Genomic DNA, 57,671 nt, shown 5'->3' with positions numbered 1-57,671 from the left:
GCTGGCATGCGGGCGGAAACGCAGGGCGAGATCGGGATCATCGGCATCCAGCGCAGCCACAGTGTCAGCGGTGAAAGGATCACCGCCGGCGCGCGCATTGAGGGCCCCGATCACCATGGCGCGGGCCTCCTGACGCAATTGCGCGATGTCGCGTGGCAGATTGCGGCGCCAGTTTTCGACCTCACGATCGAGGGCGCGGAAATTGTCGGGACGGTCCGCCTCGTCCAGCTGCCGCCAGCGACCGATATCGCGATAGGCGGCGGACAGGCGCGTGCCCTCCTCCTCCTCGAAAATATCGATCTCGATCATCATCGCCTGGTAGATCAGTGAATTCTCGACCAGCCCGCCGGTCGCCGGACGGGCATCGGCCCAGCGCACAAACCAGGCGCGCGCCTCCTCGATCGGCGTCGAATAGGCCGACCCCCAGAAATTGCGTTCGGCCCGGTTGAGCAGGGTCTCGTCACCCGGATCAATCACCAGCACGGTCGGCGTGGCATAGATCGCGGCGACCCCGAAACGGCGCATGATGTCGTGGTTCTGGTCGCGCCAGCCGACATCGATGAAACGGATGACATAGTGCGCCTCCAGCGTGGCGGCGAGCTCGGCATCCTCGAAATGATGCGCCAGGCCGCGGCTGTCATGGCACCAGTTGGCGCCCAGCACGAGCAGGAGCCGCTTGTCCTCGGCCAGCGCTTCGGCAAGCGCCGCATCGACGACGTCCATGGCCGCGAAATTCTCGTCAAAGGGACGGGGATGGTCGTCATCCGCCAGTCCGGCGGGTGTGATGATCAGCAGCAGGCAGCCAAGGATTACGGCGAGACGCATGTCGGATGTCCTCGATTTGTGTGGTCGCCAGTCAAGCATGATCAGGCGCCATCGAACAGGCGGACACGCTGCGCCCGCCTGTTGTTCTCGCGATTGTGACCCTAGCCCGCCGCCAGGGCTGCCAGCCGGGCATAGAGGCCGTCATCATTGGCCGCTAGCTCGTCATGCGTGCCCTGTTCGACGATCCGGCCCTGTTCAAAGACCAGGATGCGGTCGGCATTGCGGATGGTCGACAGGCGGTGGGCGATGAGAATGGTCGTGCGGCCATCCATCACCGCTTCCATCGCCGCCTGCACATCGCGCTCGGTCTCATTGTCGAGGCTGGAGGTGGCCTCGTCGAGGATGAGAATGGGCGCATCGGTGAGGATGGCCCGCGCAATCGCGACCCGCTGACGCTCGCCGCCCGACAGTTTCACCCCGCGCTCGCCGACCAGCGTGTCATAACCCATCGGCAGGCGCTGGATGAAGGCATCGGCATGGGCCGCCTTGGCCGCTGCCACGATATCCTCCGGCGTCGCATCCGGGGCGCCATAGGCGATATTGGCCGCGATCGAGCGGTGAAACAGGGCCGGGTCCTGCGGCACCAGCGCCACATTGCGGCGCAGGCTGTCCTGGGTCACGCCGCGCACATCCTGACCGTCAATCCGCACCGCCCCCTCCGTCACGTCATAAAGACGCTGCACCAGCTTGACGAAGGTCGATTTGCCCGAGCCGGTCGGCCCGACCAGCGCCACCGTCTCGCCCGGATCGATCTCCAGCGAGAAGTCGGTATAGAGCGGCCGCGTCTGACCGGCATAGGTGAAGCCGACCTCCTCGAAACGGATGGCCCCGCGACGGCGCTTGAACTCGGTTGCATCGGCCCGGTCGCCGACATCGCTCTCCTGCAGGTCAAAGATCGCCAGGTCCTGGATCTCGTCCATGCCGCGCTGGACCTGCTGCACCTGTTCACCGAAACGGCGCATATAGCCGGACACGATCATGTAGGCGGTCAGCGCTGCCACCACATCACCGGCCGAGGCCACACCGCGCGACCATTGCCAGACCAAAAGGCCCACCAGGGCGGCCTGCATGGTCAGATCGGTGACGATATTGACCAGCCAGGAATTGACGAAGCGCAGCCAGGTCTTCTTGGTCTCGGCCCGCCAACGCCAGGTGAGATCGTGGAAGCGGGCATCCTCGCGCGCCTCGGCGCCAAAGCTCTTCACCGTCGCGACGCCGCCAATGGCATCGGCCAGCGCCCCGCCGATCTCGCTGTCGAGTGCGTTGGAGCGAATGTTCTGCGGCCGGATATAATAGCGGCTGAGCAGCAGGGACGAGGTCACGAAACAGGCCATCACCGCGAACACCACGCCGCCGACCAGCGGCCAGCGCAGCGCCATCATGCCGGCAATGCCCAGCATCACCCCGATCGAAGGCGCAATCCCCATGAAGATGTTCACGGTGATATTGTCATAGGCCCACATGCCACGCGTGATCTTGCGCACCACCGAGCCGGCGAAAGTATTGGCGTGCCAGTCCAGCGAAAAGCGTTGCACCCGGGCGAAGGCATGGGTGGTCAGGTCGGCCATGTTGGCCGAGGAAAACGGCACTTCGCAGCGCGAGGCCGACTGGCGCAGCGCATAATACAGCAATGCCGCACCGAGATAGGTGGCAAAGGCCGGCCAGGGCGTGCCGTTGTCGGGGCCGGCCGCGAGGGCATCGATCAGCCGTCCGGCAGCGAGCGGGATCAGCAATTCGGCAATGGTCGCCAGCACCATGAACAGGATCATCCCGGTCAGAAGGACCGGGCGTCGGCGCCATTGACGCGTCAGATAGGCCAGCACTTCCATATTGGAGAGATTGCGGGCGCGGGGCGTTTCGTCTTGGTTTTGAAAGTCGGACATCTCAGCAGCGGACCCGGGGGCAGCGGTGCTGCAGGGTCCGTCCTCATGGTCATCATCATCTGGACAGTCAGGCGGTGACGCAGCGGAATCCCGAGGGCGGCGACCGGGTTGCGGTCGAAGCGGTCTCAGGGTCAGGACGCGCGCCGGCGACCTGTTTTGCCTAGATGAAAGTTCGCATGGATCTGCTCTCTTGTGCCGATTGATCCGGGACGCGCTGGGTAGCCCGGCCCGGCGGCAAGGGCAAGGTGAAGGCGCGCCTGTTTCGCGTTTGAGGCGAGATGTGTGGCAAGCGGGGCACAGGCAGCCCCCCGGCGCTGACGCGCCGCGCCCTTCGTCCGCCGGCGCAAAGCGACGGGTCGACGGGGGCCGAGCGGAGCGAGGGGCGGATGGTGGCGCACGGAAAACACACGACAGGTCCTTCCCCTCGATGGGGAAGGTGGCCCGAAGGGCCGGAAGGGGTGAAACGCGCAGCGTTCCGGCACCGACCGCCCCGCACCCACTCCGTCTGGCCGCTACGCGCCCAGCCACCTCGCCCATCAAAGGCGAGGACCTCACGCGCCCCGGCGCAGACCGGGCCATAAACCCCTTGCCAGCCAAAAGGGGCCTCAGGGGATGAGCGGGGTCAAGGGTGGAACCACGAAGCGGCTACTGTGGGATAAGGGTTGGGACCAGCGTCACAGCCCGCCTTCTCCCCAACCGGGGAGAAGGTGCCCGAAGGGCGGATGAGGGGCACGCGGCGGCAGCCGCGCCGGACAAACTCTTCCCTGGCCGCAACGCGGCCGCCCCTCACCTTGATCCTCTCCCCGGTCGGGGAGAGGCGGTGCCTGGGCCGGAGGGCAGCAGGAAACCCTTGCCGGCAAGGCGGCGCTTCAGCGGGTTTGATCGAGGTTGAAACCCGAGGCGGCAAACATTTGCAGCAAACGCCCGACTTCGGTTGCCGCGAGCGTTGTCGACATGTCCGGCGCGAGGTCGCGGATCATTTGCTGGAAGGTGAGGATGCGGATCGGGTTGCCACCGAGCGCGGCACGGAAGCCGGGATGGGTTTCCCACGGCTCAGCAGGACCTCTCAGCTTGGCGATGGCGGTGACATAGGTGAACTCGCGGCGCCCGGTCGCCGCTTCAACCGCAGCGATGAACGCCTCCGACCATTTCGGCACGGTCAGTTCCCGGAACGCCTTCCACGCCTTTCGCCCGCGCAAGGTTTTGTCGCCCTCAATGGCCGCGATCTCGCTGGCCGGGCTGAAGCCCTGCTGCCAGCTCTTGCAACTGACCGCAACGACCTGCTCCGGCCCGCGCCTGGCCGGATGGAAGCCCAGCACATCGATATCAGAGTGATTGCTGTCCTGATTGGATACGAAATCCGGATGATCCCGCCGCGGCAGGAATTTCACATTGTGCTGTACGAAATAGCCCTGGTGGATCAGGTATTCCTCAACGACCTGTTCGAGAATGTCTTCCTTGGTCGCCATTCGCCCCCACCTAGTCAGCCGTCGCGCCCACAGCGCGGACAGAGCCATAAAACCCTTGCCAGCAAGGGGCCGTATTGAAGTCCCGCGGTCAAGGGTGACAACCGCGAAGCGGCGGCTCCGCCGCCCTTGACCGCGGGACTTCAATACGGCGGGGTCTCGGCATGGGGTTTGTGGGGAGGTGGGGGAATGCAGGGAATCGGTGTGCCCTTGTTTTCCACTCGGCAATTCAGATTTGCCTCCTCGCACCAACTCGGCTGCCTTATGGTCGCCACGCATGAATATGACAACGAAGCTGCATTGAGAAAATTATGCCAATTGGCCCACGAAATCGCCAGCATGCAGCAGAAATAGTGGATGTTGCGGACTGGGAGCCCGACCAGGACTTCCCGATCCCTCCAGTTGGAAAGCGCGCGAAAGACATACTAGTTTGCCCTAGTCCGCCTCCATTTGGGTTCTTGCTTGGAGGCCACCGCTACCTTTTTAAAAAGCCCAACGTAGATGGCGAAAACCCCCAGATTTGGTCGGAAGCTATTGCGTATGAAGTGGGCAAACTATGCGGAGTCCCAGTGCCGCCAGCTTTCATCGCAATAAACTCCCGCACCGATGAAATCGGTGTCTTGATAGAATTTTTCTTTGGGTATCAAGACGAAGAAAATCCTCGGAGATTTGTGCACGCGATCGATAGATTCCAAGCTTTTGACTCAGAGATTGACCTGCAAAGAGGAAGTCTACGCTCCAACCTACTCCTGACTAGAAGCCATCGAATTCCCAACTGGCGGAGATGGTGGGCCGAAACAATCGCCTTTGATGCAATCATTTCGAATAGTGACCGCCATTCAGAAAACTGGGGCTTTTTAGTCAATCACTCACCTCAGGGCGAAGTGAGCTACGAACTCGCTCCGGCTTTCGACAATGGGTCCAGCTTGGGTTGGAGAATTCGAGACGCGGACCTGAGGCAGCACTTGTCCGAAGAATCGATTCGCAGATTCGTTAACCGTGGAAAGCACCATTACGGCTGGCTTGAAGGCGATCACTCGGGAGCGCATCACGTTGAATTGTGCCGGAAATATTTGTCTGTCTACGAAACGGCTGGCGCTACCTTTCAGCGTGTGATTCAATTGGAAGAGGCCGAAGTTGAGGGAATCGTGGCTTGGGCTAGTGAGTTTGCCCATCCGGCTAGGTTCTCAGGTTACCGCGCGGAATTTATTCTTGCCATTATCAAGGCCAAGCTTGCTCTGCTCCGTGCGATTTAGGGGAATTGTCTGTGACCTACTTGCTGGACCGGATTCAGACGCCTGAAAAGCTAATTTTGGCTTGGGAAGCGCCGCTAAACTTCCCAAATAGAACGCGTTGGGCGGTAGGCGAAATGGTCAACCTTGATAGACCGTCGCCGACATTCCGCTATTTTGGCGAAGAAGAGCTTCAAGATCGCAACGGCGGGAGATCGCTTACGCAGCTGAGCGCTTCAGGATTCGTAGGTTACCCTGCATTCCGATTCTCTCCCGGGCGCAGCTGGGATGGAGAAGAAGTTCTCAAAGCATTCCTCCGGCGCCTTCCTGACCCGAAGCGCTCCGACTACGAAAAATATCTGGCTAACTTTTGCATCCCTAGCGGTAAGGTGCTGTCCCCGTTTCAGTTGATGAGCATTACTGAGCTACGTTCGCCCAATGACGGCTTTTCCATGGTCGACCCTTTGTGCTCCGAATGGACGTCCTGCGACTTGATATTGGAACTTGCAGGAACTCGTCACTACATCAGCAATATTCCGGAAGGATTCAAAGGAAAGAGCGTTATATTGGATCACGACGTAGAGAACCCCTTTGACGATCACGCGGTTCAAGCAACAGTGGGTTCGCAAAACATAGGGTACATCAATCGCCTCCAAGCCAAGTCCGTTCTCTATTGGTTATCAAACAGGTTGGTTGAAGCCTCTTTGTTAAGGGTGAATGGTACTCCCCACCGCCCGCGTCCGTATGTATTTCTGAGGGTGCGGCCCAGCCGAAACCTAGAAGCTGCTTAGGCTTCAGCCTTGAGTGCGATACTCTAGTGGCTCAACGCAGTTCACACGTTGAGCCCTTCAATCAATCGGCTCCCTCACCGTCCCATCCTCACTCAGATAAATCTCCCCGCCCAGCGCCTTGAACTCCTCGGCCTTGGCCTGCATGCCCGCTTCTGCCTCCACGGCATTCGGCGCCCGCGCACTCCCAAACCGGTCCCGGATTTCCCGCGTGATCTCCATCGAGCAAAACTTCGGCCCGCACATGGAGCAGAAATGGGCGACCTTGTGGGCCTCCTTGGGGAGGGTCTTGTCGTGGAAGTCGCGGGCGGTTTCCGGGTCGAGGGCGAGGTTGAACTGGTCTTCCCAGCGGAATTCGAACCTGGCGCGTGACAGGGCATCGTCGCGGATTTTGGCGGCGGGGTGGCCCTTCGCCAGGTCACCCGCATGGGCAGCGATCTTGTAGGTGATCACGCCGACCTTGACGTCATCGCGGTCGGGCAGGCCCAGGTGTTCCTTGGGCGTGACATAGCAGAGCATGGCACAGCCGAACCAGCCGATCATGGCGGCGCCGATGCCGCTGGTGATGTGGTCATAGCCGGGCGCGATATCGGTGGTGAGGGGCCCGAGCGTATAGAAGGGCGCCTCGTGGCACTCCTTCAATTGCTTGTCCATATTGGCCTTGATCTTGTGCATGGCGACATGGCCCGGCCCCTCGATCATGACCTGACAGCCCTTGGCCCAGGCGATCTTGGTGAGCTCGCCCAGGGTTTCCAGCTCGGCAAATTGGGCGCGGTCATTGGCGTCGGCGATGGAGCCGGGGCGCAGCCCGTCGCCCAGCGAGAAGGAGACATCATAGGCCCGCATGATGTCGCAGATCTCCTCGAAATGGGTGTAGAGGAAGCTCTCTTGGTGATGGGCCAGGCACCATTTCGCCATGATCGAGCCGCCGCGCGAGACGATGCCGGTGACCCGGTCGGCGGTGAGCGGCACATAGGCCAGGCGCACGCCGGCATGGATGGTGAAATAGTCGACGCCCTGCTCGGCCTGCTCTACAAGAGTGTCGCGGAAGACTTCCCAAGTAAGATCCTCCGCCACTCCATTGACCTTTTCCAGCGCCTGGTAGATCGGCACGGTGCCGATCGGGACGGGCGAGTTGCGCAATATCCATTCGCGGGTGTTGTGGATATTCTTGCCGGTGGAGAGGTCCATCACCGTGTCGCCGCCCCAGCGGATCGACCAGACCATCTTGTCGACCTCTTCCTCGACCGAGGACGCCACCGCGCTATTGCCGATATTGGCATTGATCTTGGTCAGGAAATTGCGGCCGATAATCATCGGCTCGAGTTCGGGATGGTTGATGTTGGCCGGGATGATGGCGCGGCCGCGGGCGATCTCGTCGCGCACGAATTCCGGCGTGACATGTTCCGGGATCTCGGCGCCAAAGCTCTCGCCATCGGCGAGGCGTTCGGCAGCGCCCTCGACGGCCGTCTTGCGACCCAGATTCTCGCGCTCGGCGACATAGACCATTTCCGGCGTGATGATGCCGGCGCGGGCGAATTCATACTGGGTCAGCAGGTCTTTCTTGCTGTCCCAGCTGGTGTCCCCGTCCATGCCGCAGGGCGAGGAAGCGCACTCGATCCGGTCGGCCTCGACAGCACGGCGCAAGGGCTTGTGCGTGGTGGGGAATTCGCGGGCGAGATATTTGCCGGTGGCGCCGCCATTATCGAGCGGCGAGAGCGGGCGGCCCTCATATTCAACCAGCTGGCGGTCCTTGTACCAGGCGAGGCGATGCCGCGGCAGGCCGGTCTCGACATCAATCTTCGCCGCCGGATCCGAGTAAGGACCCGACGTGTCATAGACCCGCACCGGCGGCTCGTTGGCGGTGGGATGCAAGTCGATCTCGCGATGCGGCACTTTCAGCGCCGGCGCCGCCTTGGGCGAGGTATAAACCCGGCGCGACCCCGGCAGCGGCCCGGTGGTGACTTTCGGCGTTTCAAACTCGGACTGGTGGGTGGGCTTGTTCATGAGGGAGCTCCCTTGAGCGGTGCGACCAGGGTCGACGTGATCAGTTTTTCAACGGCCGGGCCGTCGGCAATGGCTGTGAATTGGATGAAGGCGTCTTCCGTCATGCCGTAGAGCGAGAGGTCATGGACCTCTCCGTTCGGCTCCAAACGGGCGGCGGCCAGGCCTTGGGCGTAGAGGCTGAAGCGGGCATCCGGCCCGTCGATCCGGGTCACGCGGCGATCCGTGACAATGAAGACCGGCGGCTCGGTGGCGAGGTCGGTCGGGCGCGGCCTGGCGTTCACAAAACCCAGCAGGGTGCACAGGAAAGCCAGCACCAGCCCGCCGCCGAGCGTATTGCGCAGCCATGGCGGCGCGACGAGATGACCGAGATAGAAGACGACCATCGCCGCGAGCGCCAGTCCGACCAGCCAAGCGACATGCACCATCCGGCGATGGTGCCAGGATTTCGGCGTCTTCTCGGCTTTGGTAAAATCAGGCTCACCGCGCCAGAGCAGGGCCTCGCCCTCGACCAGTTCGATCTCACTCATGACGGTGTATCCCGCGCTCCTCACCGGCCTGCGTGAAGAAATCCTCATCGCTCTGCGCGATCCAGGCGGGATGGGCATTGCCCAGATGGATGCCGGTGACATGGTCGGCATTGAGGCGGTCGCGCGTGGTGTCGCCGCCCCACTCGCCGATCAGCCAGTAGGGCGGAAAGGCGTGTTGGCTGCGGCGGGCGGCGAAGTGGTCGCTGTGGGTGTCGTAAATCGCGCTATCGGTGGTGGCATCGCCCATATGCATAACGGTCGCCTCGCCATTGAGGGTCACGCGGTGGGCCATGTTCTGGATGCCCGCCCGGCCCGCTCCGCCGGCATGGGGGATGTGCACGGTCTCGACGCGGATGGCGTCTTCGACACCGTCGGCAGCGAGGACGAGGTCCTGCGGGCTGGCGATGAAGGGCAGCGCATGGATGCGCGCCTCGAAGGCCGCGTCCCAGCCGTCCGCCGCCTGCATGTCGAGCCGGGCCTGCCAGGGGCCGACGAGGATCACATCGGGATGGGCGGCGAGATAGGCATTGACGGCTTCCGCGTCGAAATGATCGCCATGGACATGGCTGACAAAGACCGCATCGACCCCGTCAAAGGGCGGCGTGCCGGCCATGATCGCGGCGCGCACATCGGGCGCTACCAGCGGATAGCCATAGGAGACGCTGAACAGCGGGTCGAACAGGATGCGCGTCTCGCCGGCGGTGACCAGGATCGCTTCATTGGCGAGGAAATGCGCGGTCGCCGGGTCATCCTCGGACGGGTGGGCGAAGACGGGCATGGCCGCAGCCAGGGCGAGCGCGAGACCGGTGGCTGCCATTTGAAGGCGTTTGGTCTTCATTCGATAAACCCCAGTTCGCGTTGCAGTTTCTTGGTCAGACCGGAGGCCACCAGCCGATGGCTTTCGGCGAGATAGGCTTCCAGCGCCGCGTCGTCGAGCGTGCTGTCGTCATAGCATTGCAGCCACAACATGCCGCGCGAGGCGAGATAGGGGGCGGGGCGCACGCCCGGCTCGTCCTTGTACATCTCGAACGTCATGGCCGAGCATTTGAAACTGGCGGCGAAGCTGTCGCTATTCTTGTTCCAGCCGCCGACGGCGAAAATCTTGCCGCCCACCTTCCACACTTCGGCGCCGCCCCATTGCACCACATGCGTGGTGTGAGGCAGTGATCCGCAAAACGTATTGAAGCTTTCGACGTCCATTCCCCGCTCCATCCCGACGCCGGCATGACCCGGATCCGGTCCTAAGGGTGAAGTCTCAGCCCGGACGCAACATGCGCGGGCACCCCTTGGAACTCATGCGCGCAGGGTGGACGGGACGCGGTGATTTGGCAAGCGGAGCGCGTCAGCGGCCCTGTTCAGCTGCGGTTCAAATGCGATTGTCTTGAGTGCGTCATGGAGGAGACCGTCATGATTGCACCGACCTTGTTCACACTGGCACTGGTCGCCGCCGCGCCGGAGACTGCGAGCGGCCCGCGGCCCGGCCTCTATGTCGAGCGCACCGCCGATGGCTCACCCGCCTGCCTTGACGACGACGCCAACCGGTTCGACCTGCATCTGGCGCCGAACGGCGAACCCCCGCATGCGCGCTCACGCAATGTCGGCAATCTGGGTATCCGGATCAGCGACGTTTCCGGCCGCTTCATCCTGCGGGCCTCGTCCAACCCTTGGCTGTTTGGCGGCGGCACGGCCTTCACCGTCGGGGTCGAGCGAGATGGCGTCCTCGACTCGCAATTGACCGGAGAGCTGGTGGTCGAGCTGGCCGCCGGGCAAGGCGGCGATCTGCGCCTTGTCACCGGGCGTTACGACCCGGCCGGTCGTCGTGGCAATGGACGGCCGGGCGAGGTCCGCGTCTTTGCCGAAGCCGGCGCCGACGCGGACGGGCGGGCACTGCGGCCCTTCAGCTACTGCCCGGATTGATCGATGCGGGTATAGGTGTCGTCGCCCCAAACAAGTCGTGCCAGTGCACCTGTCTCATCGCGTTCGAAGTCAAACTGGTCAAACTCGTCAAACGGATCCGACAGGGCTGCGAAACGGTCCGGCCTGGCCGGTTCAAGCTCTTCACGGCGATCGCCCCAGTGCACCACCAGCTGATCACCGTCGATCCGTATATCGAGATCGAGATAGGGCTCGCCCGTCGACCAGGTGCCGGTATAGGCCACAAGCGTTTCGGCATCCGGAGACCACGTCCACCCGCCCCAACGCTCTTCCGCCCGGACTTCGGCCAGATTGCCGGTGCGGTAATCGAGATAGCGCTGGATGCGCTCGGGATATTGCTCGATCCGGATCTGACGCATGCGCGCCGCCGTCTCGTGCTCGGTGAGGAACTGGAAATACATGTTGATCGTGCGGCTGGTCAGCCAGCCGGTCATGTTGTCGGAATTGGAGAAGGCCGCAACGCCGACACCGAGGTCCGGCGAGAAGGCCATCTGCGTGCGCATGCCGGTGTATCCGCCACCATGGACGTAGAAGTCATGGCCCTCAAAATCGCAGATATTCCAGCCCAGCGAGTATTGCGAACAGGGAAGCTCGGCGGCGTTGCGCCGGTCTTCAGAATGGGTGGCGACATAACCGGTCTGGGCGGCGCTCACCATCTCTGCGGTGATGCCGGATCCTTCCGGCCCCTCGCCGCGCAGTTGAAGCTGCAACCAAGCGGCCATGTCATCGACCGACGTCACCAGCCCGCCGGCGGACTGCATCATTCCGTCGGTCTTGGGGCGGATATCGTACCAGCCATCCTGCTCGCCCATCCAGTAGTGCGACCAGGACAGGTCATCCAGCGCAAAATCCGAGGTACGGGCCGATGTGTGGTCCATCCCCAGCGGGTCGATCACATAGAGGTCGAGCCAGTCCTGCCACGAGCGGCCGGTCGCGGTCGCAAGGATGGCGCCGTAGATGTTGTAGCCGAGATTGCTGTACTGGAAGCCGGTCTCGCGGGCCTCGGAATGTTCCGCGATCAGACGCGGATAGTCGGCCGGGTCGAGATAGCCGACATAAGCCTCGATCGTGGTGATGAAGCCGTTTTCGATCGGCACCTGGTGGGTGATGAGATCGCGCAGCGTCCATTGCGACGCGTCCATCCCATCGGGCAATTGCAGATCCGGCCAGTAATCCGTCAGATGGCTGTCCAGCGGCAAAATACCTTCGGCATCGAGGCGCGCCGCCAGGAGGCCCATATAGGCCTTGGTCTGGGAGGCGATATAGATTGGCGTGTCGGTCGTCATCGGCGCCCCGGTCGAAGCCCGCCGCACGCCTTGCACCCGACGCATCAGGACATCATCCGCGGTCACCACCACGACAGCATAGCCCGGTCCGAGATCGGGGAATTGATCGAGGAATTCATCCAGACTGGCGACCGCCCCTTCCGGCGTTTCCGCAGAGGCGCCGACGGTGGTCGCCAACGCGGCGACCGTGGCAAGGCACAGGGCTTTCAACATGCAATCTCTCCTGTCAGGGCCACGCAAGGTGACCGGGTTTCGCGAGCAGGTTAGGGACCGGGACCGCTGCGGTCTTGAACGCATGTAACCGACCGCCGGGCGTATTGTGTGACCGGATCATGCGGCCATGAGAGTCCGGATCCGGTGCGGGGTGAGCCCGGTCTGGCGCCGGGCAGCCCGCGTAAAATGCGGTTGGTCGGCAAATCCGCCAGCCTGGGCCGCCTGGACCGGACTGTCGCCCTGCATCAATCCGGATATCCCCCGTCCCAGCTTGCAATGCAGGCGGTACAGGCTGGGCGGCATGCCGTAATGCCGGGCAAAACTGCGCGACAGATGGACCCGGTGGACGCCGGCATTCTCGGCCAGCTGCGCCAGGTCCGGATCGTCGGCCGCGTCGCGCAATTGTTCCCGCACCCGAGCCAACCAGGGGTCCGGCGCCTGGGCCGACCGGCACGGCGTGGTCCGGGGCGGCGCCGTGATACGAGCCGCAAGGTCCGGCAAGGCCAGCCCCGCAGACAGCCGACCGTCGGACAGGGCCAGCGCAATCCGGATGATCTCTCCCGGCATGTCCTCGCCGGACGCCGCCCACACCCAGTCGTCGAGCCCCGGCAAGTCGGCACAGAAAGGCGATCCGGGCTGAAGGTTGAGCGCCAGGACCAGGGCTCCGTCGGGCCCGTAGAGATTGGCATGGCGGCAACCGGCGGGTTTGACGCCGCGGCTGACGCGTAGCAGGTCGTGCTCGCGCCCGGCGCTGGTCTCGCGCATGTCACCGCTGATCAGCCATGACACCTGATGGTCCGCATGGACATGATCGGCCATCGACTGGCCCGGCTGGTACCAGGTAAGCTGGATGTCGAGACCGGGCGCTGTTGCCAAGATTTTCTGCCGTTTCATCATCATTCCCGTCACCCAGGCTACCGAGGGTTAGTGCATGGATGCACGCGGCGATGTGATTGGATGATGACGTCGCTGTAAGGTCGGCTTTCGCGCTAGTTCAGGGCCACCCGCCGCGAATGGCACGCCTCGTACAGGCCCAGGAAGGCTGTCGCGTCTGTATTGCCGCGCCGACTGGCATCGGTGAGATAGGCTCGGGCGCGGTAAGGATCATCCGTGCCGCGGCCGTCCGACAGCATCAGCCCGGCCAGCAAGGCCGCCAGATCGCCCTGATGCTCGTCGGAAATTCGCGCCATCGCGCGTTCCGCCCGGGCGCCCTGCCCCGGCCAACCGGCGGTGGCCAGCGTCAACTGGGCCAGCGTTCGGGTATCGCCGGCCTGCATCAGCGCACCGCCCCAATAAAAGGCCGCAGCCTGCACCGGCACCTGGCGTTGCCTCGCCATCGCCTCGAGCTGTTCTTCCATGCCGGCGCTGACGCCCAGCAGATAAGTGTCGCGATGCTGACCATAGCGCTGACAGTCCGCAGACCGGGTCGATTGCGCCGCTGCGTCACTCATCCCGATCAGCGCCGCGCCCAGGCCCCAGCCCAGCGCCACCGTCCACACCAGAATTGTCCGATTTCGGACCATTTTTCCCTCCCAAATTGAAATCTGGCAGGAATGTGGTGCCCGGCCTTTTAACTTCGCGCCAATTACGACGCCCAATATTTCAATAATTTCAATATATTAACCTTAAGAACCCGGATCGCCATGCGCGGATCGGATTTTGCATGGACCTGTCCCAGAACAAGGATACGGGCATGCGACATTTCCTGTTTCGCGACGGTCACGGCCGTCTCGACGAAAAGGCCAACAACTTCACGGCAATGCGGATATTGTTCGCGCTGATTGTCCTGTACGGCCACGCCCTGATGATCCCGCTCGGCCTGCCCTATGTCGGCGTCTGGGCCACCTCGGTCGACTTCATCGTCCAGTGTGCACTCGACGGGTTTTTCATCCTGTCCGGTTACATGATCACCGCCAGCGCCATGAAATCACGCGATATCGCGCGTTATGTCGGCGCCCGCTTCTTCCGCATCTTTCCCGGCCTGATCGCCACGGTGCTGCTGCTCTGGCTTGTCGTCGGTCCGCTCTTCACCAGCTTGCCGGCCGGCGAATACTGGAGCCAGTCGCAGACATTGCTCTTCCCGCTCAAACTGATCAGCCAAGTCGATCCGATGGCCGGCCTGCCCGGCGTCTTCGAAGCCTCGCCCATGGGCGAAAACATGAATGGCCCGCTCTGGACCATCCGCTATGAGCTGATGGCCTATCTCGGTGTCGGCGTACTGATGGTGTTCGGCCTCTATCGCAAAAATGCCCAGGTCCTTGTCTGGACTGCCCTCACCCTCGTTTTCGGCATGCTGGTCGAGACCTTCGGCTATCGCGGCATCGGCGAGGAGACGATCGGCACGCTGGCCCGCTTTGCGCCGGCCTTCATGATCGGCGCCGCCTTTCATGCCGGCCGCAAATTTCTGCGCCTGACCCCGGCCTTTGCCGGCCTTGCCATACTGGCCGCGCTTGTAACCCAGCACCTGCCGATCGGCTGGATGATGCTCGACATCGCGCTCGCCGCCAGCTATCTCCTGCTCGGCTATGCCCGCATTCCCGGTCAGACCGGAGAGCGCGTCCGCAATGTCGAGGACGTGTCCTACGGCATCTATATCCTGCACTGGCCGATCGGCATGATGGCCTTCGCCCTGCTGCCCGGCCTGAGCACCACAATGCTCGCCCTGGTCATGCTGCCGCTGGCCGTGCTCGCTGGCTGGGGATTGCGGGTGATCGTCGAGAAACCGGCGCTGGCGCTGCGCGCCCGGTTGAGCCGACGGGCGGCGCCTGCCACCGCTGCCGAAACCGCCGCTGCCTAGCTCCGAAAGGGATCCTGCATCAGGATCACGTCTTCGCGTTCCGGCGAGGTCGAGACCAGGGCGATCGGGCATTCGATCAGCTCTTCCAGGCGGCGGACATATTTGACCGCCTCGGCCGGCAGATCGGCCCAGGAGCGGGCCCCGGCGGTGGAACCTTCCCAACCCTGCAGTTCTTCATAGACCGGCGTCACACCGGCCTGGGCTTCCTTGCCGGCGGGCAGATGGTCGAGACGCTCGCCATTGAGCTCATAGGCGACGCAGACCTTGATGGTCTTGAAACCGTCGAGCACGTCCAGCTTGGTCAGGGCGACGCCGTGCACGCCGCCGACCTGCAGGGTCTGGCGGGTGATGACCGCATCGAACCAGCCACAGCGACGCTTGCGTCCGGTGACGACCCCGAATTCATGGCCACGCTCGCCTAGTGACTGGCCATCGGCATCAAACAATTCGGTCGGGAACGGCCCCTCGCCAACGCGGGTCATATAGGCCTTGGCAATGCCCAGCACATAACCGACATCGCGCGGCCCGACGCCGGTGCCGGCGGAGGCCTGACCGGAGACGGTGTTGGAGGAGGTGACGAAGGGATAGGTGCCGTGATCAACGTCCAGCAGGGCGCCCTGCGCCCCTTCGAACAGAACTTTCTGGTCCGACTTGATGGCGTCTTTCAGCACCCGCCAGACCGGCGCCGCATAGGGCAGGATTTTCGGCGCGATCTCGGTCAGCTCGGCGACCAGCTGGTCGGCACTGTATTCCTCATGACCCAGGCCACGGCGCAAGGCGTTGTGGTGATGCAGGATATCCTTGACCCGCGCCTTCAGCGCTGCCGGATCGGCGAGGTCGATGACCCGCACGGCGCGGCGGCCGACCTTGTCCTCATAGGCCGGGCCTATGCCGCGGCGCGTCGTGCCGATCGGCTCGCCATCATCGCGGTTTTCACGCAGGGCATCGAGTTCGCGGTGGATCGGCAGGATCAGGGTCGCGGTCTCGGAAATCTTGACCACGTCCGGGGTGATGTTCACGCCTTGCTCGGCGATGCGATCAACCTCGGCGACAAAGGCCCAGGGATCGACGACCACGCCATTGCCGATCACCGACAGCTTGCCGCGCACGACACCGGAGGGCAGCAAAGAGAGCTTGTAGACATTCTCGCCAACAACGAGGGTGTGACCGGCATTGTGACCGCCCTGGAAACGGGCCACCACATCGGCGCGGTGCGACAGCCAGTCGACCAGCTTGCCCTTGCCCTCATCGCCCCACTGGGCACCCACCACGGTAACATTGGCCATGAAGATCTCCGCTTCTGTCATGTCGTGACCGCGGCCGGTCGATCTGTCCGCAACTGCCGCGGAAGACGTCCGCCGACGGATCAAAGCCAGAGCGGGCCGCGTCGGGCGAGCCTTAAAACAGAACCGCCATCCTCACAAGTGAGGCGTTACCGCTTTCCACGTGCGCCGGGCCGCCCAACTGATTGGCCCCGATACTGCAGCCCTCCGGCATGACGATGCAGATCGTTGCGGAATGGAACACCACGAGTTGGAGTCGCCCATGATACACGCATACCGACTGCGACCGGCCAGCGAACTTCGACCACGCGACTGGCAGGGCATCCAGGCCATCCGGCTGGACAATCCCGCCTATGCCAGCCCCTTCTTCGACCCCGACTATCTGCGAGCCGTGGCTGCGGTTCAGCCCGGCCTGGCCATCGGCTTTGCCGAACACGGTGGCGAGATGCGGGCAGCCTGGCCGGTACAACGCCGCGCCAATGGCTGGTGCAGGGCGCCGGCTGCCCCCTTCACGGATTGGGACGGTCCGATCCTGGCCCCCGACGTGTCGATCGAACCCTCGCACATGCTGCGCGAACTCGGCCTGGCGGGCTATAGCGGCAATAATCTGGTGACCCCGGTCACGCTGGACCATGCCCATCTGAACACCACTCGCAACGCCCTGTCGGATCTCGGGACGGATGGCGCGGCCTTCCTCCGGCAGCAAGCCTCCCGGCATCCACGACAGTTCAAGAAAATGCGCCGACTCGAGCGTCGCCTGCATGATGCGCATTCGGTGCGTTTCACGCTTCACTCGACATCGCCAGCCGACCTCGCAGCGCTGATCGCGCTGAAATGGCGGCAACTTCGCGCCACCGGCCGACACGATGTGCTGAGCCGGGCCTGGGTTCATCGCCTGCTGAAGCAACTGCATGCCGGCAGTCCGGACGGCCGCTTCGGCCCGCTCTTTTCAACCCTGCACCTGGATGGACGTCTCGCGGCGGCAGAGTTCAACCTGCGATCCGCCGATCGCGTACATGGCTGGCTGACCGCCTTCGATCCGGAGTTCGGTCAATACTCACCCGGTCATGTCCTGATGCAGCACATGTTCGCCGCGATGCCGGGCATCGGTGTCCGCCAGTATGACGCCGGAAGCCTCGAGCATGGCTATAAGCGCTTTTACGCCAATGATGTCGTGATCGGCCATTCAGCGACGATCGACGCCGTGACGGACCGGCCGCGCAGCCGCCCCTTGGCGCAGATCATCCGACATCTCGAATACAGCGGGCCCGCCATGGTGCGCTCAATGGTGGCGCGTTCGCGTCGGCGCTTTGACCAGATCTGCGCCACGGAGCGCTCACCGATCGACCGCGCCCGCAGTGTCGGCGCGTCGCTGTGCCGGCTCGCCAACCTGCGCCAGGGCCTTCTCTAGCGCAGCGCCGGCGGCACCCGCTGGGCGAAGAAAAAGTCCGCATCACCAGCCGCCGGTCGCCAAAATTGTCGCAAGGCCGGATCGGGATTGTGAAAGGCAATATGGCAGGAGTCATGGCGCTGGCGACGGCGCAACGGTCGCGGCAGCCCCGCCAGTACGGCACTGTCCAATGAGGCGGCAAAACGCAGACGCACACGCGCCAGGCCGGCCCGCCGCGCCGTTTGCAGCACGCGCGCAATCAGATCGCGCCCGGCCCGCACACCGTCGGCGCCGGGCAGGACCGCCAGCTCGACAATATCGAGGGCCTCCGGGCCGTCGACCTCCATCTTGGCGACAACGGCACCGATCAGCGCGAGAATATCGCCATCACGCCGCACAACCCGCCACACCTGTCCGCCTGCCCGCAGCGGGTCGGACCGGCGCCAGCCAAGATCGGCCGCACTGCCGTCCCGCACAATCACGCCGGCCGCCGTCCGGCGATCGCGAAAACGCGCCAGCGCGTCCGGCCCGACGGTGTCGAGACCGGGCATGTCTTCGGGCCAGTCGGCAGCCATCTCCCGCTGCAGCCGCGCCGCAACCGGGTCGCCCGGCCGTTCCAGCGCCATCCGCCCGAACCAGTCCGGCGCCGGCAGGCCCGCAGTCTTCAGGCGGGTCCGCACGGTCGAGGCCGCGAGCCGGACCGGGGCGGTCACCCATTCCAGCCATTCCCGGGCATCGGCGCCGAGCCAGGCTTGATAGCCCAATCGCGGCAGGATCACGGCCGACAGCGTGTTATTGTTGAGCGTATAGCAAAAATCCGGTCCCGACTGGGTCAGCTGGTGTCGCGCCAAACGGATGCCGGCACGCGCGGTCCGGTTGCCAACATCGGTCACCAGCGTATGCCCCATTGCTCCGCGATAGGTTTTGTCGGGACCGATGAAATCGCTGACCAGATTGCCGACAAAGCCGAGAATCGTCCCGGCCTCCTCATAGACCCAGCCCGGTGGCGCATCGCCCTGCGCCGGATTGCCGAACAATACCCAGTCCCAGCCGGCACGGTCGCGGTCCGGGAAGCCGCAAATGTCGATCAGCTCGGCAAGCCGGGCCAGGTCATCCCGGGCGACCACGCGGATATGTCCTGCCATGCGAGACTCCGTCAGCTTGTCTCGCCGATCATGACGCCTTGTCCGTGTGTCACAGGTTAACGGTCGCCCCGGTCGCGAATGCGTGACTTGCCCCGGCGGGCAGCGGCGGCATTATGGCAAGCGTGTCGAGAACGGGGAGTATCCGATGTCGCTCGCGCTTACCCTCGCCGGGTCAGGCCTCCTGCTGCTGCAATCTGCCGCAACCCCGCCGCCGGATGCCTGTGTCGGCGCGCCCTGGAACGCCTTCGATTTCTGGGTCGGGGATTGGAATGTCTACGCGCCTGACACCGATGACGCGCCCGGCCCCTATCTCGGCCACAACCAGATCGAACGAATCAATGGCGGCTGCCTGGTCACCGAGCACTGGGTCGGCGCCAGCGGCAATGCCGGCAACAGTATCAATATCCATGATCCGCTGATCGGCGAATGGCGTCAGGTCTGGATGAGCAATGGCTGGTATATCGACTATACCGGCGGGCTGGATGAGGCCGGTGCCATGGTGCTCTCGGGCGAGGCCTACACCGTCCAGACCGACACCCGCGCCCCGCTGCGCGGCAGCTGGACCCCGAATGAAGACGGCACCGTCACCCAGCAGTTTGACCAGGGTGATGGCGAAGGAAACTGGCAGACGGTGTTTATCGGCATCTATGTCCCCAAAGCCGACGATCCGCGCGCGGAAGAGGCGGCAGCAGCGCGGGGGGAGTAGGCGATGTTGCGCCCATCACGGGCGAGGACCTAGTGCGGCACTTTTCTTCCCCATGAAATGGGGAAGTGGGCCCTGCGTAGCCTTGGCGTAGCAGGGCTCGATAAGGCCGAGCGTAGCGAGGGGAGCCCTCCGCCTGCGGCGGCCCCTCCGTCCCGCCGCTACGCGTCGAGACACCTCCCCATCAAGATGGGGAGGAAAAGTATCGGAGCTAAAGCCCGCCCCCTTAGTTCCCGAAGCGGTATCCGAAACGGATGCCGGCATTGTCGAGCGCCTGGTTGCGGCCCGAGGCGAGGATCTGGCCGTGCGAGATGTGCTCGTAATAGGCGCCGATCGACCAGCGCTCATTGAGGTCGTAATCGAGACCGATGGCGTTGTGGAAGAGGATTTCATTGCCCATCAGCGAGCGCGTGGTCGCCAGGCGGATGCGGGTCGGGTCGCCCGGCGGCGAGTTGGGGTCAATGTCCTCGACGCCGTCATTATAGGTCAGGCCGGTGCGGAATTCGAAGTTCAGGTTTTCGGCGACCTCGAAGTCCCAGGCCAGGCCCGTACCGCCGAAATTGGTCAGGCCATTGGTGTTGAACGAACCATAGAGATACGGGCGCGGCGACCAGATGGCATCGAGGAAATCCGGCGAGGCAAACAGCAGGTCGAGGGTGATGTTCGGACCATCTTCGACGTGATCGGCGAGATCGTGCGCGGTCACGCCAAGGCGGAATTCCATGCCGCGATCATCGGCGAGTCCGGCTCCGGTCAGCAGGGCGAAAGCGGCGGTCGTCGTCAGGATGAGTTTCATGATGTCCCCTCGGGCCGCCTGCGCGACCGGTCTGTTATCGGTTGCAAACGGGATAAAGCGTGTCTCAGCCCGCGTCCAGCGCTTCGCGATAGGCCCAGTCGAGCCAGGGACCGAGTGCGGCCAAATCATCACGCTCCACTGTCGGCCCGCACCAGATGCGGATGCCCGGCACGGATGCCCGGTGCATGCTGATGTCCAGCGCCGCATTTTCCCGCTCCAGCAGGGAGGAGATTTTCTTGGTCAGATCCCATTGCGCATCCTCGCCGGCGGCGATCACCGCCGGGTCGGTATATTTCAGCGTCACCGAGACGGGCGAACGATGGGCCGGATTGGCGCACAGATAATCGATCCAGTCGGCCTCCTGCACCCAGGCGTCCAGAGCGGCGAAATTCTCCTCGCGGCGACGGATGAGTTCCGGCAGGCCACCAATGCGCGAGGCCCATTTCAGCGCCGCCAGATAGTCCTCGACCGCCATCAGCGACGGCGTGTTCAGGGTCGAGCCCTCATAGACCGCCAGATTGGCCTTGCCCTTGGTGTGCAGCTGCAACAGGCCCGGGATCGGCCAGTCGGGCCGGTAGTTGTCGAGGCGTTCGATGGCGCGCGGACTCATCACCAGCATGCCGTGCTGGGCCTCGCCGCCCATGCATTTCTGCCAGGAGAAGGTCAGCACATCGATTTTCGACCAGTCGATCTCCACGGCGAAAGCGGCCGACGTGGCGTCACACAGGGTCAGCCCCTCGCGATCAGCGTCGATCCAGTCAAAATCCGGAATCCAGACACCGGCCGCCGTGCCGTTGAGGGTGAAAATGGCGTCGCGCTTGCCATCATACTGGCTGATATCCGGCAGCGTGCCCGCCGGCGTCTGGAAAACACGCAAATCCTGCAGCTTCAGCTCGTCGCGGGCATCGAGCGTCCAGCGATTGCCGAACACATCCCAGGAGAAGACATCGGTGCCGCGCTGACCGAGCAGCGACCACATCGCCGCTTCCATCGCGCCGGTGTCCGAGCCCGGCAGGAGCGCGACCTTATAACCCTCGGGCAGTTCGAGCAGGGCGTGGGTACGCTCGATGGCTTCCTTGATCCGCGCGACCGGGGCCCCGGCCCGGTGGGTGCGCGATAGCGGCGCATCGGCGATCGCGTCCCATGACCAGCCGGGATATTTTTTCACCGGCCCGCAGGAAAAGCGCGGATCACCGGGACGAAGGACAGGTTTGGGATTATTCGTGCGGGTCGCGGATTGCGTCGGGATATCGGCCAAGTCTGTCTCCGGGGAATGTGCGGGCATCGGGGCGGGTTATGTTGCAGCGCACGTTGACGCCCTCCCCGGCGCGGGGCAAGAGCTTTCGCCATGATTTCCCCGTCCCTGATTCCACCGCAACGCGACCAGTTCGACCTGCCGCGCGAGACTTGCTACCTGAACGCCGCCTATATGGGGCCAATGCCGCACGACGCCGTCGCAGCCGGCCAGGACAGCTATGCCCGCAAGGGCCAGCCCTGGCGCTATCAGGTCCAGACCGATTTCTTCGACGCCCCGGAAGCCCTGCGTGAACGGGCAGCCCGCCTGTATGGCGCAAGCGCCGACACGGTCGCCCTGGTGCCGGCGGCCTCCTACGGGCTGGCAACGGCAGCCCGTAGTCTGGCCCCGGACGCCAAGAGCGAAATCCTGGTCCTGGCGGAACAATTCCCGTCCAATGTCTATGTCTGGCGCGACTTGGCTGCGGAGCATGGCGCCCGCCTGCGCACGGTCAGCCGGTCGGACAATCAGAGCTGGACCGAGGCCGTGTTGAGCGCCATCTCGACCGCGACGTCGATTGTCGCCTGCCCGCAGGTCCATTGGGCCGATGGCGGCGCCCTCGACCTGGCCGCGATCAGCGATGCAGCCCGGCGCCAGGGGGCAGCCCTGGTGCTCGACCTGACCCAATCACTCGGCGTGATGCCCTTCGACCTGGCCGCGATCCAGCCGGATTTTGCTGTCGCCGCTTCGTACAAATGGCTGCTCGGCCCCTATGCGATGGGCTTTCTCTACGCCGCGCCGCATCATCATGATGGCGAGCCGTTGGAACAGAACTGGATCGTTCGCGACAAGGCCGAGGACTTTGCCCGTCTGGTCGATTATGCCGACGCGCACGCCGCCGGCGCCCGCCGTTTCGACATGGGCGAGCGCTCCAACTTCCAGCTTGTTCCCGCCGCCATTGCCAGCCTCGACGCCATGCTGGGCTGGGGCGCCGACGCGCTGGCGACCACGCTGGGCCACACCAACCGCGCCCTGGCGAACCGCCTCGCACCGCTCGGACTGCGCGAAACGACACCGGATCGCGCCGCCCACTATCTCAGCCTGTCGCTGCCCGATGGCGCGCCCGGCGATCTGGTTGCCCGGTTGGCGTCCGAAGGAGTTTATGTTTCCCAGCGCGGCGACCGGATGCGCATCACACCCCATATCTACAATGATGAGGCAGACTTCCAGCGTTTTGTGACTGCTCTGGAAGACCTGCTTTGACGCCCGCACATTTGCCTCACACCGTCGGCCCGCGCGACTGGGCCGCCCTGATCCTGCTTACCGTTCTATGGGGATCGGCCTTCGCCTTCATCAAACATGGCGTGGAAACCCTGCCACCCGGCGCGATGATCTTTGTGCGCCTTGGCCTCGCCGCCACAATCCTGACCGCTTGGGCCCACGCCCGCGGTCACCGGCTGCCGCCGCTCACCGACCGACGCTGGCTGTGGATGGCCGGGCTCGGCCTGTTCGGCAACGCCCTGCCCTTTTTCCTGGTCAGCTGGGCGCAGCAATATATCGACAGTGCACTGGCCGGAATCCTGGTCGCGACCATGCCCTTGGCGACGGTCGGCCTGGCGCATGTCTTCGTGCCCGGTGAGCGCATGACCCTGCGCGCCGTTCTGGGCCTTCTGGTCGGTTTCAGCGGCGTCATCCTGCTGCTCGGGCCCTCGGCGCTGGCCGGTCTCGGCGGCGCCGACACGCTGGCCCAGCTGGCCGTGATCGGAGCCGCGGTCTGTTATGCCGTCAACGCGATCCAGGCCCGGCTCCTGCCCGAAACCCGCCCCTCCGTATCGGCTGCCGGCATGTTGATCATGGCGACCCTGTTCGCCCTGCCAATCGGCATCTGGGATCTGATGCGGGTCGAGGCCGTGGCCCCGACGGCGTGGGCTGCCGCGGCCTGGCTGGCCATCGGCCCCACCGCCCTCGCCTCGGTCGTGCTGATGCAGGTCGCACGGACCGCCGGGCCGAATTTTCTGGCGATTGCAAACTATCTGACACCGATCGCCGCCCTGCTGACCGGTCTGGTGATCGGCGAGATGATCGGCTGGCCAGCGGTGGTCGCGCTCGCCATCATTCTGGCCGGCGTCTGGCTGGCCCGCAGCGGGACGTCCTCGACTTCACCGCCCTGACCGGGATCAGGGCCGCATCACCCAGGCATGATAGACGGGACCATTGCCAGCCCCGAAGCCCGGTGCGCGGGCAATCGCTTCGTGCAGATAGTCGCCAGCCCGGCGAACGGCGTCCGGCAGGGCCGCCCCGTCCGCCAGCAGGCCGGCAATCGCCGAGGCCAGCGTGCAGCCGGTGCCATGGGTGTTGCGGCCGGGCAGGCGCGGCCGTTCCATCAGCTCCATACCGCGTGTCGAGACCAAAACATCGGTCACCACCCCGCCCTTGAGATGACCGCCCTTGACCAGCGCCGCGCGGGCCCCCATCGCGACGAGCTTGTTGGCCGCCTCAAGCTGGCCGGCGATGTCTTCGACCACCAGGCCGGTCAGCTTTTCCGCCTCCGGGATATTGGGCGTGACCAGCCAGGCCAGTGGCAACAGTCGATCTCGGATCGCCATTGCAGCGTCGTCTGAAACCAGCCTGTCGCCCGAGGTCGCGACCATGACCGGATCGAGCACCAGCGGGACCGGCGGGTCGCAGGCCTCCAGACGGTCGGCGACAAGATCGACGATCTCGCGCGTGCCGAGCATGCCGGTCTTGATGATATCGGCCCCGATATCGGACAGCACCGCATCGATCTGCGCCTTCACAATGTCCAGCGGCACAGGATGGATGGCGCTGACGCCGAGCGTGTTCTGGACGGTGATTGCGGTGATCGCGGTGGCAGCATGGCCGCCCATCGCGGTCACCGCCTTGATATCGGCCTGGATACCGGCACCGCCGCCACTGTCTGAGCCGGCAATGATCAGGACCCGGCCCTTGGGTTCATCAATATCCATCGCGCCTTGCATCCTCCGGCCGGACAGTCGGCCTGCCTTGCCTATTGCTCCCGCAAGGCCCGCAACCGGGACCGCGCGCGGGCCGCCTCGGCGTCGGATATCGCATGCCGGGCCGCCTGGTCATAGAGTGCACGCGCCGCCTGTTCATCGCCCTGCTCGACCCGGATTTCCGCCAGCGCGACTGTGGCACGGAAATTCTCCGGTTCGAAGGCCAGCATCTGTTCGTAGATCGATGCGGCGGCGGCGTGATAGCCGCCATCATTCAGGCAGGCCGCCTGGGCGTGCAGGAGATCATCATCCCATGGACTTTCGGCGACCGCTTGTGCCGCCTCGGTGCAAACGCCCGGCGGCACCACGGACGTGCCGCTACGCGCCGCTTGGGCAGCACCGTCATTGCTGGCGAAGAGCGGCGTCGGCGCGGCTGGCGCTGATGTAGCGGGAGCGACGGATTGCGCCGGTTCCGGCGTGGCCTGGATCGCATTTTCGCTGCCGGTGGCGGATGTCGGCATCGGCGCACGGTCCGACGGCGGGACATTGGCAGGCGACATGCCACCGTCAGACCGGAGGGCACCGGCGGCAACATGCACCTCGGGCGTCGGACCAACCATCATGCTGACCAGCACGCCGCCCTGGCGAAGTTCGGCACGGGCACCGGTCCAGCTGCGGCTGGCATGCAGTCGGACGATCGCGCCCTGTTCGGTCGGATCAATGGTCACCGCTGCCACCAGCGTATCCGAGGCCGGGCTGATCGCGCGGGCGCGCAGGCTGACACCGTCCAGGGTGAGCGTCAGGCCGGCTTGGCTGACCTCGCTGATCAGACCGGCCGGTTGCTCGTCGAGGGCAATCCAGATCTGGCCCGCATCGCCATCAAGGCGGGCCCGCAAATCGGTGATCTCTGCCGCCGACGGGGCTGTCAGGGCGAGGCTGGCAATCAGGGTCAGGACGATTTTCGCGCGCATGCCCAAGGCCTTGCTCTGCGTTGCGTAAAGACGCGGTTAAGTCAGCCGACGTCCGGTCCGAGCGCGGCAATCGGGCCGCTATTGCAGGCGTCGAAGCCAAAGGCACCGATCAGTGTCCGGTCGGCTTCACGCACCGCTTCGTAGACATAACACCCCTCACCGAAGTCCGGCATGGCACCCCGCACGAAGATCGGATCGCCTTCACCGAACATGGCATCGGCGGCGTCGAGCGGGCGGATCGTGTTGATCTCGGTACCGCCTTCGCGGGTCGCACATTCCCAGGTCCGCATGTCGAGATCGACGATGCGGACACCGGTTTCGCCACCCGCCATCGTATAGGCGATCGAGACATGACGGGCGCGGTCGCGGAAATCGGACAGGCAGAGATCAATCATCGGCAGATAATCGATCAGATAGTTCGACCAGCGATCGACCTCGCCGCCAACCTCGCGACCACAGCCGCTGGCGGTCTGGCTGCCGATCGACATGTCGGCAAAATAGATCAGCGTGTCGCCGTCGGCGGACGGGCACGGGCCGGCCTGCAATTCGACCGCGACATAACGCCCGTCCTGGTCCTCGCCACGGAACTGGCGCAGCCCGCCATCGAGATAGGGCATCACGATATCGAGCCGGGCATCGACCTCGCGGCCGTCATCATAACGCATCACCAGATGCGCCCGGGCATCGCCCTCATCGTCATAGTAAGCCAATCGCCCGGTCCAGTCGGAATGCCCGATCAGCTCATAGCCGGCACCACTGACCGGCGCCCGCGATGATGGCGCATAGTTGAACGCCGAATTGGCCATGCTGCCGCCATTGCGACTGTCCGTGACCGTCGTGGCACAAGCGGACAGGCTCAAGCCTGCCATGATCAAAATGAGTGCGCGCATATTCATCCGCCCAGATGCCCCCTGCTCGTCCAGCCGCCTTTAAATAGCCTAACACATGAACGCAAGCTGAGTGGCGAAATCTGTACGCTGTCAGATCCGGTCGGTGAATTGCGAGGCCAGAAAGTCCACGAACAGGCGGACCCGGTGGGCCAGATAGCGGTTGGACGGGAAAACCGCCCACAGGAAGCGGTTTTCCGACTCCCAGTCGGTCAGGATTTCAACCACGCGGCCCTCGGCGATTGCCCGCTCGGCCGCCCAGCGCGGCGAACAGGCAATGCCGACCCCCGCCTCTGCCGCCGTCACCGCTGCCACAGCACCATTGAGTGACAGGCGGCCATGGATGCGGACATCGACCTCGTCCCTGCCCTGCAGGAATTTCAGCATTTGCGGCGCCGGCTTGTTGCGGTCGATGACCATTTCGTGCCCGGCCAGTTCCGACGGGTGTTGCGGGGTTCCGGCACGGGCGAGATAGGCCGGCGAGGCGACCACTGACATGCAGGCCGGCGCGAGCTGTTTGGCGATCAGGGCGCTGTCGGGCAGATTGCCGATCCGCACCCCGACATCAAATCCCTCATTGACCAGATCGACCATGCGATCGGCCAGCGACAGGCGAATTTCGACACCGGGCCAGTCGGTCATGAATTGCGTGATGATCGGCATCAGCCGGCGGGCGCCGAAATCAACCGGCGCCGAGACGCGCAACACGCCGGCCGGCGCCGAGCGTGCATCGGCAACGCCCTGCTCCAGCCCGTCATACTCGTCCAGCCAGGGCCGCACCCGGTCGAGCAGGGCGTCACCGGCATCGGTGAGGCGGACGGAGCGGGTCGTGCGCTCGAACAGGCGCGCCTGCAATCTTTCCTCGAGCGCGGTGATCTGCTTCGAGGCAGCGCCCGGCGTCATGCCTTCGCGGTCAGCCGCCTTGGTGAAACTCCCCAGCTCAGCCACCGAGCAGAACAGGCGCAGCGCATCAATCCGGTCCATTTATTCCCCACAAGAAACAGAAAGTGTCGTTACCGGGCATTTATCCCATTTGCCGCCGCATTCATATGGAAAAGCCAGGAGGCCGACATGTTGATCGATCCGCTTTTCATCTCCCACGGCGCACCGGATGTTCTGGTACGCGACACACCCGCTCACCACGCCCTCGCATCCCTGGCCCTGACACCCGGAACCCGGGCCGTTCTGGTCGTGTCGGCGCATTGGGAAGCGGACCCGGTGCGGGTTCAGACCGCGCCGGCCCCGTCGACCATCCATGATTTCAGCGGGTTCGGTCCGGAACTCGCGCGCGCCGTCTATGACGCACCGGGTGCGCCCGACCTGGCAGCGGCCGTGATCGAGCGCCTGAAAGCGGCCGGGCTGGCCGCCGGCGCCGAGCCGCAACGTGGCCGCGACCATGGCGCCTGGATCCCGCTGGCGCTGATGCATCCAGACGCCCGCATCCCGGTCTTCCAGGTCAGCCTTCCCGCCAGCGACGACGCGGCCATCGCCCTCGGCAAGGCACTCGCCCCACTGAGCCGTGACCGCGTCCAGATCATCGGGTCCGGCGCCCTGACGCACGCGCTCGGCGCCGCCCTGCCAGCCGCCGAGGACGCGCCTGCCCATCCCGACGCGTTGGCCTTCGCCGACTGGATCCGACCGCGACTGGCATCCGGTGACACCGACACCATTGCCGGCTGGCGCAGCGCACCGGCCGCGCGCTTCAATCACCCGACACCGGAGCATTTCCGGCCGCTGCTTGTCGCCATGGCGGCTGGCGGCGGACAGGCCGGCACGTGTCTGCATCAATCCTGGAGCCGCAGCGCCCTGGCCATGGATATCTGGCGCTTTGCCGCCTGATCACTCGGCGGCGCGCTCCGCCAGTCGCGCCGCGACATCCGGCCAATCCAGCATTTCGGCGATGTCGGCGAAACCCGGTGCTGTCTCGGATCTGACATCGGGATCGGCACCGGCATCCAGCAGGGCCAGCACGGCCTCACGCTGGCCTTCAAACGCGGCCCAGTACAGCGGCGTGGCACCGGACACGCCCTGGACATCCAGATCGGCCCCGGCCTCGGCCAGCCGGGACAGCATCGCCGTGTGCCCTGCGATTGCGGCCAGGTGGACCGCCGTCAACGCCATGCCGTTTTCCGCCCCTGCCCGGTTGAGGTCGGCGCCGACCTCGATCAATTGCTCGACAATCGCGACCTGGTCGGTCCGCGCTGCTTCGAACAGGGCCGTATAGCCGATCGCGTCGACCGCATCCGGATCGGCCCCATTTGCGAGAAGCAGGCCCAGCGTCTCGGCCTGTCCGGCCCCGGCCGCGGCATGGACCAGGGGCCGGCCGGCCCAATCGCGTGCTGAGGCGACGTCATGCCATTCCGCGATGGCCGCGACCGTTGCAGTGTCGCCGGCTATCACGGCCCGTTCCAGGACGGCGTCGACCGCCAAGCGGGCCGGCGCCTGACCCGTGGCGTCCAATGCCACCGCAAGGGTCGCCTGATGTCCCCGGCGCAGGGCGATTTCGGCAACGGAGCCATGGCCGCTGGCCTCACCATCGGCGCCGGCCTCGAACAACATCTGCACAATTGCGGCGTGGCCATAATAGGCGGCCCAGTTTATCGCCGGATCACCCATCGTGTCCCGGACATGGATGTCAGCGCCGGCCTCGATAAGGACGCGGGTCATCGCGGGGTCGGGATTGGACGTTGCATACATGAGCGCCGTGGCCTGCAGACCACCCTCGGCCCGCGTGTCGGGATCAGCGCCGGCGTCCAATGCCGCCGCCAGTGCTTCGGCATCGCCGGCCTCCAACGCTGTCCGCACCGCCTCCGGCCACTGGGCCGCCAGCGGTGCACCGACCGCCGGAAGCATCAAACCAACAGCCATACATATCGTCACAAGAATTCGCATCATGTCCTCCCGTCCCGATCGGAAGGTTAGCCCGGCACGACGCCAGACGCGTCCAACATCTTTGTGATCAATCCGCGAGCGCGAGCTTGAAATTGCGGCGTTGCAAGCGCACCGGCAAGGTGAACTCGTCAAGATCTGCTGCACCCATGCTGCGCAGCAATTCACCCACAGCCCGCCGCGCCTCACCCACCAGGCCGTCGCGATAATCGGTGACCCGTTGCAGCATCCAGAGCGGGAAGGGAATGATCGCCCGGTCGGTGGTGACCGCGCTGTCACCATGGCCGATGACCGCCTTGTGGAACCCCAGTATACGAGGCAATTCGGTGCCCGGCGCCTTGTCCGCAGCCCAGCCTGCGAGCGCGTCGGCGGTATCGCGCAGAACCGGCCAATGCTGCGCAGCAAAACGCTGCAGCAATTTCTCGACGCCCGCCGGGATTTCATCGTCCGGCAGGAAGTCACCGGTCAGCGAATGCTGCGGCGCATGGCAACGCTCCGCCCAGCGCGCGACCCGCGGCGCCAGCCGTCGCATCAGCTCGCCGGACTTCGGGTCGCGCAGCAAATGCGCGTATAGGGGACCGAGCAGACCATAGTCGCCGATCGAAGGTCGCGAGCCGAACAGATTGTCATGCTCGCCCAGATGAGCCTCGAACACGGCCAGAAAATCCTCATAGGCCGCTTCAATCGCCGCAACGCTGTCAGGATTGATGCCGAGCCCGGTGATCGAGCCGGAAAAGAAGCCGACAGCCTTCTCGGCGGCGACGAATTGTTCTTCCGGCGGCAGGTGGGGATGGCTGGTGGCGCCAAATTCCTGCTGCGCGAAGTCGCGATTATAGGCCCAGCGATAATGCATCGCCGGGATGACCAGCCACTCATCGCCGAACAATTCCAGGATCAGGGCGGCAAGCCTCTGGCGCGGCGTGTCGGGATAGACCGACGGGCCGGGTTCGCACGCTTCGACATGGTCGATGATATCGGTCGTGTCCTGAAGCGTCACGCCGTCTTCGGACCCGTCTTCATGGATGACGACCGGAATGACCGACCAGCCGACGCGCGGAAGAATGTCGGCCTTGAAAACCTCGCGCGTTGAAAGCCGCTCGGTGAAGGCGACATTCTTCCAGCGCAGATAGCCCCGCACCTTGCCGGTATAAAGGGAGACCGGGGTCCCGATCAGGGTATAGCTCATTGCTTGCTCCGCACCGCTTTGAGCCACGAAAGCTAACCTGCTTTTCGCCCGGCGCCAGCCTGCGTCAGTGCATGGCAGGGCTTCAGTCTGCTGCCGCCTCCGGCATGTCGGCGACGACATACCACCGCGCAACCGCGTCCGCACCGACGATGGCGGTCGCCCGCCGGCGCACTTCGGCCGGCGTCAGCAGGCCCCGATCAAAGGCGGAGATGAGCCAATCGCGATATCGGCCGCCGCGTTCGTCGAATCCGTCCTCTTTCATCGCATGATAGAGCGCCGCGGCGAGCATGTGCATCCCGTCATCGGCGTGTTGCCAGCGCTGCGACGGATCCCGCCCGACGCCGATACGCTCGGAAACGATCTGGTCCAGCGCCTGCGTCGAGTCCTCGTTCACCACCCCCATGAAGGAATTGTATCCAAACGCCGGATCATGGTTCTCGACGATCGAGATCATCCACGGATCGGATTCCAACGGCGCAAGCCGCGCGCGCAGATCCGCGTCGCCGCGATCGAATGGCGGGTGGAAGATTTCATGGGCCGCAACCCGGACCTGAGTGTCGCCGGGCCAGCCATGATAGGCGATGAAGCGCTGACCGATAATGCGGATGCCATAGGGCTGCGAGAAATTCAGGATCAAGATTTCGACGGTCGGCTCGAGATCCCGACCTAGAAGACGCGCCTGTTCCGGAATAATGTCATGAGCCGACACGGCGGCGAGGTTGCGGTCAATCGCGAGTGCGATGTCGGGCATGAAGCGTTCCGCATACCAAGTCTCGAAACCACTGGTGCGAAATCCCTCCAGGACCGTGAGTATGTCCGGCATCAAGCCCCGCAACCCCGCATAACGTTCGGCGTCCCAACTCGGTGAGGCCTCAAAGCCCGGCCGCAAGTAGCGGTCCGGGTCGCCGGCCGAGGTGATGATGTCCTGAAGGCTGTCGACCGGCCCGGCCGAAAACAGCAGCGCCAGCAACGGGCCGACCAACAAGTCGTGCGACCGGATCCGCTGCCCGATACGATCCATCGCCGCCACCGCCGCAGGATCAAGCTGCCCGCGAATGAAAACGATTTCCTCGGAATAATAGCCCGATTGCAACGCATCGCCGGATGCCGCCCCGAGCAACATGAGCGCATCCAGCCCGGGTGCCGGCCGAACACGCCATTGCGTTGTCATGGCCTGGGTGTGGTCTGGAGCTTCGGTTTGCGCGACGGCCGGAACTGTCGAACCACAAGCCAGCGCGCCGGCGAACGCAAGTACGAGTAAACGCATCTGAATGATCTCTTTCGTTCATACGCCCCCAAGCGTCCCCGGATAGGACCGCAATGGTGTGGCCATTGTCTTGAACGAATCTGATCTCAATGACCGCGGAAACCAGCCGGTGTCAGTCCTGTCTGATGACGCAAGACACGGGTCAGATGTGGCTGATCCGAAAATTCGCCGATCTGCGCCGCTTCCGATATCTTCGCGCCGTCGCGCAGGGCGGCGATCGCGGCACGCATCCGCGCCTCGCGGCGCAACGCCAGGGGGGAAAGACCGAACCATGACCGGCACGTGCGGCTGGCATGTTCCGGTGAGCAACCGGCCTGCCTGGCACTGGCAGCGACCGAAGCACCAGCCAACAGGCGCAAGGTAAAACCCGTCAGCCAACTCGGCGGCGCCAGCGGCGGACGACCGGCCCCCTCCTCGATCAACGCATGGCCGGCTTTGACCGGATTGTCCGCCGCCAATGCGAGCAATGACTGGACATCCGGAGCATTGAACACTTTCAGGCCGTGCGCGTCGGCCAGCATGCCGGGCAGCGGAATATTGACGACCCTGGCGCGGCCTTGCGGGAAGGCATTGCCATGTGCATGCACACGCGGATGCAGCACGACATCGCCCGCCTGACAGACATAGCGCCCGTCGAAGCCGAACTCGTCATAGCTGCCCTCGACGATCACAGCGGCATAGGCATCGGCATGCCGGTGCATCGGCAGGCACTCACCGGCTTCAAAACGCGTCCTGCCCGGTATTTCGGTGACCAACATGGCGTAAGCCTAGGCGAGCCGGTCGCGTGTGGCGATAGGGCGCTGCGGCCAGCGGCCTCACAATCGGCGCAGGGTCTTTCCGCCAGCACGTCAAGCAAGATGAGAGTCTATGTCGGCGAGGCTGGGTGCGCTGTGCTCGAACATGTACCGGGTGCCCGGTGCCAGATTATCCGGCGCCCGGCAATCCGCGACGCGTCCCGGGGCTTAACGGCGGGCGATGAAGATGTCGCGGGTTTTGGAAACGACGCCGGCTTCGTGGCGGGCGACGACACGGTCGACGCCATCCGCAGCATTGTCGAAGGCGCGCCAGGCCGACCAGCCCATCACACCGGTCATGAGCACGGCCGCAGACCAGCACACCAGCGCGATGGCACGGGCATAGCCCGCCCAGTCGGTCAGCCCCCAGCGATCGGGTCCAAAGGAGTTCATGTCAGTCCTGCCTTGCCTGCCGGGCATGGCCTGCCCGTCGCGGCGCATCTTGGCGATGGATTTGGTTAACGCATCTCATATTTGATTAACGTCTTGTTCAAATTTCGCGCCAGACGTGTTTTGAATGCCAATTCAACGGCCTAAACACTTGGTTGTGTTAGTGAACGAATACGATATTCGCCTGTCAGGGGAATTTGCCACGAGAAACCTGTGCCGAAGGCGCCAGGTCAGCACAGGCGGCGCAGCGCCAGCCCGTGGCTCCAGGACCGGACGGCGGATGGCGCAGCGGGTCGCTGGACAAGGGAAAAGGAGGGGGGAGGTCCATCGCGGTGCGGGCGACCGCGATGCGTCCCCAAACGCACCAACCGCCCGTCCCTGACCTGGCAAGAGGTGAGGAGGCGGGCGGCCGTGTTGCGTCCGGTTCGGGTTTTGACACCCGTCCCTTCCGCGTCCCCTTTCTTTCGTCCGGGGCAGCACCACGGTGAGGCAGCGCTGGCATCTTGGCGTCCTGGTCCCCTCCCTTGCGGTCGGTTCAGTCCCTCCGGTTCGGTGAGCCCTTCAGCGCCGGTCCTTGCGGACCCTTGCCTTGGAACCTGACCTGAATTCCGGGCCCCTTGCGGGTCCTTTTCCTTCCGGCCTGCCCTTGTGGAACCTGTTCTTGCGAACCTGCTCCTCCGAGCCACCTCTCCGGCGATCCCTGGTCCTTGCGGGCCACTTCGGTCGCTGTCGATGATTGAAGTAGAACAGGCCGGACCCGGCTCCGCAACGCACGGAAAATGCGATTTCGTGGACAAGTCGGCGGAGTTGGTGGAAAACTTTCCACTTTCCGTGGAAAAGCTGGTGAAAACTTTCAACAGCCTGATTTCACGCCCTGATTAGCCCAAGTGCGGCCAGGAAAAAACCGGCGCGAGCAGTCTTGAGCCGCCAAAAGTTCAGCTCTGACCCAGGCGCGGCGCGCGGGGCTGTCCATAGATCGCTTGTCAGCCAGCAGGCCGTATCCGCTTCTTCAGCTCAAGGGTGAAACCGCGTAGCGACCGCGTTGCGGCCCTTGACCTGAAGAAGCGGATACGGCGGTCTCTCGGCAAGCGGTTTATGGCGGAGTATGCGCCGGGGCGCGGGGGAGAGGGGTAGGAATCGTATCTGGGTTGCTTTTTCCCGGCTACTTCCAATCCTAGATTTGGTGGGATTGCATCGATCTGAACGGAATGCTTCTCTCAGATTTCAATCTGACGCCGCAAGCGAAGCCTAATGCATTGTTATGTTTCCAATAATTTGGTCTTAAAAACAACAATTGCGCTATCAGCAGCGATGTTTGCTGCCGGCTGCATCCCACCTTCACTCTATGGGCGATCATCCATTGACCCCAGCGGATGTGCGCTCGAATTCGGGACTGGGCAACTTTCCGACCTTGCAATATGCCTGAATGAAAGAGTGGTTGAGCCCGACAACCGAAACGTACTGGAGCAAGCCCGTGAATTGCGGGACCAAGCGCGAGAGGTGTCGCCGATTGGTCCGCGCATACCTGAACGTACCGCGCAGCACGCTATTGGTGGCTGCGAAACGCCACTTTGGGCGCGCGTAACTATAGCTCTGCATCAGCTTTTTAATGGGTCCGAAGCACTCAACGCACCTGATATTGAACACAATGCTCTCTTGCGCGATTTGCTTGATGGCCACGCGGACAAGTTGGAGCTTTTAAGACGACACATTGAGTTTCTGGACGGAGCGGACGCAAGCGACCCTGGGACATGGCAAAGATTGGTTGAGGTGGACGTTGCGATGAATACAACGCGACCTCACTCAGACAGGTTCGGAGCAACACACGACCGAATTAGCTCAATTTTGTGGTGTGAAGCGGTCAAAGCTAATGCGGAGTACGTTCGTAGCAGTGACTTCCTATCGAATCTGCCGGACGACCCGACCACCTTGTATGGCATATGGTACACGTCGCAGCACGCGGACCACGACCTCGATCTCCAACGTTTGGCGCTGGAAGCGTTCCGGCCATACGCCGAATCTGGCAGTCGCCCGAGCATGTACTATGCATACCTCTATGATCGCGTCGCTATAGGGGAAGGTCGCAGCCAACGATACGGCACGCAATCGTGCTTTCAAGCGGATGATGGCTTCGACTTGTGTCCCCTGGAGGACGGCATGGAAATGGCCGAACGCAGGATACGATCCGGCCTAAGCCCAACCCCCAGGCGCAGGTAAGAGGCTCCAAGACCGCTCACCTGAGCCCGGATGATCGAGAAGCCGACCAATGGACACCTCGGACTCACGCGAACAGCCGCCAGCTCAGCTGTGGTCAGATCCCGCACCCAACGACCATTCATCGCTTGTCAGCCAGCAGGCCGTATCCGCTTTTTCAGCTCAAGGGTGAAACCGCGAAGCGGCCGCGTTGCGGCCCTTGACCTGAAGAAGCGGATACGGCGGTCTCTCGGCAAGCGGTTTATGGTGGGGTTTGCGCCGGAGGCGCGGACGTAGAGGGGCGCTCATTGAATCCGCTCGGCTTCTGCAGTGCACAGGCATGACGTGCGTCCTCATCCATTCCTGGACTTAAATACCGTCATCCCGGCGAACGCCGGGACCCAGATTGCGACTCTGGTTGTTGGCAAGTCTGGTGAAACCGCGCCTGCGAGACTGGGTCCTGACTTTCGTCAGGATGACGCAAAGGACAGGCACACACCCTTTACTCCGCAGCGCAAAGAAAAAACCGGCGCGAACAATGCCGCGCCGGTTTCTTGCAGTCGCCGTGAAGCTTAGGGCGGACTATTCCGCCGCCACCGCCGCCGGAGCGCCGAAGCGTCCGTAGAAGGTTTCGCCCTTCTCGGCCATTTCGACGAGGAGGTCCGGCACCGCGAACTGGTCGCCATAGGCGGCTTCCAGCTCTTTGGCGCGGGCCACGAAGGCCTTGGCGCCTATGGTGTCGATGTAGGACAGCGTGCCGCCGGTATAGGGCGCGAAACCCCAACCGAGGATGGAGCCGACATCGGCCTCACGCGGATCCTGGACAATGTCCTCACCCATGCAACGCGCCGCTTCCAGCGCCTGGGCGTAGAGGATGCGGTCCTTGATCTCGTCCGCTGTCGGCTGCTCGTCGGCGTACTTGCCGCCCGGAGCAAACTGCTCCAGCTCCGGCCAGAGACGCTTGGGCTGACCCTTTTCGGCCGGGTAGTCATAGAAGCCCTTGGCATTCTTGCGACCGAAGCGCTCATATTCCTCGACCATCTTGAACAGGATGGGCTCGGTCTTGGACGGCTTGTAGCTGTCGCCGAGATCGGCCTTGGTCTGCTTGATCAGCTTCACGCCGAGATCCAGCGCCACCTCGTCCTGCAGGGACAGCGGGCCGACCGGCATGCCAGCCATCTTGGCGGCATTTTCGATCAGGGCCGGCTTCACGCCCTCAGCCAGCAGGTTCATGCCCTCGCCGATATAGCGCATGACGCAACGATTGGCGTAGAAGCCGCGCGTGTCGGAGACGACGATCGGCGTCTTCTTGATTTTGGTGACAAAATCGATCGTGCGCGAGAGGGCATAATCGCCCGTCTTCTCGCCCATGATGATCTCGACCAGGTTCATCTTCTCGACCGGCGAGAAGAAGTGGATGCCGATGAAATTGTCCGGACGATCCGACGCCTTGGCGAGATCGGTGATCGGGATGGAGGAGGTGTTCGAGCCAAACACCGCCGTGGTGCCGATCTGCTCTTCCGCCATCTTGGTGATCTTGGCCTTGAGTTCGGAATTCTCGAACACGGCCTCGACGACCAGATCAACATCCTTGATCAGGGTGTAATCGGTGGTCGGCGTGATGAGGGCGCCCAGCTTGTCAGCCTTGTCCTGGCTCAGCTTGCCGCGGGCGACGCCCTTGGCGAAGTGATCGGTACAATGCTTCTTGCCCTTCTCGGCGCCCTCTTGCGTGGCGTCGATGAGAACAATCTCGATCCCGGCCTGGGCCGAAACCGTGGCAATGCCCGCACCCATGAAACCGGCACCGATGATGGCGATCTTGTTGATCTCGCCCTTGTCCTGACCGGCCGGACGGCGTCCGCCCTTGTCCAGATCCTGCTTGGACAGGAAGATCGAGCGGATCATGTTGCGGCTTTCCGGGCGCAGCAAAAGCTTGGTGAAATACCGGCTCTCGATGCGGATCGCGGCATCCATCGAGACCTGCGAGCCTTCATAGACGCAGGACAGGATGTAGCGCTGGGCCGGATAATTGCCATAGCTGGTCTTGCGCAGCATCGGCGAGGCGGCGCCGAACATCTGGCCACCGGCGGGATGGTAGGGACCACCACCCGGGAAGCGGAACTTGTCACCATCCCAGGGCTGTTTGGCACCCTTCGGATCTTCCTTGACCAGGCCCTTGGCCTTGGCGACCAGCTCGGCCAGCGGCGCCAGGGCATCGACAATGCCCTGCTGCTGTGCGGTTGCGGCGTCGAGCTGCTTGCCTTGCAACAGGATCGGTGCGGCATTCATCAGGCCAACCAGGCGCGGCAGGCGCTGGGTGCCGCCACCGCCGGGCAGGACACCGACCATGGCTTCCGGCAGGCCGAGCTTGGCCTTGGGATTGTCCGACGGCATGACCCGGTAATGACAGGCCAGGGCAATCTCGAAGCCGCCGCCCAGGGCGAGGCCATTGACCGCCGCGGCGATCGGCTTGCCGCAGGTTTCCAGCGCCCGGAACGTCTTGTTGAGACGGAAGCATTGCTCGAACAGCTTCGTCTTCATTTCCTCTTCCGGCAGCTTGGCCAGCTCGGAGGAGGAGCTGCCCAGCTCCGACAGATCGGCCCCGGCACAGAACGCGTCCTTGCCCGAGGTGATGACCACGCCCTTGATGGCGTCGTCATTGATGATCTTGTCGGTCAGCGCGTCGAAGTCATCCATGACATCGGCGGAGATGACATTCATCGACTTGCCCGGGCTGTCAAAAGTGACCAGGGCAATGCCGTCTTGATCGATTTCGAGTGTGAAGTTTTTCATCGTCTTTTCTCCTGCTCGACCCTTAAACCCGCTCGATGATGGTCGCGGTGCCCATGCCGCCGCCGACGCAGAGCGTGGTCAGTGCGGTTTGCTTGCCCGTGCGCTCCAGCTCGTCGAGGACGGTGCCCAGGATCATCGCGCCGGTTGCGCCCAGCGGGTGACCCATGGCGATGGCGCCACCATTCACATTCATGATGTCGTGGTCGATATTATAGGCCTGCATAAGGCGCAGCACGACAGCGGCGAAGGCCTCGTTGAGCTCCCACAGGTCGATATCGCCCGCTTCCATGCCGGCCTTTTTCAGGGCCTTGGCGGTGACCGGGACCGGGCCGGTCAGCATGATGGTCGGCTCGGAACCGATCGAGGCCATCGAACGGATCCGCGCCCGCGGCTTCAGGCCGGCACGCTCGCCCGCCTCTTTCGACCCGACCAGGACCATGGCCGAACCATCGACGATGCCGGAAGAATTGCCGCCGGTATGGACCCAGTTGAGGTATTCCACTTCCGGATAGCGCTGGGTCGCGACCGCTTCAAAACCGACGAAATCGGACATGTCCTTGAAGGCCGACTTCAGCGAACCAAGGCCCTGCATGTCAGTACCCGGACGCATGTGCTCGTCATGATCAAGGATCGTGGTGCCCAGCTGGTCCTTCACGGCAACGACCGACTTGGCAAAGCGGCCCTCTTCCCAGGCCCGCGCCGCGCGCTTCTGGCTCTCGACAGCATAGGCGTCGACATCATCCCGGCTGAAGCCGTATTTGGTGGCGATCAGGTCGGCGGAGACGCCCTGTGGCACGATGTAATTGTCGAAGGAAATCTCCGGATCGACGCCCATGGCGCCGCCATCGGAGCCCATCGGCACGCGTGACATGGCTTCGACACCGCCGCCAATGGCAAAATCGGCCTCGCCGGACATCACCTTGGCCGCGGCCACATTGACCGCTTCCAGGCCCGAGGCGCAGAAACGGTTGAGCTGATAGCCGCCGGTGGTCTCGGCATAGCCGGCATTGATCACGGCCGAGCGCGAAATATTGGCGCCCTGCTCACCGACCGGCGAGACGACCCCCATGATCACGTCATCGACGAGCGCGGTGTCGAGATTATTGCGGTCACGGATCGCGGCGAGCTGCTGGGTGGCCAGCTGCAGCGCGGTGATCTCGTTGAGCGCCCCGTTCTTTTTCTTGCCGCGCGGCGTGCGCGTGGCGTCGAAGATATAAGCTTCTGTCATGGTCACTTCCTTTCCCTTGGCGGGGTGGTTCCCTTTATCGACGTAAGTTTTCTGCCCCCGCTAGCGGGAGAAGTGGCCCCCGGGCGCATCGCGCTCGGGAGCCGATGAGGGCTGGGCACGGGACTAATCATCCTCTTCCGCCTCGTCCTCGATCATGTGGTAGGCGACGGCGTGTTCGCCGCGTTCATTGAGGGCGTGGGCGATGCGCAGACGCTCCTCCAATGGCTTGTTCTGGGAGAGCTTGGCCTTGCCCTCCAGGCGGTCAATCTCGAGCTCGAAAGGCTGGATGGCGCGTTCCAGCATGGCGCGGCGCTTTTCTTCCAATTGGGTGATCCGCCACTCGCTCTCAAAATCGGCGATCTGCGAGGACAGCGCCCGCTCGGCCTCGACACCCTCGAGCGGCACCAACGTACCAAAGGCGTGCACGGCGACATAATTCCAGGTCGGCACATTCTCGTGCGGCCGCGAATACCAGGTCGGCGAGACATAGGCGTGCGGACCGGTGAAAACGACCATCGCCTCCTTTCCCGCCTTGATCGCCTCGAAGGCCGGGTTGGCCATGGCGACATGGCCGATCAGGACCAGGCGCTCATCGGCCAGCTTGAAGGGGATATGCGTCGCGGCCAGGTCCGGCTCGCCCGGAATGAGCAGCAGGCCGAAATCATACGAACGCATCACCGCTCGCATCTCGCTCTCGTCTTCCATCCGGAAATGTGTGGGCGTGTACATCAGGCGGGCTCCGTCGCCGGATTTCTTCCCCACATCAGTGGGGAAGTGGGGCGATGCGCAGCATCGGGTCGAAGGGGCGCCCGTCGCAGCGCAAGCGGAGACGGGCGTTCGGCGCGTGGCACGAAGATTCCGCCGCGTCGTCGCGCGGCGGCCCCTCCACCGCTTCGCGGTCCCCCTCCCCACTGACGCGGGGAGGAAAGCAGAGCGCCCTCACTCATCAGCCTACAACGTCCTCGCAATCAGCAGCTTCATGATCTCGTTCGTCCCGCCATAGATCCGCTGGACGCGGCTGTCGGTCCACATCTTCGCGATCGGGTATTCGCGCATGTATCCGTAGCCGCCATGCAGCTGGACGCATTCGTCCATGACTTCATTCTGGGCTTCGGAGACCCAGTATTTGGCCATTGAGGCGGTGGCGGCGTCGAGTTCGCCTTTCATCAGGCGTTCCGAGCAGTGATGGGTGAAGACCTCGGCCAGGGTCGCCTTGGTCTTGCATTCGGCGAGCTTGAACTGGGTGTTCTGGAATTTCAGGATCGGACGGCCAAACGCCTCGCGTTCCTTGGTGTAGTTGATCGTCTCAAAGAGGGCGCGCTTCATGGCGCCGACACCCTGGACGGCGATCTGCAGGCGTTCCTGGGGCAATTGCTGCATCAGCTGGATGAAGCCCTGGCCCTCTTCCTGACCGAGCAAGGCATCGGCCGGCACCCAGACATCCTCGAAGAAGAGCTCGGCCGTGTCCTGGGCCTTCATGCCGACCTTGTCGAGGAGGCGACCGCGACGGAAGCCCTCGACCTTGTCGGTCTCGACCATCAGCAGGGAGACGCCGTCAAAGCCCTTGGACGGATCGGTCTTGGCCACGACGATGATGAAATTGGCCGAACCGCCATTGGTGATGAAGGTTTTCTGGCCATTGATGCGATAGCCATTGCCGTCCTTGATCGCCGTCGTCTTGACGCTTTGCAGGTCCGAGCCGGTGCCCGGTTCGGACATGGCGATGGCGCCGATCAGCTCGCCGGAAATCATCCGCGGCAAGACCGACTTCTTCTGATCTTCCGAACCGTAATGGGTGACATAGGGCGCGATGATGGAATTGTGCAAGCCGACACCCCAGCCGGCCGCGCCGATCTCGGCGCCTGCGGTGTGGAAGACGTATTCATGGCCCCAATCGCCGCCGGCGCCGCCATATTCCTCGGGCACGGAGGGGCACAGGATCCCCGCCTTGCCGGCCTTGGTCCAGATCTCGCGATCGACCATGCCCTGCTCTTCCCAGCGTTCGGCATTGGGCACGCATTCCTTCGCCATGAAGGCGCGAACCGTGTCCTCGAACATCCGCACATCCTCGCGTTCGAGAAAGGCCGGACGGGGCACATTGAGTGGGTCCTGAAACATGAAACGTCCTCCCCAGACGGTTCTTTTGAGACGAGCCTGACCGCGGGATGGCGGATGCCCTTTATCAACCGGAATTGTGTGGCGGGCCGCTCTCTTTTGTCGGAACGGTCCCGCCGATTTGTCGTTCAGTCTGCGCCTAGAAGGCGTCGGCTTCCAGCGCCATCATGGAGTCGGCACCGGCCTCGACCTTGGCCAGGTGCATGGCCGCTTCCGGGACCCAGCGGTCGAGGAAATACTGGCCGGTCTTCAGCTTGGCGGCATAGATCGGATCGCTGTCGCCGGCGGCGATCTTGGCCGAGGCGACCTTGGCCATTTTCGCCCACATATAGGTCAGGCAGGTCAGGCCGAAGAGGCTGAGATAGTCGTGGCTGCCGGCGCCGGCATGGTCGAAATTGTTGAGCGCATTATTCATCAACCAGTCGGTGGCCTGTTTGAGCTTGCCCTTGGTCTCAGCCACAGCATCCACGAAGGGCTGGGTCTCGTCATTGCCGCCTTCGGCGACGAAGGCGTCCAGCTCGGCGAAGAAGGTCGTGATCGGGCGCATGCCGTTCATCGCCAGCTTGCGGCCCACCAGGTCGAGCGCCTGGATACCGTTGGTGCCTTCATAGATCAGGGTGATGCGGGCATCGCGCAGAAGCTGGGACGCGCCCCATTCCTCGGTGAAACCGGACCCGCCATGGATCTGCAGGCCGGAGGAGACCATATCATAGCCCTTGCCGGTCAGATAACCCTTCACGATCGGGGTCAAAAGCGCCATGTAGTCGCCGGCCTTTTCGCGCATGGCCGGGTCGGAGGCTTTTTCCTCGAGATCGCCTTGCAGGGCGGTCCACAGGGCAAAGCAGCGGGCCGCTTCGACGAAGGACTTCTGGTCCATCAACATGCGACGCACGTCCGGATGGACGATGATCGGATCGGCCGGGCCATCCTGGTTCTTCGGTCCGGTCAGGGAGCGACCCTGGAGACGGTCTTTCGCAAAGCCGAGGGATTGCTGGTAGGCGGCCTCGGCCAGGGCATAGCCCTGCAGGCCGACACCCAGACGGGCCTCATTCATCATGATAAACATGATTTTGAGGCCCTTGTTCTCGTCGCCGACCAGCCAGCCGGTCGCCTCGTCATAGTCCATGACGCAAGTGGCATTGCCGTGGATGCCCATCTTGTGTTCCAGGCCGCCACACTTGGCCGCGTTACGCTCCCCCGGATTACCGTCGGCATCGGGGATGAATTTCGGCACCACGAAAAGCGAGATACCCTTCACGCCTTCCGGCGCACCCTCGATGCGGGCCAGGACGAGGTGGATGATGTTCTCCGCCATGTCGTGCTCGCCGGAGGAGATCCAGATCTTCTGGCCGGTGATCTTGTAGGAGCCGTCGGCCTGCGGCACGGCCTTGGTGCGCAGAAGACCCAGATCGGTGCCGCAATGCGGCTCGGTCAGATTCATCGTCCCGCCCCACTGGCAGGAGATCATCTTGGGCAGGTAGAGCGCCTTTTGCTCGTCCGTGCCGCCGGTCGCCAGCGCCGCCGCGGCGCCCAGGGTCAGACCCGGATACATGCCGAAGGCCATATTGGCCGAGGAGACCATCTCGTTGAAGGCGAGATTGAGGACATGCGGCAGGCCCTGGCCGCCATATTCCGGATCCGAGGACAGCGCCGTCCAGCCACCTTCGGACATTTGTTTGAACGCGTCTTTCCAGCCGGTCGGCGTCTTGACGTTTCCGTCCGCGTCACGCGTGCAGCCTTCCTCATCACCAATCTTGGAGATCGGAGCGAGCACACCCTCACAGAATTTGGCCCCCTCCTCGAGGATGGCGTCGACCGTGTCGGCATCGGCGTCGGCGAAGCCGGGCAGGTCGCCATACTGGGCAATATTGAGCACGTCATGCAGGACAAAACGCTGGTCACGAACCGGGGCGCGATACGGGGTGGTCATGATGGGTCTCCGGGGAGCGGGGTGTGAATTATTGTGATTTGTAATGGCGCGATCAGGGCGGGCGATACCGGGTCAGCCCGGTGACAGACCGCTCCAGTCTTCCAGATGGGCATTGGCCAGCGCCTCGAAGGCGCGGGCCCGGCGACGGACATCGTCCGGCGGGGTGCGGTCTTCCAGGCGCTCGCGCATCCAGTCGAGACCGGCCTCAAGCTCAGCCAGGGCACGGGCGACATCCTCGCGCTGCTGCTGCAGCACGGTGATGCGGTGCTCGAAACGTTTGATCGCCGGCTCCAGACGCTCGCGGCCGCCACGGTCGATCGCCTGCAGGTCGAGGATTTCCTTGATCTCGTCGAGCGCAAACCCGACCCGCTTGCCGCGCAGGATCAGCTCAATCCGGGCCCGGTCCTCGGCGGAATAGACCCGGGCTGCACCGCGGCGCAGCGGATGGATCATCCCTTTTTGCTCATAGAAGCGGAGCGTGCGCGGGGTGATATCAAACTCGTGGGCGAGTTCGCGAATGGTGAATTCGGCATCGGGAGCGACAGGCTTGATCATGGGGTGAATGGTGTTCACGAAGTGACGCGAACGTCAACGTCAAATATATGACAGACGGAAATTTTCAGCCTTGCCGGGCTCATCCGCCTTTGCCCCCTTTCATCTTCACGGCAGGCACGGCACAGTCCGCCGCATGTTGCGTTCTCCTGCCCTCCCCGCCCTCGCCCTGACCTTGTCGGCCCTTATTGACTTGGCCCTTCCTGCCAGTGCCGCCGCCCAGGCCGGCCAGCCCGATCCCGGCTTCTCCATCCTGGCGCCACAGGCCGGACGGACGGATCCGACACCCGACCAGCCGGTCGCGGACCTGTCGGATGAGACCTATATCGTGATCGGGCCGCACCTTGATCGCGATTCCTATCTGGCCCTGCGCGGCGGCACGCATGACCAGGTCCTGCGCACCCGCTGGCGGATCGCGCGGACCGCGCTCGACGGGACGGCGCTGGACAGCGAACAGCGCGAGATCGTGATCGGTGACGGCTATGTCACCGAGACCGGCGAGTCCGAGCGCGTCATCCAGGATTTCCTGACCCGGCGAACCCTGACCCGCGTCCCGGCGCTGGACGGGCCGGTCATGCGCAACGAACCCTTCGTCGCCCACATCCATCGCCAGATGAACACGTTCGCCTATTACACCGAGGGCGGCACGCTGGATCAGGTGACCGGCCCCGGCGGCACGGCATTCGATCGGTTCTGGATCGAAGCCGCGATGGGTGTGCGACTGGCCGAGGCCGAGCTTGCCTCGACTGTGAACGAGGACGGCATCACCGAAATCCGCCGCAATGCCGACGGCTCAGCCCTGTTCACACACCGCGATGACAGATTGGGCGCCGGTCGCCCGGCCGCCCTGTTCCGCGCCTGGCTGCAACACTCCGTCCCGGTCCATCCGGACGCGCTGGCCACGCTGGTCGATGAGGCCGGCATTCCGGCGGAGTTCAGCTTCCTCGTCTTCAGCCCGTCCAGTCCGGACGGGCGCCGCGAGACCTGGACCCGGCTCAGCGAGCACGAGGACGCGGCCGCCTTCCCCTGGCCCGAAGGCCTCGCCCCGGCCCGCGCCGACAGCTACCAGATCGACGACCCCGCCGTGCGCGGCCTGCTGCAGGCCGGGCTCGACGCTGCCGCCCGACCATCAGCAGCGCCGGCCGATGCCGACTTCCTGGCCGCCGCCGACGCCGCCCAGCGCCGCGCTGATCCCGCCGGCGCCTATCTCGCCCTGTACCAGATCTCGCACCATCAGGGCCCGTGCCGTGGCGACACGCCGTCGCCAGTGTGCAATCGGATGAGCCAGGTCACCGCGTCAGGGATCGGCAATGCCAATTTTGAAGCCCTGATGAGCGCCATCACCAGCATGCAGAGCGACCGGGCCGCCGCCATCACCATCCTGCGCGACCACCTGCACCGGGACGGGCTGGAAGGCGGCGCCGCCAACCTGCTCGCCGCCCAGGCCCTGGCCGCCCTGCGCAGCAGCCAGGCTGGCGCCCTGCCGGACATGAATCTGCCGGCCCTGTTCGCCGCCAGCGCCGTCGCCGACCCTTATGCACCGATGGCATTCTGGCATGGTGGCCGGTTCGTCGCGAGCCAAGGCGATGTCGAGACGGCCTGGTTGTTATTTGATATTGCCCGCTCGCTGCCGGCCTCGCAGAGCCTGCCGCCGGCCCGCGAAGCCGTGGCAATGAGCGAGCAGTTGCAGATGCTTGCGCCCGGCTTCTTCCTGCATGTCAGCGACACCCCCCAGGATGACCCTGACCAAGACGCCGACGAAGGTAACGCCGTCGACCCGGTCGAAAACTGAGTCGGAACGCCAACTTATCCACACATTTTACCCACCATTAACCGAGTCAGAGCCTTGTTCAGACTCAGGATTTCGCACCCGTGTGCGTCAATCTGAGATTTGGTGTGGAAACACTACATATTGGGTCTCCACCCTTGGTTTACACAATATTAACCACGGAATAGCCTTCCGCGGGTTAGGCTGAGCGAGCGAATCAAATGTCGTCTATGGGTAACCCTTGGAGCGTGAAAGGGATTGATCCCCGCGCCCGGGCGAGAGCCAAGACGGCCGCGCGCAAGGAGGGCATGACCCTCGGCGAATGGCTCAACCGCGTCATCCTCGAAGACAATGATCCGTCCTCCCCGCACTGGGATGATGCGCTGGAAGCCTTCCCCGGCTTTGGCAGCCAGCAATCGCTGAGCGAAGACGAGGACAAGCTGCTGCGGGCCATGGTCAATCGCCTGTCCGAACGTGTCGACAGCAGCGAACAAATGTCGGCCCGCACACTCGGCGGCATCGACAAGGCGATCACCCAGCTGGCCGAGAAGATCAGCAAGACCGGGACACGCACCCAGTCCGAACTGGCTGCGGCGCGCGACAGCATTGAACGCGTCAAGAAAAGCCAGGACGAGATGGGCGACCGCCTGCGCACGCTGGAAAGCGGTGGCGGCAGCGGCGCGTCTCCGGACACGGTGAAGGCAGTCGAGACCACGATCATGAAGCTGGCGCGCCGGCTCTATGAACACGAAAATGACACCGCTGCCCGCGTTCATGAGGTCGGCGACGACAGCAAGCGCATGGCCGAGAGCCTGGAAGAGCGTCTCGCGCGGCTGGAAAACCGGGCCGAAGACTTCGCCGAGCTGACCAAGAAACATGACGACCGCACCGCCGAAACGCTGAACGGCCTGCACACCTCGACCGAAATGCTCAAGGCCCGCATCGAAGGCTCCGAGCGCGTCACCAATGATGCCGCCCGCCTGCTGGAAACCTCCTTCACACGCCTCGACGACCGGCTGCGCCAGCTGGAAACCCGCAATTCCTCTGACACGGTCGAGCTGGAGCGCCGCTTCGAACGCCTGACCGATGACGTCGCCCGCACCATCGCCGAGACCCGCAGCCAGGTCAGCCAAGCGCTCAACAAGGCCGCCGCCGAGCCGCGTGTTGACCGGCTGGAGGATGCCCTCGCCAAGGCCCTCGACCGCATCGACACCGCCGAACGCCGCCAGGGCGACAATATGGCCCGCCTCGGCGAAGAGATCACCAAGCTGGCCGGCGCCATCGACCGCCGCCTCACCGAGAGCGAACGCCGTTCCGTCGAGGCTCTGCGCGAAAGCCAGTCGGAACAAAAGCTTGATCGCCGCCTCGATGAAGTCCGCCAGGAACAAAAGGACTCCATGAAGCGCATGGGCGACGAGGTCACCCGCCTCGGACGCGCCCTTGGCGACCGCATCGTGAAGTCGGAAGAACGCGCCGCCGGCATGGTCGAGACCGCGACCGACCGCATGGCCCAGATGATGGATCGGCTGGAACAATCCGGCCGCGAAGACAATCTGGAAGACCGGCTGCGCCAGTCCGAGGAACGCACCGCCCAGCGCATTGAAGAGGCGCTGTCTGGTGTCAAGGATCGCATGAGCGCGGTGCGTGCCGAGACCGAACAGGCCTTGTCGCCGGTCCAGCGCGCCATGTCGGCCCTGGCCGACCGGCTTGAAGCCATTGAAGGTCGCGGCAAGCCGGCACCGGACAGCGAGCCGGAGACCGGCAAAGCCGAAGACGACGCCGCGCCGGACCCGGCGATTGATTTCGACACACCGCTGGCGCCGCCGCCGCAGGCCGAGACGCCATCGGGTGGTTTCGACATTGACGGCGATGACCCCTTCCTCGCCGAGGCCGACCCTGTGACACCGGTCGCGGCCGCTGCACATGCCGCGCCAATCCTGCGCGAGAAGCCGGCCCGGCCCCAGACGCCCTCGACGGCGTCTGCCATGCCGGCGCCAGCCCCCCAGGCGCGCGGCCCTGTACAACCACCGGCCCAGCCGGCCCGTCCGCACCGCATGGGCGCCACCGCCGATGCCGATTTCCTGGCCGCCGCCCGCGAGCGCACCCGCACCGGCATGCCGAGCCAGGGCAGCGATACGGGTGAGCAACGCCGCTTGCCGCAGTCCAAGCTCGGCCGCAGCCTGCTCTACACATTGCCGGTCATCGCACTGGTGATGCTGTCCGGTGCCGGTGCGCTGTTGATCTGGGAAGCCTGGCAAGGTGATGGCGAACGCGTTGCCGCCGACACAGCCGCCGAACGCAGCTTCATCGCCCAGGTTGAAGCCGACCTGTCCGGCAGCGACAACCAGACCGCCGCCACCACAGCACCGAGCGACACTGCCGCGTCGCAAGCCGCCGAAGCGGACGCCGCGACGCCGCCAGTCAATCAGGTCCCGGAACCATCTCCGGAGCAGACACCGGCCCAAACCCGGGTCGCGGAAGCCCAGCCGTCAGCCGACAATCCACGGCCGCCAACCAACCAAGTTGCCGACGCCACTGGTACCAGCCTGCCGGCCGCTCCAAGTACCACCGTGGTCGAACCCGCGCCCGTTTCGACACACTCAACCTCAAACAACAACCAGCCCGGCCGGATGACGCTGGAAAGCGCCGCCGCCGAAGGCAATCCGGTCGCCCGCTACCAGCTGGGCGTGCGTGCACTGGACAATGGTGACGCCGCGACGGCTGCCATCCTGCTTCGTCGCGCCGCCGAACAGGGCGTGCCAGCGGCTCAGTATCGCTATGGCAAGCTGCTGGAGACCGGCGACGGCGTCGAGATCAATCTCGAAGATGCCCGCCGCTGGACCGAACGGGCCGCCAATGCCGGTCATCGCCGGGCCATGCACAATCTCGGCGTGATGTATTACTATGGTACCGGTGCCGCCCAGAACATGGAGACGGCAGCACGCTGGTTCCAGGAGGCGGCCCTGCTTGGTCTGCGCGATTCCCAGTTCAATCTGGCGCTGCTCTACGAGACCGGCGACGGCGTGCCGCTGAGCCTTCCCGACGCCTATGCCTGGTTCACCATCGCCGCCAGCGAAAGCGATCCGACGGCGACCGAGCGCGCTGCGGCCCTCGCCGAGCTGATCGAACCTGCCGCCCTCAGCGCCGCCCGCTCGACCGCCGCCGGTTTCACGCCGCGCCCCCTCGATGGCGAAGCCAACGGCATTTACGCCGACCTGCCTTGGGAACGAGTCGCGACAACCGACACGGCCATCGTTCGCCGCGCCCAGGGATTCCTCTCGGTGCTCGGCTATGGCCCCGGTCCGATCGACGGCGAAATCGGCGGCCGCACCCGCGACGCCATCATGCAATTCGAGGCCGATCAGGGCCTGCCCCGCACCGGACGTGTCGATGCCGTTCTCGTTGAACGCCTCGAGCGCGCGGCGGCGGGCTGACCCGCGGTGCAGATCTACCTCCCGATCGCGGAAATCTCGGTCAACATCTTCCTTTTGCTCGGATTGGGCCTCGGCGTCGGCTTCCTGTCCGGCATGTTCGGGGTTGGCGGCGGCTTCCTGATGACGCCGCTATTGATCTTCATCGGTGTGCCGCCGGCGGTCGCCGTCTCGACGGGCGCCAACCAGATCGTCGCCTCCTCCATGTCCGGCGTCTTCCCGCATTGGCGACGCAAGACGCTCGACATCAAGATGGGCTTGCTTCTGCTTATCGGCGGCTCTGCAGGCTCGATCGCCGGGGTGCAACTCTTCGCCCTGTTGCGCGGACTGGGGCAGATCGACCTCATCATCTCCCTGAGTTATGTCGGCTTTCTCGGCGTGGTCGGCGGATTGATGATGGTCGAGAGCGTGCGCTCCATCCTGCGCGCCGCCAATCCGGAAAAGGCGGGCAGCAAACGCCCGCTGCGCCGGCGCGGCTGGATTTCGCGCCTGCCGTTCAAGATGCGTTTCCCGACATCGGGCCTCTATATCTCGGTCCTGCCGCCACTCGCGATCGGCCTTTTCGTTGGCACGCTGGTCGCGATCATGGGCGTTGCCGGCGGCTTCATCATGGTACCGGCGATGATCTACATGCTGCGCATGCCGACCAGCGTCGTGGTCGGCACCTCCCTGTTCCAGATCCTGTTTGTCACCGCCCTGACGACTTTCCTGCAGGCTGCCCAGAACCAGACCGTCGACATATTGCTGGCACTCTTGCTGACCGTGGGTGGCGTCATCGGGGCGCAGTTCGGGGCCCGCGCCGGCCGCAATGTGAAGGCGGAGGAATTGCGCGCCCTGCTGGCCGCCCTGGTCCTGGCCGTATGCCTGAAAATGGGCTGGGATCTGGTGGTCACGCCGTCCGATCTCTTTGTCATCCTGCCTCGCGGCGCCGGCGAGGGGTTTTGAGATGCTGACCAGCCTCCTCGTTGCCATCGCCCTGCAGGGCCAGCCGCAAATCGCCACCGAAGCGCCCGGCATCGTCGCCGCCCTGACCCAGGAAACGGTCGAGATACGTGAGGATTTCGACGGCGCTGAACTCGTGCTCTACGGCGCCACCCGCGGCCTCACCATCCGCGACGAGATCGTGGTCGTCCTTCGCGGCCCGGGACGCGATCTGCGGGTCATGCAGAAGCGCCGCACGTTCGGTATCTGGATCAACGCCGCGCCGCTCGAATTTGACGACGTGCCCAGCTATTACGCCATCGCGACCTCGCTACCGCTGGACACGATTGCCGGCCCGGACGAGCTGGCGCGCAGTGGCGTCGGCCTGCAGGCCATGCTGGAAGCCAATGCCGCGGCCATGGCGCCGAGCTGGCTGCTGAGCGCTTCAACCCTGCCCGCCGAAACAGCAGATGTCTTGCAACCGGCCGCCGTCGCCGATGATCACGACGTGCCGGCCCTGATCCGGCGCGACGAGGTCGCCGACTATCTCGCCGCCATCGCCCGTTCCGGCCGCCGCGACAACACCTTTGCCGAGGCCCAGCGCGGTGTCGAAATCCTTGATGGCGGCCTGTTCCGCGCCACCATCGCCCTGCCGCCCCTGACCCCGGTCGGCAATTATGTCGCCGAAGTCTACCTCTTCCGCGACGGCCGTCCGATTGCCAGCCGCTCGGCCAGCCTGCGGGTGGAGAAAGCCGGCATCGAACGCTTCTTCTTCGAATTCGCCCACGACCTGCCGGCGCTCTACGGCCTGTTCTGCGTTCTGATGGCGATGCTCGCCGGTTACCTCGCCAACCTGGCCTTCAACCGCCGCTAGATCAGCGCTATCCTGCAGCCATGGGATGGATCAGCGATATCGGCCAGCTCCTGCTTGGCTGGGTCAGGCACCGCGACGCTGGTGCCGATCAACGGGCGCGCCGAATGCGGTTGCAGGCCATGTTGGAGGATAAACGCTTCCAGTGGCGCAGCCTCGCCCAACTGGTTGCGGCCTCGGGCACAGACCCGGACACCGTCCGCAAAGACCTCGTCGCCCTCGGCGCCCGGCCACAGGAAAACAATCCGAACATGTGGGGCCTGGTCGACCGTGTTGGCACCGGCGGCGACCCGGTCGCCCGTTAGGAGCGATCCGGCACGCAAGATTTGGCGGCGACCGGATAAACCCGTGCCCGCCCCATCACCAGCACGCCCGGCACCGCGCCAAAACAGCGCTCAAAGGCGGGATCACAGACATTCAACCCACCGGTAAACGCGCCAAAAGCCGGCATGATCAGCCGCTCGCCATCAGTGGCAAAACAACGCGCCCGGACCGCCCGCCCCTTGCCGCGCACCTTCGCGCAAGGGTGTAGATGACCGGCGATTTCGCCGGGCGCCGCGCCCTCGGTCGGTTCATGGCGCAGCACCAGGCCTCCCAGTTCGAGCGTGTGACGCACCTCGCCGCCAAATTGCGGTGGTGGCGCCGGATCATGATTACCTTCGATCCAGACCCAGCGGCCAACCCCATCCACCAGATCAGCCAGCCGTTCAACATCGGCCCCGTCCATGCGGCGATCAGCAAGCCGGTCGTGGAAACTGTCCCCCAGCGCGATCACGGTGCGGGGCCGGTGCCGGGCAATGGCCGCGGCGAGGCGGCGCAGCGTCGTGCGGGTGTCATAGGGCGGCAGCATCTGGCCGCCCATGCCGTAGGACGAGCCCTTCTCGAAATGCAGGTCGGAGACCACCAGCACGCCGTGGTCCGGGAGCACCAGCACCCCGTCGGCATCGGCAATCGCGGCTTCACCGGCCAGTGTGAACGCGTGGTCCGCAAGCGTGTCAGTCAAGCCGGAGGGCCTCCGCGATCAGATCATCGGCAGCATCCTCGAGGATGCTGTCATGGCCCTCGCCATAAACGGGTTCCTTGCCGATCTCCAGCATGACCGGCACGGCCAGCGGTGAAATCCGGTCAAGACCGACATGGCTGATGCGGCCCTTCACCCGGGTCAATGCCTCGCCGAGACGGCGGATGTCGAGCAGGCCGGCGGCGGCATCCTGCCAAGCGGCGCGCAGCAGGACATGGTCGGGCTCGTGCTCGCGCAGCACGTCATAGATGAGATCGGTCGAGAAGGTGATCTGGCGGCCGGACTTCTCCTGACCGGGAAAACGACGCTCGATCAAGCCGGCGATGACCGCGCAATTGCGGAAAGTACGTTTCATGAGCTGGCTCTCGGCGAGCCACGCATCAAGGTCATCCCCCATCATGTCCTCGTTGAACAAGGCGTCGAAATCGAGGCCGGCGAGATCGCGCAGCCCCCAGACCGCGACCGCATACTCATTGGCGACAAACCCCATCGGCCGCATGCCAAGACGTTCCAGCCGGCGGGTCAGCAACATGCCCAGCGTCTGGTGCGCCAGCCGGCCCTCGAACGGGTAGCAGACCATGTAGTGGCGGGCCGCGCGCGGGAAGGTCTCGACCAAGAGGCCATCCGCATCGGGCAGGCGCGAACGCTCGGCTTGAAGCTGCAGCCAGTCGCGCACCTGGACGGACAGCGCGCCCCAATGGTCCGGGTTCTGCACGATATCGCGTACCCGCCCGGCCAGATAGGTGGAGAGCGGGAATTTGCCGCCCTGATAGGAGGGAATTTTCGGATCGGCGTCGGCAGCGCGGGTGACCCGGGCCGACATCTCCTCGATGCCGACAAAGCGCAGCACCTGGCCGGCGAAGATGAAGGTGTCACCCGGCACCAGCTGTTCGACGAACCATTCCTCGATCTGGCCGAGCCGGTGGCCGCCGCGGCCCCGTCCGGACACAACCACATCCAGCATCGGCGCTTCGACAATGGTGCCGACATTCATCCGATAGCGCTGGGCGATCTGTGGTGTGCGGGCTAACCAGCGCCCGTCCTTGCGCTTCACCAGGCGCCGGAAGCGCTCATAAGTGTTCAACGCATAGCCACCGGTCGCCGTGAAATCGAGCACCCGGTCAAAAGTCTCGCGATCCAGCTGCGCATAGGGCGCGGCGCTGCGGATTTCGTCGAACAGGGCCTCGGCCTCGAAACCGTCACCACAGCCGCGCCCCATGATGTGCTGGGCCAATACGTCCAGCGATCCGGCAGCCAGCGGCTCACCATCAAGCGCATTCTCGGCCACAGCCTCACGGGCCGCCTGGCATTCGAGATGCTCGAACCGGTTGGTCGGCGCCAGCAAGGCGCGAGACGGTGCATCGAGCCTGTGATTGGAGCGCCCCAAGCGCTGGATCAGTCGCGACGAACCTTTCGGCGCCCCCATCTGGATCACCAGATCGACATCGCCCCAATTGATACCGAGATCGAGCGTTGAGGTGCACACGACCGCCTTCAGACGCCCCTCGGCCATCGCCTTTTCCACCTTGCGGCGTTGTTCCGGCGACAGCGATCCATGGTGCAGGGCGATGGGCAGGTTGGCGTCATTGCGAGCCCATAACTCCTGGAAGGTCAGCTCGGCCTGGGAGCGCGTATTGACGAAGACGAGCGCCATTTTCGCCGCCTTGATGCGTTCATAGACATCACCGAGCGCGTGGCGACCGGAATGGCCGGCCCAGGGGATGCGGTCAGCCGGGTCCAGGATTTCCACCTGCGGCCGGGCGCCGGCCTCGCCGCGCACGATGCGGGCAAAGCGGTCATCGCCAGCCGGCTGCGTCACCAGCCAACGCGCCAGACCGCCCTCGTCCGCCACCGTGGCCGACAGGCCGGCACGACTGGCTTGCGGGGCCCACTGGCTTATCGTGGCAAGATCAAGCGAGAGCAGGTCACCGCGTTTTTGCGGTGCAATGGCGTGGATTTCGTCAATGATGATCCGGCGCAGGTCACGAAAGAAGGCCTCGGCATTGGCGGTGGCGCAGAACAGGGCCAGCTGTTCCGGCGTGGTCAAAAGAATGTCGGGCGGATGGGCACGCTGGCGCTGGCGCTTGGCGGTCGATGTATCACCGGTCCGGGTCTCGATGCGCAGGTCCAGCCCCATCTCCTCGACCGGGATCATCAGATTGCGTGCGACATCGACCGACAGCGCCTTGAGCGGCGAGATGTAGAGCGTGTGCAGGCGATAGGGCCGGGTCTTGCCCGCCCCGTCTGTCTGTTCGGCCAGATCGATCAGGCTCGGCAGGAAACCGCCCAGCGTCTTGCCGCCGCCGGTCGGCGCGATCAACAATGCGTCCTCGCCCGCGCGGGCGGCCGCGACCATGTCGATCTGATGGCGACGGGCCTGCCAGCCACGTGCGGCGAACCAGTCAGCAAAGCGCTCCGGCAATGTGATCGCGGCGGGTTTTGCGGCGGGTGCAGTCGGCATGACATTATTCCGGCCCGCCCTTGTGGCGGGCGCTTTCCTCATGGGGGATGACTGCCCTGAGCGTCCCCCTGCCCGATTTGCCCCGATTTCGCCATGGTCACAGGCGAGTTTGCCATTAGCGAGGGAAATTGGGTCATGGTCAACGCCGTCATCGAACGGTTTCAACGGCTTGATGCCGCGTTCTGTGAGCGTGCCAGCAAGGGCGAGCGCCTGTATGGCCGCTTCTCGGCGCTGGCCTGCATCTCGGCGACCGAAGCCCCCGAGGCGCTTGTCGCGCGGACCCTCACCATTCGCGACCGGATGAATGAGGGCCTCGGCACCTGGCGTTCGCCGGGGCGGGCCATGCGACTGGTCTTCTCCGCCGCCCTCGCCTCGTCCAACCGCAACGCCGACCAATTCTTCGCCATCCGCGAAGCGATCAATACGCGGCGGCGCGAGCGTGGCAGCCGCGTGCTCAGCCATGGTGGCTCCTGCGCCGCACTCGCTCTGGCCGTGGCCGGCGGCGAGATCGGCCAGGTCGACACCTTCTTTGACATACTTGACGAAATCTCGCTGCCCTGGTGGCGTCGTGTGCCGGCGCGCGAGGATGTTCTCGCGGCCACCTTTGCCGCCATGGGCGAGACTCCGGACTGTGCGCGCGCCAAGCTCGACAAGGCTCGCCAAGCCCTGCGCGCCGCCGGTGTTCCCGGCCATCACGTGGAAGGCGCGGCACAGGAGATCTGCCTCGGCCCAATCGATCACGGCGAGATTGCCGCGGCCTGGACCAGTCTCAACACAGCGGTTCGCGGCCGCATCGTGCTGCGCAATGGCGTCGGCAAGACCGGCTTGGCCATCCTTGCCGCGCGAGGCCGTGGCGCCGAGACCGCCGACCGCCTGGTCTCCAGTTTCGAAGCCGTGCGGGCGCTCCGGCCGCGGCCATCGGGACAGGTCGCTGCGCGTCTGGCCATGCGCCTCGCCCAAGCCCAAACCGGAACCAGCCAACCGCACGCGGCGGCCCGCGACTTGGCCGCCATCCTGGCCGCCCAAGCCGCAGTGATCGCCGCAGTCGCCGGTTCCACGGCGGCCGTTGCAGCTGCGAGCTGAACCGGCGTGACAGCCGGCGCCAGACCACGTTAAAAACGGGTTCTGGCCTTCGCACGCGAAGGTGGCGTCGGGGGAAGTGCCGTGTTCAGCCAACTCAGTTCCGATCACATCGTGGCAACACTGGAGCGATTGGCCGCCCGCTGCCGCGACCGGTTCGCGTCTGCCAGCCTGAACAATGTCATCGACGAGCTTATCGGCCTCGCCAAACGCGATCGCCGGCGCAGCCAGCGCCTGTCCCGCCCCTATCTCCTCCTACGCGGCGGCACACTGCTCGCCGTATTGCTGGCCCTGACCGGACTCGTCTTTGTCGGCGAACGGGTCTTCAACTGGGCGCAGGAAAGCGGGGCCAGCGCGGATGTCTTTACGGTGTTCGAGGGGGTCGAGGCCGGCCTCAATATTGTCATCCTGGCCGCCGTCGCGATTTTCACACTGACGCGCGTCGAGGAACGGCTGAAGCGCTCGCTTGCCCTGGATGACCTGCACGAATTGCGCTCAATCGCCCACGTCATTGACATGCACCAGCTGACCAAGGACCCGACAGCCCTGCTGCGACTGGGGCCACGCACGGCCGCATCACCGGACCGAGCCATGAGCGAGTTCGAGCTTGGTCGTTATCTCGACTACTGCGCCGAAGCGCTGAGCCTGGCCGGCAAGATCGCCGCCCTCTATGCCCAGAGCTCACGCGATCCGGTCGTGATCGCGGCCGTCAATGACATCGAAAGCCTGACATCGAACATGTCGGCCAAGATCTGGCAGAAAATCAACATCGTGCGCGACGCGCAGCCAAATGCCGGCGAGCAGCGCGACGATTGACCGAATGGTGCTTTCCCTTCCCGGAAGAAGGGTGCTAGGGAGCGTTTCAGAACCAAATGACAAGGGGGCCCCGCATGAATCCCGAAGACCTTATGAATCCCGAAACACTCGCAACGCTGATCGAGACCGGGATTGCCGCCAGCACGAATGTGGTCCTGGCCGCCATCATCCTCATTATCGGCCTGGTGGTCGCTGGCTCGGTACGCAAGGCGATCAAGAATGCGGTCCACAAGAGCGAGCGCATGGACGACACGCTCGGCGGATTTTTCGGCTCGCTGGCCTATTACGGCATCATGGCGATGGTCGTCATCGCGATGCTGGGCACGTTCGGCATTCCCACCACCAGCTTCGTGGCCACGCTGGGTGCCGCCTCGCTGGCCATCGGCCTGGCGCTGCAGGGCACGCTGTCGAACCTGGCTGCGGGCGTCATGCTGATCCTGTTCCGCCCCTATCGCCTGGGCGACTGGGTCGAGTTGGCGGGCACGTCGGGCGCAGTAACCGAAATCACGCTTTTCACCACCGTGTTGTCGACCGGCGACAACAAGAAGATCATCATCCCCAACTCCAAGTCCTGGGGTGATACGATCACCAATTACTCGGCCAATCCGACCCGCCGCGTCGATCTGACCTTCTCGATCGATTATGGCGACGATATCGGCAAAGCGATGCAGGTCATCACGGACACGATTTCTGCCGACGAACGGGTTCATGTCGACCCGGCTGTCTTTACCGCGGTCACCGCGCATGGCGAAAGCTCGGTCGATATCGTCGCCCGCGCCTGGTGCAATACCAGCGACTATTGGGGCGTCCACTTCGATGCGATGAAGAATGTGAAAGAGGCTTTCGACAAGAACGGCATCTCCATTCCCTATCCGCATCGCGTCAATATCGCCCGCAAGGGCTGAATCGGTCCGCGGTCGGGGCTGCGGCCCCGATTGCGCCGCATTTGGGGGTAAGCTGGGCACATGACAGACCGAGAGACAGAGACCGATAGCCGGTCAAACCGCACCACATTCGTCCAACGGCTGATCCGGGTCGGGTCGACCGACATCATCCGGGTCGTGGTGCTGTGCGTGCTTGCGGGCTTCGTACTGGCCGCCTTCCACGTCAATCCGCGGCGGCTGTGGGTCGACTTCTTCGGCACGATCGCCGAATCTTGGGGGCGTTTCATCGACTTTCTCACCCATTCGGTGGGCTGGGCGATCGAATACTTCCTGTTGGGCGCCATCCTGGTCATCCCGATCTGGATCGTGTTCCGGGTTCTCGGCGCCCTGCGACGCAGCTGAATCTTTTCGACTTTTCGGATTCGTTAACCAACTTCCTTTGCCGAATGGCAAGGAAGGTTTGCTAGAGTTTGGGCATGACAGCCCTTGCGCGAAACCTGCCGGTCTCGGCCACCAGCTTGGCCGCCATCGCCCCGAACGGCTGCGGCGAGACCCCCTTGCTGCTGGAGTCGAACGGGTTCCTGCGCAACATGTTGCTCGGACTGCTGCGCGATGCCGGCGCCGGCGACGTCATGCTCGCCAAGCGCGGCGATGCGGCCCTGATGCAGATTGCCGAACGCACGCCGAGCGTCATCATCGCCGACTGGCACAATCATGATGACCCGACCGAAGATCGCC

50 protein-coding genes and 1 riboswitch (2 of these 51 only partly in view) are annotated in these 57,671 nt (G+C 64.2%); of the genes, 19 read left to right on the top strand and 31 right to left on the bottom strand.

All coding sequences use genetic code 11. The features are described from left to right. The 3 genes from C7435_RS01930 to C7435_RS01920 form a co-directional block, all read right to left on the bottom strand. Positions 1 to 825: the 5' portion of a protein disulfide isomerase family protein gene (locus C7435_RS01930; RefSeq protein ID WP_170150310.1), read on the bottom strand. 12 nt of this gene lie to the left of the window's left edge; 825 of the gene's 837 nt are visible here — the first part of the coding sequence; its start codon is at positions 823 to 825; its stop codon lies beyond the left edge, outside the window. A 101-nt stretch (positions 826 to 926) separates the two neighbouring features. After that, the gene (locus tag C7435_RS01925) at positions 927 to 2,708 is read right to left on the bottom strand and encodes an ABC transporter ATP-binding protein (protein WP_121209811.1); all 1,782 of its coding nucleotides are present in this window, start codon (positions 2,706 to 2,708) and stop codon (positions 927 to 929) included. 869 nt (positions 2,709 to 3,577) lie between these two features. Next, on the bottom strand, positions 3,578 to 4,177 hold the full coding sequence (locus C7435_RS01920) for a hypothetical protein (RefSeq protein ID WP_121209810.1): 600 nt from the start codon (positions 4,175 to 4,177) through the stop codon (positions 3,578 to 3,580). A gap of 308 nt (positions 4,178 to 4,485) precedes the next feature. Between C7435_RS01920 and C7435_RS01915 the strand changes: the two genes are divergently transcribed. Both C7435_RS01915 and C7435_RS16910 read left to right on the top strand, forming a co-directional pair. Further along, positions 4,486 to 5,430 (top strand): HipA domain-containing protein, encoded by a 945-nt coding sequence (locus C7435_RS01915; protein ID WP_121209809.1) that lies wholly within the window; start codon positions 4,486 to 4,488, stop codon positions 5,428 to 5,430. 11 nt (positions 5,431 to 5,441) lie between these two features. Next, positions 5,442 to 6,197, top strand: coding sequence for a hypothetical protein (locus C7435_RS16910; RefSeq protein WP_147422602.1), 756 nt, complete (start codon positions 5,442 to 5,444; stop codon positions 6,195 to 6,197). Positions 6,198 to 6,254: 57 nt separating this feature from the next. On the opposite strand, the gene thiC is transcribed toward C7435_RS16910, so the two are convergent. The 4 genes from thiC to C7435_RS01895 all read right to left on the bottom strand — a co-directional run bounded on the left by thiC (position 6,255) and on the right by C7435_RS01895 (position 9,928). Further along, positions 6,255 to 8,201 (bottom strand): phosphomethylpyrimidine synthase ThiC, encoded by a 1,947-nt coding sequence (thiC, locus tag C7435_RS01910; RefSeq protein WP_121209808.1) that lies wholly within the window; start codon positions 8,199 to 8,201, stop codon positions 6,255 to 6,257. Next, positions 8,198 to 8,728 (bottom strand): hypothetical protein, encoded by a 531-nt coding sequence (locus C7435_RS01905; protein ID WP_121209807.1) that lies wholly within the window; start codon positions 8,726 to 8,728, stop codon positions 8,198 to 8,200. The genes thiC and C7435_RS01905 overlap by 4 nt, the downstream gene beginning before the upstream one ends. Further along, positions 8,721 to 9,566: an MBL fold metallo-hydrolase gene (locus C7435_RS01900; protein WP_121209806.1), complete on the bottom strand. Its 846-nt coding sequence runs from the start codon at positions 9,564 to 9,566 to the stop codon at positions 8,721 to 8,723. The genes C7435_RS01905 and C7435_RS01900 overlap by 8 nt, the downstream gene beginning before the upstream one ends. Next, positions 9,563 to 9,928 carry an MmcQ/YjbR family DNA-binding protein gene (locus C7435_RS01895; protein ID WP_075188831.1) on the bottom strand — a complete coding sequence of 122 codons (366 nt, stop codon included), beginning with the start codon at positions 9,926 to 9,928 and terminating at the stop codon, positions 9,563 to 9,565. Before C7435_RS01895 ends, C7435_RS01900 begins: the two co-directional genes overlap by 4 nt. After that, positions 9,923 to 10,025: riboswitch (TPP riboswitch) on the bottom strand. Its footprint overlaps the gene before it by 6 nt. A 110-nt stretch (positions 10,026 to 10,135) precedes the next feature. Between C7435_RS01895 and C7435_RS01890 the strand changes: the two genes are divergently transcribed. Further along, complete coding sequence (locus tag C7435_RS01890; RefSeq protein WP_143742874.1) at positions 10,136 to 10,645, top strand: hypothetical protein; 510 nt, start codon at positions 10,136 to 10,138, stop codon at positions 10,643 to 10,645. Here the strand turns inward: C7435_RS01890 and C7435_RS01885 are convergent. From C7435_RS01885 to C7435_RS01875, 3 genes are all read right to left on the bottom strand, one after another. Next, positions 10,630 to 12,162: a serine hydrolase gene (locus C7435_RS01885; protein ID WP_121209805.1), complete on the bottom strand. Its 1,533-nt coding sequence runs from the start codon at positions 12,160 to 12,162 to the stop codon at positions 10,630 to 10,632. The two genes, C7435_RS01890 and C7435_RS01885, sit on opposite strands and share 16 nt — an antisense overlap. Positions 12,163 to 12,279: 117 nt before the next feature. Further along, positions 12,280 to 13,062: a helix-turn-helix transcriptional regulator gene (locus tag C7435_RS01880; RefSeq protein ID WP_121209804.1), complete on the bottom strand. Its 783-nt coding sequence runs from the start codon at positions 13,060 to 13,062 to the stop codon at positions 12,280 to 12,282. A gap of 89 nt (positions 13,063 to 13,151) precedes the next feature. Next, positions 13,152 to 13,685, bottom strand: a complete 534-nt coding sequence (locus tag C7435_RS01875) for a hypothetical protein (protein ID WP_121209803.1) — start codon at positions 13,683 to 13,685, stop codon at positions 13,152 to 13,154. Positions 13,686 to 13,855: 170 nt separating this feature from the next. Here C7435_RS01875 and C7435_RS01870 point away from each other — a divergent pair, with 170 nt between their 5' ends. Continuing rightward, positions 13,856 to 14,959, top strand: coding sequence for an acyltransferase family protein (locus C7435_RS01870; RefSeq protein ID WP_170150309.1), 1,104 nt, complete (start codon positions 13,856 to 13,858; stop codon positions 14,957 to 14,959). On the opposite strand, the gene C7435_RS01865 is transcribed toward C7435_RS01870, so the two are convergent. Continuing rightward, positions 14,956 to 16,245, bottom strand: coding sequence for an adenylosuccinate synthase (locus C7435_RS01865; protein ID WP_121209995.1), 1,290 nt, complete (start codon positions 16,243 to 16,245; stop codon positions 14,956 to 14,958). The genes C7435_RS01870 and C7435_RS01865 overlap by 4 nt on opposite strands. A 259-nt stretch (positions 16,246 to 16,504) precedes the next feature. Here C7435_RS01865 and C7435_RS01860 point away from each other — a divergent pair, with 259 nt between their 5' ends. Further along, positions 16,505 to 17,653, top strand: a complete 1,149-nt coding sequence (locus tag C7435_RS01860; protein WP_170150308.1) for a GNAT family N-acetyltransferase — start codon at positions 16,505 to 16,507, stop codon at positions 17,651 to 17,653. Here C7435_RS01860 and C7435_RS01855 read toward each other — a convergent pair. After that, positions 17,650 to 18,777: a GNAT family N-acetyltransferase gene (locus C7435_RS01855; RefSeq protein ID WP_121209800.1), complete on the bottom strand. Its 1,128-nt coding sequence runs from the start codon at positions 18,775 to 18,777 to the stop codon at positions 17,650 to 17,652. The genes C7435_RS01860 and C7435_RS01855 overlap by 4 nt on opposite strands. 145 nt (positions 18,778 to 18,922) lie before the next feature. Between C7435_RS01855 and C7435_RS01850 the strand changes: the two genes are divergently transcribed. Further along, positions 18,923 to 19,483: a hypothetical protein gene (locus tag C7435_RS01850; protein WP_121209799.1), complete on the top strand. Its 561-nt coding sequence runs from the start codon at positions 18,923 to 18,925 to the stop codon at positions 19,481 to 19,483. 223 nt (positions 19,484 to 19,706) lie between these two features. Here the strand turns inward: C7435_RS01850 and C7435_RS01845 are convergent, their stop codons facing one another. Together C7435_RS01845 and C7435_RS01840 are read right to left on the bottom strand one after the other, a co-directional pair. After that, the gene (locus tag C7435_RS01845) at positions 19,707 to 20,276 is read right to left on the bottom strand and encodes an acyloxyacyl hydrolase (protein ID WP_121209798.1); all 570 of its coding nucleotides are present in this window, start codon (positions 20,274 to 20,276) and stop codon (positions 19,707 to 19,709) included. Between the two features lie 64 nt (positions 20,277 to 20,340). Beyond that, a complete protein-coding gene (locus C7435_RS01840; RefSeq protein WP_233350653.1) occupies positions 20,341 to 21,534 on the bottom strand; it encodes a phosphoserine transaminase in 1,194 nt (397 codons plus the stop codon). A 90-nt stretch (positions 21,535 to 21,624) separates the two neighbouring features. Between C7435_RS01840 and C7435_RS01835 the strand changes: the two genes are divergently transcribed. Next, positions 21,625 to 22,773: an aminotransferase class V-fold PLP-dependent enzyme gene (locus tag C7435_RS01835; RefSeq protein ID WP_233350652.1), complete on the top strand. Its 1,149-nt coding sequence runs from the start codon at positions 21,625 to 21,627 to the stop codon at positions 22,771 to 22,773. Next, positions 22,770 to 23,681, top strand: a complete 912-nt coding sequence (locus C7435_RS01830; protein ID WP_233350651.1) for a DMT family transporter — start codon at positions 22,770 to 22,772, stop codon at positions 23,679 to 23,681. Before C7435_RS01835 ends, C7435_RS01830 begins: the two co-directional genes overlap by 4 nt. A gap of 6 nt (positions 23,682 to 23,687) precedes the next feature. Here the strand turns inward: C7435_RS01830 and thiD are convergent, their stop codons facing one another. The 4 genes from thiD to C7435_RS01810 all read right to left on the bottom strand — a co-directional run bounded on the left by thiD (position 23,688) and on the right by C7435_RS01810 (position 27,327). Beyond that, positions 23,688 to 24,497, bottom strand: coding sequence for a bifunctional hydroxymethylpyrimidine kinase/phosphomethylpyrimidine kinase (thiD, locus tag C7435_RS01825; RefSeq protein WP_121209796.1), 810 nt, complete (start codon positions 24,495 to 24,497; stop codon positions 23,688 to 23,690). Between the two features lie 41 nt (positions 24,498 to 24,538). After that, complete coding sequence (locus C7435_RS01820; RefSeq protein ID WP_121209795.1) at positions 24,539 to 25,456, bottom strand: tetratricopeptide repeat protein; 918 nt, start codon at positions 25,454 to 25,456, stop codon at positions 24,539 to 24,541. A gap of 41 nt (positions 25,457 to 25,497) precedes the next feature. Further along, entirely contained in the window at positions 25,498 to 26,346 is an 849-nt protein-coding gene (locus tag C7435_RS01815; protein WP_143742872.1) for a hypothetical protein, read from the bottom strand. Positions 26,347 to 26,436: 90 nt separating this feature from the next. After that, a complete protein-coding gene (locus C7435_RS01810) occupies positions 26,437 to 27,327 on the bottom strand; it encodes a LysR family transcriptional regulator (RefSeq protein ID WP_121209794.1) in 891 nt (296 codons plus the stop codon). An 87-nt stretch (positions 27,328 to 27,414) separates the two neighbouring features. On the opposite strand from C7435_RS01810, the gene C7435_RS01805 reads away from it, so the two are divergent. Then, on the top strand, positions 27,415 to 28,182 hold the full coding sequence (locus C7435_RS01805; protein WP_121209793.1) for a DODA-type extradiol aromatic ring-opening family dioxygenase: 768 nt from the start codon (positions 27,415 to 27,417) through the stop codon (positions 28,180 to 28,182). Here the strand turns inward: C7435_RS01805 and C7435_RS01800 are convergent, their stop codons facing one another. The 11 genes from C7435_RS01800 to C7435_RS01745 all read right to left on the bottom strand — a co-directional run bounded on the left by C7435_RS01800 (position 28,183) and on the right by C7435_RS01745 (position 43,683). Then, a complete protein-coding gene (locus tag C7435_RS01800) occupies positions 28,183 to 29,211 on the bottom strand; it encodes an ankyrin repeat domain-containing protein (RefSeq protein ID WP_170150307.1) in 1,029 nt (342 codons plus the stop codon). 91 nt (positions 29,212 to 29,302) lie between these two features. After that, on the bottom strand, positions 29,303 to 30,418 hold the full coding sequence (locus C7435_RS01795; protein ID WP_121209791.1) for a glutathione S-transferase family protein: 1,116 nt from the start codon (positions 30,416 to 30,418) through the stop codon (positions 29,303 to 29,305). 82 nt (positions 30,419 to 30,500) lie between these two features. Next, positions 30,501 to 31,685, bottom strand: coding sequence for a hypothetical protein (locus C7435_RS01790; RefSeq protein WP_121209790.1), 1,185 nt, complete (start codon positions 31,683 to 31,685; stop codon positions 30,501 to 30,503). 86 nt (positions 31,686 to 31,771) lie between these two features. Then, positions 31,772 to 32,443, bottom strand: coding sequence for a helix-turn-helix domain-containing protein (locus C7435_RS01785; protein ID WP_121209789.1), 672 nt, complete (start codon positions 32,441 to 32,443; stop codon positions 31,772 to 31,774). A 204-nt stretch (positions 32,444 to 32,647) separates the two neighbouring features. Next, positions 32,648 to 32,872, bottom strand: coding sequence for a hypothetical protein (locus C7435_RS01780; protein ID WP_121209788.1), 225 nt, complete (start codon positions 32,870 to 32,872; stop codon positions 32,648 to 32,650). A 2,772-nt stretch (positions 32,873 to 35,644) separates the two neighbouring features. Next, positions 35,645 to 37,855, bottom strand: coding sequence for a 3-hydroxyacyl-CoA dehydrogenase NAD-binding domain-containing protein (locus C7435_RS01770; RefSeq protein ID WP_121209786.1), 2,211 nt, complete (start codon positions 37,853 to 37,855; stop codon positions 35,645 to 35,647). A 22-nt stretch (positions 37,856 to 37,877) separates the two neighbouring features. Next, on the bottom strand, positions 37,878 to 39,083 hold the full coding sequence (locus C7435_RS01765; protein ID WP_075188809.1) for an acetyl-CoA C-acetyltransferase: 1,206 nt from the start codon (positions 39,081 to 39,083) through the stop codon (positions 37,878 to 37,880). A gap of 123 nt (positions 39,084 to 39,206) precedes the next feature. Then, entirely contained in the window at positions 39,207 to 39,812 is a 606-nt protein-coding gene (locus tag C7435_RS01760; protein ID WP_121209785.1) for an FMN-binding negative transcriptional regulator, read from the bottom strand. 222 nt (positions 39,813 to 40,034) lie between these two features. Then, entirely contained in the window at positions 40,035 to 41,201 is a 1,167-nt protein-coding gene (locus tag C7435_RS01755) for an acyl-CoA dehydrogenase family protein (RefSeq protein ID WP_121209784.1), read from the bottom strand. A gap of 136 nt (positions 41,202 to 41,337) precedes the next feature. Continuing rightward, positions 41,338 to 43,128 carry an acyl-CoA dehydrogenase C-terminal domain-containing protein gene (locus tag C7435_RS01750; protein WP_121209783.1) on the bottom strand — a complete coding sequence of 597 codons (1,791 nt, stop codon included), beginning with the start codon at positions 43,126 to 43,128 and terminating at the stop codon, positions 41,338 to 41,340. A gap of 72 nt (positions 43,129 to 43,200) precedes the next feature. Beyond that, positions 43,201 to 43,683: a MerR family transcriptional regulator gene (locus C7435_RS01745; RefSeq protein ID WP_075188803.1), complete on the bottom strand. Its 483-nt coding sequence runs from the start codon at positions 43,681 to 43,683 to the stop codon at positions 43,201 to 43,203. 133 nt (positions 43,684 to 43,816) lie between these two features. Here C7435_RS01745 and C7435_RS01740 point away from each other — a divergent pair, with 133 nt between their 5' ends. From C7435_RS01740 to C7435_RS01720, 5 genes are all read left to right on the top strand, one after another. Then, the gene (locus C7435_RS01740; RefSeq protein WP_075188802.1) at positions 43,817 to 45,472 is read left to right on the top strand and encodes a hypothetical protein; all 1,656 of its coding nucleotides are present in this window, start codon (positions 43,817 to 43,819) and stop codon (positions 45,470 to 45,472) included. Between the two features lie 284 nt (positions 45,473 to 45,756). After that, positions 45,757 to 48,882: a peptidoglycan-binding protein gene (locus C7435_RS01735; protein WP_170150306.1), complete on the top strand. Its 3,126-nt coding sequence runs from the start codon at positions 45,757 to 45,759 to the stop codon at positions 48,880 to 48,882. A gap of 6 nt (positions 48,883 to 48,888) precedes the next feature. Continuing rightward, positions 48,889 to 49,824 (top strand): sulfite exporter TauE/SafE family protein, encoded by a 936-nt coding sequence (locus tag C7435_RS01730; RefSeq protein WP_075188800.1) that lies wholly within the window; start codon positions 48,889 to 48,891, stop codon positions 49,822 to 49,824. 1 nt (position 49,825) lies between these two features. Continuing rightward, complete coding sequence (locus C7435_RS01725) at positions 49,826 to 50,674, top strand: TIGR02186 family protein (protein ID WP_121209781.1); 849 nt, start codon at positions 49,826 to 49,828, stop codon at positions 50,672 to 50,674. Positions 50,675 to 50,694: 20 nt separating this feature from the next. Then, positions 50,695 to 50,976, top strand: coding sequence for a hypothetical protein (locus C7435_RS01720; protein ID WP_121209780.1), 282 nt, complete (start codon positions 50,695 to 50,697; stop codon positions 50,974 to 50,976). Here C7435_RS01720 and pdeM read toward each other — a convergent pair. Further along, a complete protein-coding gene (pdeM, locus tag C7435_RS01715) occupies positions 50,973 to 51,674 on the bottom strand; it encodes a ligase-associated DNA damage response endonuclease PdeM (protein WP_121209779.1) in 702 nt (233 codons plus the stop codon). The genes C7435_RS01720 and pdeM overlap by 4 nt on opposite strands. Then, positions 51,667 to 54,153 carry a ligase-associated DNA damage response DEXH box helicase gene (locus tag C7435_RS01710; RefSeq protein ID WP_121209778.1) on the bottom strand — a complete coding sequence of 829 codons (2,487 nt, stop codon included), beginning with the start codon at positions 54,151 to 54,153 and terminating at the stop codon, positions 51,667 to 51,669. Before C7435_RS01710 ends, pdeM begins: the two co-directional genes overlap by 8 nt. 135 nt (positions 54,154 to 54,288) lie before the next feature. On the opposite strand from C7435_RS01710, the gene C7435_RS01705 reads away from it, so the two are divergent. The 5 genes from C7435_RS01705 to C7435_RS01685 form a co-directional block, all read left to right on the top strand. Next, on the top strand, positions 54,289 to 55,236 hold the full coding sequence (locus tag C7435_RS01705; protein ID WP_143742869.1) for a hypothetical protein: 948 nt from the start codon (positions 54,289 to 54,291) through the stop codon (positions 55,234 to 55,236). 81 nt (positions 55,237 to 55,317) lie between these two features. Next, on the top strand, positions 55,318 to 56,049 hold the full coding sequence (locus C7435_RS01700) for a hypothetical protein (RefSeq protein ID WP_121209777.1): 732 nt from the start codon (positions 55,318 to 55,320) through the stop codon (positions 56,047 to 56,049). Positions 56,050 to 56,123: 74 nt separating this feature from the next. Further along, positions 56,124 to 56,954: a mechanosensitive ion channel family protein gene (locus C7435_RS01695; protein WP_121209776.1), complete on the top strand. Its 831-nt coding sequence runs from the start codon at positions 56,124 to 56,126 to the stop codon at positions 56,952 to 56,954. Between the two features lie 60 nt (positions 56,955 to 57,014). Continuing rightward, positions 57,015 to 57,335: a DUF6460 domain-containing protein gene (locus tag C7435_RS01690; RefSeq protein WP_075188793.1), complete on the top strand. Its 321-nt coding sequence runs from the start codon at positions 57,015 to 57,017 to the stop codon at positions 57,333 to 57,335. A 74-nt stretch (positions 57,336 to 57,409) separates the two neighbouring features. Further along, a protein-coding gene (locus tag C7435_RS01685) for a response regulator (protein ID WP_121209775.1) crosses the window boundary here: on the top strand, positions 57,410 to 57,671 show its start. The gene runs 572 nt beyond the window's last position; only the first 262 of its 834 coding nucleotides appear in the window; the start codon lies at positions 57,410 to 57,412; its stop codon lies off the right edge, out of view.

It is taken from the genome of Maricaulis maris (assembly GCF_003634045.1).
In the GTDB taxonomy this organism is placed as follows: domain Bacteria; phylum Pseudomonadota; class Alphaproteobacteria; order Caulobacterales; family Maricaulaceae; genus Maricaulis; species Maricaulis maris.
This window is presented reverse-complemented; position numbering and strand designations above follow the sequence as displayed.

Excerpts from the sequence above, each read along its gene's own strand:
- C7435_RS01925 (WP_121209811.1), bottom strand. The coding sequence starts at position 2,708 with ATGTCCGACTTTCAAAACCAAGACGAAACGCCCCGCGCCCGCAATCTC.
- C7435_RS01920 (WP_121209810.1), bottom strand. The coding sequence starts at position 4,177 with ATGGCGACCAAGGAAGACATTCTCGAACAGGTCGTTGAGGAATACCTG.
- C7435_RS01915 (WP_121209809.1), top strand. The coding sequence starts at position 4,486 with ATGCCAATTGGCCCACGAAATCGCCAGCATGCAGCAGAAATAGTGGAT.
- thiC (WP_121209808.1), bottom strand. The coding sequence starts at position 8,201 with ATGAACAAGCCCACCCACCAGTCCGAGTTTGAAACGCCGAAAGTCACC.
- C7435_RS01905 (WP_121209807.1), bottom strand. The coding sequence starts at position 8,728 with ATGAGTGAGATCGAACTGGTCGAGGGCGAGGCCCTGCTCTGGCGCGGT.
- C7435_RS01900 (WP_121209806.1), bottom strand. The coding sequence starts at position 9,566 with ATGAAGACCAAACGCCTTCAAATGGCAGCCACCGGTCTCGCGCTCGCC.
- C7435_RS01895 (WP_075188831.1), bottom strand. The coding sequence starts at position 9,928 with ATGGACGTCGAAAGCTTCAATACGTTTTGCGGATCACTGCCTCACACC.
- C7435_RS01890 (WP_143742874.1), top strand. The coding sequence starts at position 10,136 with ATGATTGCACCGACCTTGTTCACACTGGCACTGGTCGCCGCCGCGCCG.
- C7435_RS01885 (WP_121209805.1), bottom strand. The coding sequence starts at position 12,162 with ATGTTGAAAGCCCTGTGCCTTGCCACGGTCGCCGCGTTGGCGACCACC.
- C7435_RS01880 (WP_121209804.1), bottom strand. The coding sequence starts at position 13,062 with ATGATGATGAAACGGCAGAAAATCTTGGCAACAGCGCCCGGTCTCGAC.
- C7435_RS01875 (WP_121209803.1), bottom strand. The coding sequence starts at position 13,685 with ATGGTCCGAAATCGGACAATTCTGGTGTGGACGGTGGCGCTGGGCTGG.
- C7435_RS01870 (WP_170150309.1), top strand. The coding sequence starts at position 13,856 with ATGCGACATTTCCTGTTTCGCGACGGTCACGGCCGTCTCGACGAAAAG.
- C7435_RS01865 (WP_121209995.1), bottom strand. The coding sequence starts at position 16,245 with ATGGCCAATGTTACCGTGGTGGGTGCCCAGTGGGGCGATGAGGGCAAG.
- C7435_RS01860 (WP_170150308.1), top strand. The coding sequence starts at position 16,505 with ATGATACACGCATACCGACTGCGACCGGCCAGCGAACTTCGACCACGC.
- C7435_RS01855 (WP_121209800.1), bottom strand. The coding sequence starts at position 18,777 with ATGGCAGGACATATCCGCGTGGTCGCCCGGGATGACCTGGCCCGGCTT.
- C7435_RS01850 (WP_121209799.1), top strand. The coding sequence starts at position 18,923 with ATGTCGCTCGCGCTTACCCTCGCCGGGTCAGGCCTCCTGCTGCTGCAA.
- C7435_RS01845 (WP_121209798.1), bottom strand. The coding sequence starts at position 20,276 with ATGAAACTCATCCTGACGACGACCGCCGCTTTCGCCCTGCTGACCGGA.
- C7435_RS01835 (WP_233350652.1), top strand. The coding sequence starts at position 21,625 with ATGATTTCCCCGTCCCTGATTCCACCGCAACGCGACCAGTTCGACCTG.
- thiD (WP_121209796.1), bottom strand. The coding sequence starts at position 24,497 with ATGGATATTGATGAACCCAAGGGCCGGGTCCTGATCATTGCCGGCTCA.
- C7435_RS01820 (WP_121209795.1), bottom strand. The coding sequence starts at position 25,456 with ATGCGCGCGAAAATCGTCCTGACCCTGATTGCCAGCCTCGCCCTGACA.
- C7435_RS01815 (WP_143742872.1), bottom strand. The coding sequence starts at position 26,346 with ATGCGCGCACTCATTTTGATCATGGCAGGCTTGAGCCTGTCCGCTTGT.
- C7435_RS01810 (WP_121209794.1), bottom strand. The coding sequence starts at position 27,327 with ATGGACCGGATTGATGCGCTGCGCCTGTTCTGCTCGGTGGCTGAGCTG.
- C7435_RS01805 (WP_121209793.1), top strand. The coding sequence starts at position 27,415 with ATGTTGATCGATCCGCTTTTCATCTCCCACGGCGCACCGGATGTTCTG.
- C7435_RS01800 (WP_170150307.1), bottom strand. The coding sequence starts at position 29,211 with ATGGCTGTTGGTTTGATGCTTCCGGCGGTCGGTGCACCGCTGGCGGCC.
- C7435_RS01795 (WP_121209791.1), bottom strand. The coding sequence starts at position 30,418 with ATGAGCTATACCCTGATCGGGACCCCGGTCTCCCTTTATACCGGCAAG.
- C7435_RS01790 (WP_121209790.1), bottom strand. The coding sequence starts at position 31,685 with ATGCGTTTACTCGTACTTGCGTTCGCCGGCGCGCTGGCTTGTGGTTCG.
- C7435_RS01785 (WP_121209789.1), bottom strand. The coding sequence starts at position 32,443 with ATGTTGGTCACCGAAATACCGGGCAGGACGCGTTTTGAAGCCGGTGAG.
- C7435_RS01780 (WP_121209788.1), bottom strand. The coding sequence starts at position 32,872 with ATGAACTCCTTTGGACCCGATCGCTGGGGGCTGACCGACTGGGCGGGC.
- C7435_RS01770 (WP_121209786.1), bottom strand. The coding sequence starts at position 37,855 with ATGAAAAACTTCACACTCGAAATCGATCAAGACGGCATTGCCCTGGTC.
- C7435_RS01765 (WP_075188809.1), bottom strand. The coding sequence starts at position 39,083 with ATGACAGAAGCTTATATCTTCGACGCCACGCGCACGCCGCGCGGCAAG.
- C7435_RS01760 (WP_121209785.1), bottom strand. The coding sequence starts at position 39,812 with ATGTACACGCCCACACATTTCCGGATGGAAGACGAGAGCGAGATGCGA.
- C7435_RS01755 (WP_121209784.1), bottom strand. The coding sequence starts at position 41,201 with ATGTTTCAGGACCCACTCAATGTGCCCCGTCCGGCCTTTCTCGAACGC.
- C7435_RS01750 (WP_121209783.1), bottom strand. The coding sequence starts at position 43,128 with ATGACCACCCCGTATCGCGCCCCGGTTCGTGACCAGCGTTTTGTCCTG.
- C7435_RS01745 (WP_075188803.1), bottom strand. The coding sequence starts at position 43,683 with ATGATCAAGCCTGTCGCTCCCGATGCCGAATTCACCATTCGCGAACTC.
- C7435_RS01740 (WP_075188802.1), top strand. The coding sequence starts at position 43,817 with ATGTTGCGTTCTCCTGCCCTCCCCGCCCTCGCCCTGACCTTGTCGGCC.
- C7435_RS01735 (WP_170150306.1), top strand. The coding sequence starts at position 45,757 with ATGACCCTCGGCGAATGGCTCAACCGCGTCATCCTCGAAGACAATGAT.
- C7435_RS01725 (WP_121209781.1), top strand. The coding sequence starts at position 49,826 with ATGCTGACCAGCCTCCTCGTTGCCATCGCCCTGCAGGGCCAGCCGCAA.
- C7435_RS01720 (WP_121209780.1), top strand. The coding sequence starts at position 50,695 with ATGGGATGGATCAGCGATATCGGCCAGCTCCTGCTTGGCTGGGTCAGG.
- C7435_RS01710 (WP_121209778.1), bottom strand. The coding sequence starts at position 54,153 with ATGCCGACTGCACCCGCCGCAAAACCCGCCGCGATCACATTGCCGGAG.
- C7435_RS01705 (WP_143742869.1), top strand. The coding sequence starts at position 54,289 with ATGGTCAACGCCGTCATCGAACGGTTTCAACGGCTTGATGCCGCGTTC.
- C7435_RS01695 (WP_121209776.1), top strand. The coding sequence starts at position 56,124 with ATGAATCCCGAAGACCTTATGAATCCCGAAACACTCGCAACGCTGATC.
- C7435_RS01690 (WP_075188793.1), top strand. The coding sequence starts at position 57,015 with ATGACAGACCGAGAGACAGAGACCGATAGCCGGTCAAACCGCACCACA.